This window comes from Mesorhizobium sp. LNHC252B00, from assembly GCF_000502955.1.
GTDB lineage: Bacteria > Pseudomonadota > Alphaproteobacteria > Rhizobiales > Rhizobiaceae > Mesorhizobium.
This window is the reverse complement of sequence record NZ_AYWO01000015.1, coordinates 1-57671: the sequence shown is the minus strand read 5'-3', so window position 1 is coordinate 57671 and position 57671 is coordinate 1. Positions and strand designations below refer to the sequence as shown.

Annotated in this window: 49 protein-coding genes, 1 tRNA gene and 3 pseudogenes (1 of these 53 running past the window's edge); 26 read left to right on the top strand and 27 right to left on the bottom strand. The window is 62.6% G+C overall.

Annotation, left to right across the window (positions count from 1 at the left end):
* The 4 genes from X744_RS151560 to X744_RS151575 form a co-directional block, all read right to left on the bottom strand.
* Window positions 1-359, bottom strand: the 5' end (the start) of a protein-coding gene (locus X744_RS151560) for a substrate-binding domain-containing protein (protein ID WP_023760471.1). Its footprint begins 583 nt before the window's first position; the window shows 359 of its 942 coding nt (coding positions 1-359); its start codon is at window positions 357-359; its stop codon lies beyond the left edge, outside the window.
* A gap of 141 nt (window positions 360-500) precedes the next feature.
* Window positions 501-1115 carry a cupin domain-containing protein gene (locus X744_RS151565; RefSeq protein WP_023760470.1) on the bottom strand — a complete coding sequence of 205 codons (615 nt, stop codon included), beginning with the start codon at window positions 1113-1115 and terminating at the stop codon, window positions 501-503.
* A gap of 162 nt (window positions 1116-1277) precedes the next feature.
* Entirely contained in the window at window positions 1278-2210 is a 933-nt protein-coding gene (locus X744_RS151570) for a dimethylarginine dimethylaminohydrolase family protein (RefSeq protein ID WP_023760469.1), read from the bottom strand.
* Window positions 2197-3828: a metal-dependent amidase/aminoacylase/carboxypeptidase gene (locus X744_RS151575; RefSeq protein ID WP_023760468.1), complete on the bottom strand. Its 1632-nt coding sequence runs from the start codon at window positions 3826-3828 to the stop codon at window positions 2197-2199. Before X744_RS151575 ends, X744_RS151570 begins: the two co-directional genes overlap by 14 nt.
* 84 nt (window positions 3829-3912) lie before the next feature.
* Between X744_RS151575 and X744_RS151580 the strand changes: the two genes are divergently transcribed.
* From X744_RS151580 to X744_RS151600, 5 genes are all read left to right on the top strand, one after another.
* Window positions 3913-4896: a LysR substrate-binding domain-containing protein gene (locus X744_RS151580; RefSeq protein ID WP_023760467.1), complete on the top strand. Its 984-nt coding sequence runs from the start codon at window positions 3913-3915 to the stop codon at window positions 4894-4896.
* A 94-nt stretch (window positions 4897-4990) separates the two neighbouring features.
* A complete protein-coding gene (locus X744_RS151585; RefSeq protein WP_023760466.1) occupies window positions 4991-6085 on the top strand; it encodes an ABC transporter ATP-binding protein in 1095 nt (364 codons plus the stop codon).
* Between the two features lie 68 nt (window positions 6086-6153).
* Window positions 6154-7269 (top strand): ABC transporter substrate-binding protein, encoded by a 1116-nt coding sequence (locus tag X744_RS151590; protein WP_023760465.1) that lies wholly within the window; start codon window positions 6154-6156, stop codon window positions 7267-7269.
* 25 nt (window positions 7270-7294) lie between these two features.
* Window positions 7295-8128, top strand: coding sequence for an ABC transporter permease (locus X744_RS151595; RefSeq protein ID WP_023760464.1), 834 nt, complete (start codon window positions 7295-7297; stop codon window positions 8126-8128).
* Window positions 8128-8934: an ABC transporter permease gene (locus X744_RS151600; protein ID WP_023760463.1), complete on the top strand. Its 807-nt coding sequence runs from the start codon at window positions 8128-8130 to the stop codon at window positions 8932-8934. The genes X744_RS151595 and X744_RS151600 overlap by 1 nt, the downstream gene beginning before the upstream one ends.
* Before the next feature lie 72 nt (window positions 8935-9006).
* Here the strand turns inward: X744_RS151600 and X744_RS151605 are convergent, their stop codons facing one another.
* A complete protein-coding gene (locus tag X744_RS151605) occupies window positions 9007-10074 on the bottom strand; it encodes a glycosyltransferase (RefSeq protein ID WP_023760462.1) in 1068 nt (355 codons plus the stop codon).
* A 607-nt stretch (window positions 10075-10681) separates the two neighbouring features.
* On the opposite strand from X744_RS151605, the gene X744_RS151610 reads away from it, so the two are divergent.
* The 14 genes and pseudogenes from X744_RS151610 to X744_RS151665 all read left to right on the top strand — a co-directional run bounded on the left by X744_RS151610 (window position 10682) and on the right by X744_RS151665 (window position 26255).
* Window positions 10682-11089, top strand: a complete 408-nt coding sequence (locus tag X744_RS151610) for a DUF3168 domain-containing protein (protein WP_023760461.1) — start codon at window positions 10682-10684, stop codon at window positions 11087-11089.
* A gap of 174 nt (window positions 11090-11263) precedes the next feature.
* Window positions 11264-11563 carry a hypothetical protein gene (locus X744_RS151615; RefSeq protein ID WP_023760460.1) on the top strand — a complete coding sequence of 100 codons (300 nt, stop codon included), beginning with the start codon at window positions 11264-11266 and terminating at the stop codon, window positions 11561-11563.
* Between the two features lie 72 nt (window positions 11564-11635).
* A complete protein-coding gene (locus tag X744_RS151620; RefSeq protein ID WP_023760459.1) occupies window positions 11636-12301 on the top strand; it encodes a response regulator transcription factor in 666 nt (221 codons plus the stop codon).
* Entirely contained in the window at window positions 12285-13718 is a 1434-nt protein-coding gene (locus X744_RS151625) for an ATP-binding protein (RefSeq protein ID WP_023760458.1), read from the top strand. The genes X744_RS151620 and X744_RS151625 overlap by 17 nt, the downstream gene beginning before the upstream one ends.
* A 188-nt stretch (window positions 13719-13906) precedes the next feature.
* Entirely contained in the window at window positions 13907-14344 is a 438-nt protein-coding gene (locus tag X744_RS151630) for a hypothetical protein (RefSeq protein WP_023760457.1), read from the top strand.
* Between the two features lie 181 nt (window positions 14345-14525).
* Window positions 14526-15741: pseudogene (gene ccmI / locus X744_RS12290) on the top strand (c-type cytochrome biogenesis protein CcmI).
* Between the two features lie 8 nt (window positions 15742-15749).
* Window positions 15750-16193 (top strand): cytochrome c maturation protein CcmE, encoded by a 444-nt coding sequence (gene ccmE / locus X744_RS151635; protein ID WP_023760455.1) that lies wholly within the window; start codon window positions 15750-15752, stop codon window positions 16191-16193.
* Between the two features lie 32 nt (window positions 16194-16225).
* Entirely contained in the window at window positions 16226-18217 is a 1992-nt protein-coding gene (locus tag X744_RS151640; protein ID WP_023760454.1) for a heme lyase CcmF/NrfE family subunit, read from the top strand.
* On the top strand, window positions 18214-18681 hold the full coding sequence (locus X744_RS151645) for a cytochrome c-type biogenesis protein (protein WP_023760453.1): 468 nt from the start codon (window positions 18214-18216) through the stop codon (window positions 18679-18681). The genes X744_RS151640 and X744_RS151645 overlap by 4 nt, the downstream gene beginning before the upstream one ends.
* A 131-nt stretch (window positions 18682-18812) precedes the next feature.
* Window positions 18813-20363, top strand: coding sequence for a Do family serine endopeptidase (locus tag X744_RS151650; protein ID WP_023760452.1), 1551 nt, complete (start codon window positions 18813-18815; stop codon window positions 20361-20363).
* 315 nt (window positions 20364-20678) lie between these two features.
* Complete coding sequence (locus X744_RS151655; protein WP_023760451.1) at window positions 20679-21353, top strand: response regulator transcription factor; 675 nt, start codon at window positions 20679-20681, stop codon at window positions 21351-21353.
* Window positions 21354-21360: 7 nt separating this feature from the next.
* Window positions 21361-22745 (top strand): annotated as a pseudogene (locus X744_RS01000000169945) (HAMP domain-containing sensor histidine kinase).
* On the top strand, window positions 22745-25717 hold the full coding sequence (locus tag X744_RS151660) for a bifunctional [glutamine synthetase] adenylyltransferase/[glutamine synthetase]-adenylyl-L-tyrosine phosphorylase (protein WP_031260633.1): 2973 nt from the start codon (window positions 22745-22747) through the stop codon (window positions 25715-25717). Before X744_RS01000000169945 ends, X744_RS151660 begins: the two are co-directional and overlap by 1 nt.
* Before the next feature lie 58 nt (window positions 25718-25775).
* Window positions 25776-26255 (top strand): hypothetical protein, encoded by a 480-nt coding sequence (locus X744_RS151665; protein WP_023760449.1) that lies wholly within the window; start codon window positions 25776-25778, stop codon window positions 26253-26255.
* A gap of 45 nt (window positions 26256-26300) precedes the next feature.
* Here X744_RS151665 and X744_RS151670 read toward each other — a convergent pair whose 3' ends face one another.
* Window positions 26301-28622: a PAS domain-containing sensor histidine kinase gene (locus X744_RS151670; RefSeq protein WP_023760448.1), complete on the bottom strand. Its 2322-nt coding sequence runs from the start codon at window positions 28620-28622 to the stop codon at window positions 26301-26303.
* Window positions 28623-28797: 175 nt separating this feature from the next.
* Window positions 28798-31443 carry an aminopeptidase N gene (pepN, locus tag X744_RS151675; RefSeq protein WP_023760447.1) on the bottom strand — a complete coding sequence of 882 codons (2646 nt, stop codon included), beginning with the start codon at window positions 31441-31443 and terminating at the stop codon, window positions 28798-28800.
* Between the two features lie 154 nt (window positions 31444-31597).
* On the opposite strand from pepN, the gene X744_RS151680 reads away from it, so the two are divergent.
* Entirely contained in the window at window positions 31598-33904 is a 2307-nt protein-coding gene (locus X744_RS151680) for a xanthine dehydrogenase family protein molybdopterin-binding subunit (RefSeq protein ID WP_023760446.1), read from the top strand.
* 65 nt (window positions 33905-33969) lie between these two features.
* Complete coding sequence (locus X744_RS151685; protein WP_245266748.1) at window positions 33970-34872, top strand: DMT family transporter; 903 nt, start codon at window positions 33970-33972, stop codon at window positions 34870-34872.
* Here X744_RS151685 and X744_RS151690 read toward each other — a convergent pair whose 3' ends face one another.
* The 3 genes from X744_RS151690 to X744_RS151700 all read right to left on the bottom strand — a co-directional run bounded on the left by X744_RS151690 (window position 34873) and on the right by X744_RS151700 (window position 37347).
* The gene (locus X744_RS151690) at window positions 34873-35685 is read right to left on the bottom strand and encodes a helix-turn-helix transcriptional regulator (protein ID WP_023760444.1); all 813 of its coding nucleotides are present in this window, start codon (window positions 35683-35685) and stop codon (window positions 34873-34875) included.
* Window positions 35686-35776: 91 nt separating this feature from the next.
* Complete coding sequence (locus X744_RS151695; RefSeq protein WP_023760443.1) at window positions 35777-36652, bottom strand: uracil-DNA glycosylase; 876 nt, start codon at window positions 36650-36652, stop codon at window positions 35777-35779.
* A 50-nt stretch (window positions 36653-36702) separates the two neighbouring features.
* Window positions 36703-37347, bottom strand: coding sequence for a hypothetical protein (locus tag X744_RS151700; RefSeq protein WP_023760442.1), 645 nt, complete (start codon window positions 37345-37347; stop codon window positions 36703-36705).
* A 220-nt stretch (window positions 37348-37567) separates the two neighbouring features.
* Here X744_RS151700 and X744_RS151705 point away from each other — a divergent pair, with 220 nt between their 5' ends.
* Both X744_RS151705 and X744_RS151710 read left to right on the top strand, forming a co-directional pair.
* Entirely contained in the window at window positions 37568-39247 is a 1680-nt protein-coding gene (locus X744_RS151705; RefSeq protein WP_023760441.1) for an electron transfer flavoprotein-ubiquinone oxidoreductase, read from the top strand.
* A gap of 140 nt (window positions 39248-39387) precedes the next feature.
* A complete protein-coding gene (locus X744_RS151710) occupies window positions 39388-39987 on the top strand; it encodes a DUF922 domain-containing protein (RefSeq protein ID WP_023760440.1) in 600 nt (199 codons plus the stop codon).
* Between the two features lie 4 nt (window positions 39988-39991).
* Here the strand turns inward: X744_RS151710 and X744_RS151715 are convergent, their stop codons facing one another.
* The 5 genes from X744_RS151715 to X744_RS151730 all read right to left on the bottom strand — a co-directional run bounded on the left by X744_RS151715 (window position 39992) and on the right by X744_RS151730 (window position 43730).
* Entirely contained in the window at window positions 39992-41026 is a 1035-nt protein-coding gene (locus X744_RS151715; protein WP_023760439.1) for an endonuclease/exonuclease/phosphatase family protein, read from the bottom strand.
* Window positions 41027-41128: 102 nt separating this feature from the next.
* Window positions 41129-42592: an AMP nucleosidase gene (locus X744_RS151720; protein ID WP_245266732.1), complete on the bottom strand. Its 1464-nt coding sequence runs from the start codon at window positions 42590-42592 to the stop codon at window positions 41129-41131.
* Window positions 42593-42769: 177 nt separating this feature from the next.
* Window positions 42770-42964: a hypothetical protein gene (locus tag X744_RS151725; RefSeq protein WP_023760437.1), complete on the bottom strand. Its 195-nt coding sequence runs from the start codon at window positions 42962-42964 to the stop codon at window positions 42770-42772.
* Window positions 42965-43003: 39 nt separating this feature from the next.
* Window positions 43004-43162, bottom strand: coding sequence for a hypothetical protein (locus X744_RS1000000174540; RefSeq protein WP_023760436.1), 159 nt, complete (start codon window positions 43160-43162; stop codon window positions 43004-43006).
* 226 nt (window positions 43163-43388) lie between these two features.
* A complete protein-coding gene (locus tag X744_RS151730) occupies window positions 43389-43730 on the bottom strand; it encodes a DUF2147 domain-containing protein (protein WP_023760435.1) in 342 nt (113 codons plus the stop codon).
* A 452-nt stretch (window positions 43731-44182) separates the two neighbouring features.
* Between X744_RS151730 and X744_RS151735 the strand changes: the two genes are divergently transcribed.
* Complete coding sequence (locus X744_RS151735; protein WP_023760434.1) at window positions 44183-44449, top strand: sel1 repeat family protein; 267 nt, start codon at window positions 44183-44185, stop codon at window positions 44447-44449.
* Between the two features lie 539 nt (window positions 44450-44988).
* Complete coding sequence (locus tag X744_RS151740; protein WP_023760433.1) at window positions 44989-46110, top strand: ABC transporter substrate-binding protein; 1122 nt, start codon at window positions 44989-44991, stop codon at window positions 46108-46110.
* Between the two features lie 102 nt (window positions 46111-46212).
* On the opposite strand, the gene X744_RS151745 is transcribed toward X744_RS151740, so the two are convergent.
* The 6 genes and pseudogenes from X744_RS151745 to X744_RS151765 form a co-directional block, all read right to left on the bottom strand.
* On the bottom strand, window positions 46213-48195 hold the full coding sequence (locus X744_RS151745) for an acetyl/propionyl/methylcrotonyl-CoA carboxylase subunit alpha (RefSeq protein WP_023760432.1): 1983 nt from the start codon (window positions 48193-48195) through the stop codon (window positions 46213-46215).
* Between the two features lie 181 nt (window positions 48196-48376).
* Complete coding sequence (locus tag X744_RS151750) at window positions 48377-48907, bottom strand: O-acetyl-ADP-ribose deacetylase (RefSeq protein WP_023760431.1); 531 nt, start codon at window positions 48905-48907, stop codon at window positions 48377-48379.
* 1 nt (window position 48908) lies between these two features.
* Window positions 48909-50592 (bottom strand): annotated as a pseudogene (locus X744_RS01000000169940) (carboxyl transferase domain-containing protein).
* 1 nt (window position 50593) lies between these two features.
* The gene (locus X744_RS151755; protein WP_023760430.1) at window positions 50594-51757 is read right to left on the bottom strand and encodes an isovaleryl-CoA dehydrogenase; all 1164 of its coding nucleotides are present in this window, start codon (window positions 51755-51757) and stop codon (window positions 50594-50596) included.
* 65 nt (window positions 51758-51822) lie between these two features.
* Window positions 51823-52473, bottom strand: a complete 651-nt coding sequence (locus X744_RS151760; protein ID WP_023760429.1) for a TetR/AcrR family transcriptional regulator — start codon at window positions 52471-52473, stop codon at window positions 51823-51825.
* Between the two features lie 73 nt (window positions 52474-52546).
* Window positions 52547-52831 (bottom strand): acylphosphatase, encoded by a 285-nt coding sequence (locus X744_RS151765; protein ID WP_023760428.1) that lies wholly within the window; start codon window positions 52829-52831, stop codon window positions 52547-52549.
* Between the two features lie 159 nt (window positions 52832-52990).
* On the opposite strand from X744_RS151765, the gene X744_RS151770 reads away from it, so the two are divergent.
* On the top strand, window positions 52991-53980 hold the full coding sequence (locus X744_RS151770) for a bifunctional helix-turn-helix transcriptional regulator/GNAT family N-acetyltransferase (RefSeq protein WP_023760427.1): 990 nt from the start codon (window positions 52991-52993) through the stop codon (window positions 53978-53980).
* A gap of 37 nt (window positions 53981-54017) precedes the next feature.
* On the opposite strand, the gene X744_RS151775 is transcribed toward X744_RS151770, so the two are convergent.
* From X744_RS151775 to X744_RS1000000174815, 6 genes are all read right to left on the bottom strand, one after another.
* The gene (locus X744_RS151775) at window positions 54018-55130 is read right to left on the bottom strand and encodes a pyridoxal phosphate-dependent aminotransferase (protein ID WP_023760426.1); all 1113 of its coding nucleotides are present in this window, start codon (window positions 55128-55130) and stop codon (window positions 54018-54020) included.
* Between the two features lie 142 nt (window positions 55131-55272).
* Window positions 55273-56454 (bottom strand): porin, encoded by a 1182-nt coding sequence (locus X744_RS151780; RefSeq protein WP_023760425.1) that lies wholly within the window; start codon window positions 56452-56454, stop codon window positions 55273-55275.
* A gap of 135 nt (window positions 56455-56589) precedes the next feature.
* Window positions 56590-56817, bottom strand: coding sequence for a GIY-YIG nuclease family protein (locus tag X744_RS1000000175315; RefSeq protein WP_245266744.1), 228 nt, complete (start codon window positions 56815-56817; stop codon window positions 56590-56592).
* Window positions 56818-57052: 235 nt separating this feature from the next.
* Window positions 57053-57143 (bottom strand) — tRNA-Ser (locus X744_RS151790).
* A complete protein-coding gene (locus X744_RS1000000173885; protein WP_156938582.1) occupies window positions 57105-57305 on the bottom strand; it encodes a hypothetical protein in 201 nt (66 codons plus the stop codon). The genes X744_RS151790 and X744_RS1000000173885 overlap by 39 nt, the downstream gene beginning before the upstream one ends.
* A gap of 99 nt (window positions 57306-57404) precedes the next feature.
* Window positions 57405-57671, bottom strand: a 267-nt coding sequence (locus X744_RS1000000174815) for a hypothetical protein (protein ID WP_210164168.1), incomplete at its 5' end; no start/stop codon positions are given.

The window sequence follows — 57671 nt, the reverse complement described above, 5'->3', positions numbered from 1 at the left end:
TTCGGGATCTGCGCGTCGATGGCAATGACCGGAATTCCGGCAGCCTTGGCCGCGGTGATGGCCGGCTTCACACCGTTGACGTCGATGGCGACGAGAATGATGCCGTCGACCTTCTGGGTGATGTAATTTTCGATCGCATCGTTCTGCGCGCTTGGTACATTGTTGGCGTTGAAGATGACGAGGTCGACGCCGGCGGCCTTGGCAGCAGCTGTTGCACCGTCATTGATCTGGTTGAAGAACAGGGCCTGCTGGTTGATGGTCACCAGCGCATAGGTCTCGGCCATGGCGGAAGTAGAGCCGAGGGCGAGGGTCATGGCGATGGCTGCGGCGCAGCTTGAAAGGATCTTTGTAAGACGCATTCCGGTTCCCCTTGGTTTTACGAAAAGGCCCTTGATCGGGCTCACCTGGCGACTGAGCGCAAGGGCATAATTCAAGATGCTTGATTTCTTGTCAAGTGACTTGAATTAGCGTCAACGAAAGGAATCAGGGGATGCGCCGGATCAGAATGTCGCTGGCGTGTTCACCCAGAAAATGCTGGCGCGTTCATCTCCGACATTGCGGTACCAGTGCGGCAGTTCGGAGTTGAAGACGAAGGAATCGCCGGCGGCCAGGCGAAATGTTTTTTCGCCGACCATCAATTCGATCGCACCTTCCAGGAGATAGCCGACTTCCTCGCCGGCATGCTGGATCGGGCCAGCGCTCTCACCGCCCGCTTCGATATGATGGATGTTGCACTGCAGGAGATGGCCGGGCGAATACGGAATGACACGCTCGAGCGAAATACCTTCGCCGCGCCGAAGCGGATCGAGCGCTATCAACGGCCGCGATCCAGCCCGAAAGACGATGCCTTCGTCGCCATCGGATTCCTCGAACATCCAACCAATGTTCGTGCCGAGCACCTCGACGAGCCGGTGAAGCATGGGAAGCGAGGGCGAGACCTTGCCGTTCTCCACCTTGGAAAGCAGGCTTTCCGAGCAGTTCGCGGCGGCAGCGAGCGCCTTCAAGGTCAGCCCTCGCGTCTGCCGGGACAGCTTCAGCCGCGTGCCGAGCCGCAAGAGGCTGGTGGCGGTCGAGCGCTCGTCACGCTTGCTGTTCTGGGTATCGATCTTGTTCATCGGGGGGCGCGAACATCTCCTCTGGTCGGGCCGACTCGTAAAACTGATCCTGTGCGATGTCCATCCTATGAAAAATGGAGGAATGCGCTGGATCGCAATCAGCGACCCGTCCATGGCAAGCGCCGCGCCCGCCGTTCAATGCTCGCGAATGGGCTCCGCCGCTCAGGCCGGTTCGCGCTTCAGCGCCTGTGCCATGCAGTGGATGCCGCCGCCGGTCTTGGAAATCTCGCTCATGTCGACGGCCGCGACCTCGAAGCCGCGTGCCTTGAGCTGGCCGATCAGCGTCTGGCTGGAGGTCGGCGCGATCACCCGGTCCTTGCCCAGCGACATGAAGTTGCAGCCGAGCGCCATCGTATCCTGGAACGGCACGTCGATGATCTCGTGTCCCTTGCCCTTCAGCCAGTCGACGATGCCGGGTTCAGTGCAGGCGAGGCAAACGGCGGTCAATTTTTCGGCGATCGGCACCACCATCAGGTCGATATGGACATAGTACTCGTCGATGAAGGCGATGCGGGTTTCCCAGCCTTCCTTGTCGAACCAGGCCTGCACCTGGCGAGCGCCTTCCTCTTGCGTGCGGGCGCCGCCGCAGCCGATCAGCACGACGCCATCCTCGATGACGTTGAAGTCGCCGCCCTCGAACGTACCTGCCGTGACCATGTCGTAGATCGGGATGCCGAGTTTTTCGTAGGTTCGGATGGCCGCGTAGTTCTCGCCGCGCCGCCACCAATTGGCCATCGCGGTGATGACGGCGCCATAAGGCGTCATCACACTGGAATCACGGGAATAGACCTGCATCGGCAGCTCGGGTGTCGGTTCGTGCCAGTGGATGTTGACGCCGAAATGTTCATAGGCCGCGACGAGGTCCTTGTGCTGCGCCTGCGCGATCTGGACGTTGCAGGGCGCCTCGCGCAGATGCTTGCGCGACAGCGAGCTGGTCGACAGATGACGCAGGAAATTGGGCGACCCGAGCAGGACATCGGTCAGGACGTCGGTCTCGTTGGCAAAACCCCAGGCGGTCAGCGGCTTGGTGCCGCCGGCCGGGTTGCGACGCTGCAGCGAAAACGGCTCGGCGACAATTCGATCATGAACGGTCATGGGGTGCTCCTCGTGAAGTGGCCTGGGGTGTCTGATTGTTCGGGATCCACCAGTCTCGCCCGCGCGGGGTGGTGACATATTCCGGCCAGCGAAATCCAATCGGCGGCTCGTAGTCGCAGAGAGGCGCGATCCAGTTCGAACCGCCTATGCCGCCGCCGGTGCGGGTGACGAACTCGTCCATCGCCGCACCGCGGGCGGTTTTGTCCTCCAGCAGGCGAAGGGCTGCCAGTGCGATGGTCTTCGATGCGCAGACGACCATCGGGTCGATGGTGGCAGGAATGCCGCCCAGCGCATTCATGACCCATGATGGATAGGGATAGCCGGTCTCCGAACGCAGCGCCGGGCGGGCGACATAGAAGCGCGCAGTCGGCGCATGCCAGCTCATATCGGTGTAATCGTCGGAGGTCGAATTCACCTGCGAGGGCGGCAGATCGCGGCGCAGGATCGCCTCCGCCGCCCGCGGCTCGATCAGGCGTTCGAGTTCTTCGATGAACGGCTCGTCACTCGCCATGCGCCCGGCATTGACCTGTATGTCGCGTGCGACTGCCTTGGCGTCCTGGTCCCAGCGCGGCGGCCCGACGCTCGACAGCGCTTCATACGCGATCTCGGCCATGGTGTGATTGGCCAGCCCCGGCCGCGACTTCGACACCCAGTGCCGCTCATGGCGGCAGCCGCTCATACTGGCAGCGGCCTCGGCATTGCGGTCGAGCACGGCGGTGATCTGCTCGGCCATCGCCAGTGTCGGCACGCGGATCATGTACTGGATCTCGGCCAGCCCTGCCGGAAGGTTGTCGGCGGTCGCCTGGCCGGCGGTCAGGATCGCCTCGCTGATCGACCAGCCGCCCTGGTGCGGCAGCATGGAATCGCGCAGCGCCTTGGACGTCATGTACATCATCATGAGCGCATCGTTGGCACCGGGCGCGCGCACCGCCGAATGCGCCTGCGGAATGGGCGCTGCGCCGCCCGCTGCCCGCGCCCAGCGCTCCGGTTGGTCGCAGACAAAGCGATAGATCATCGCGTAAGCCGCGCCGCAATGTGTGTCCCAGCGCGCGGTGTTGCAGAGCGGCAGCATGTAGAACGGATGGAAGGAGATCATGCCGGCAAGGCCGTCATAATACCCCTTCGCGGCATGGATCGGCTTTGATCCGCGCACCTTCTCGGCCGGCTCGCCGGTGAAGCGCAGCGTGCCCGGTATGCCGTGGCGCTGCATCGCCGCCTTGGTCGCCAATAGCCCGCCGAGGCTCGAAATGCCCAGCCCGGAATGCGGATCGGTGTGGCCACCCGCATGTTCGCCTAGGCCCGGGCGAGGGCGCCTGACGGTCGCCGCATCCTGGCAATTGCCCGGCACGGCGTCGTATTCGGCATACATGCCGATGGTCGGACCGGCGCCGTTTGTCCAATGCGCGCAGAAGGCTGTGGGCATGCCGCCGGAACCTTCCTCGACGGAAAAGCCTTCGCGCTTCAGTCTCTCAACATACCAGGCAGAGGATTGATACTCGCGCCATGCAGTCTCGCCGAAGTCGAAGATGGTGCGCGTCCACGCCGACAACAGCGGCCGGATGTCGTCAAGACAGGCAATCGCCGTTGCTTGCGCCGTAGTGGTGACCGCTTTCTCCATGGCCGGAGAAGAAAGCAGTGAAGCGGTTCGCCAAAAAGTGATATGTTTTTCCGGCTCATGCAAATTCGGTTCACCTGAGGTCTCTTGCGCATACCATCGACACAAGCGCTGCGAGCGCTCGACAGCTTCGCTCGTCACGGCAGCGTCTGGCGCGCCGCCGACGAGTTACACCTGACCCGCAGCGCCGTGAGCCACCAGCTTCGCCTGCTGGAGCGCGACCTCGGCTTCGACCTGCTCGAACGCATCGGCAAGGGCGTGGCGCTGACGCCACGCGGCCAGCGCTACGCCAGCGACGTGCGCAAGGCGTTGACCGTCCTGGGCGACGCGGTGACACGCCATGCCGGCACCGGCGTCGGCGGCTCGTTCAGCGTCAGTTGCACGCCTGGCTTCGCCTCGTTGTTCCTGTGCACCCATATCGGCGAGTTCCGGCAGATGTATCCCGACGTCGCGCTGCGCATCCTGACGCCGCGACGGCTGGACGATGTCAGCAATGCCGACGCCGATGCCTTCATCGCCTTCGGGGTCGGCAACTGGCCGAACCGAGCGGTCGAGCTTCTGTGCGAGATTTCGTTCACGCCGCTCTGCAGCCCGACGCTGCTCAACAAGGTCGGCGGATTCTCGAAGCCAGCCGACGTTTTGCGCGCCAACCTCCTGCATCTCGGCGATACCGAGGATTGGGCGCGCTGGCTGGCCTTATCGAAGGTCGAGAACCCCGACCCGGAGGGCGGCATCTTCTTTTCCGACATGAATCTCGTCTTCTCGGCCGCGATCGCCGGCCAGGGCATGGCCATGGGCGACGAACTGACCAGCGGCAAGGCGCTGGCCGAAGGCAGGCTGGTGCGTCCCTTCGATATCGCGATCAAATCGCCGCGCTCGTACTTCCTGGTCTCTGAACACGCCAAGGCCGCGCATCCGGTGCTCGACGCCTTTGCCGGATGGTTGCGGTCGAAGCTCGCGGAGAGCAATGCCAAGGGCATGGCTGACCACGGGCGCCACGCCAAGGGCACGGCTGACCACGGGCGCCACCCCAAAGGTACAGCCGATCACGGGCGCCATCGATTTGGATAGATGAATCAAATTTGCCGATGAGGCGAAAACTATTCGGTTGCGGTGAGGCCGCGCGCTGCCCTACGATTTCTCCTGAAGCGAGGAAACAGGCAGGATGCAGCAACCCGGCCGGGCCGCAGAGATCAAGGCAATTGGGATCGGCAAAAGCTTCGGCTCGTTCCGTGCATTGGACAATCTGTCGCTCGATATAGGCCGTGGCGAGTTCCTGACCCTGCTCGGACCGTCCGGCTCGGGCAAGACCACATTCCTGATGATCCTTGCCGGCTTCGTGCAGCCGAGCGAGGGCCGTCTGTTCAGCGATGGCGTCGACATCACCGACCGGCCGGCCGAGCAGCGCGCTGCCGGCATGGTGTTCCAGGGCTACGCGCTGTTTCCGCACATGAGCGTGGAAGCCAACATCGCCTTTCCCCTCAAGGTGCGCAAGAAATCGGCGGCCGACATCAAGCGCCGGGTCGGCGAGATGATCGAACGCGTAGGCCTCAAGGGCCACGAGAAAAAGCTGCCGGCGCAGCTTTCCGGCGGCCAGCAGCAGCGCGTGGCGCTGGCGCGCGCGCTGGTGTTCGAGCCGGGCGTGCTGTTGCTCGATGAACCGTTCTCGGCACTGGACAAGGGCCTGCGCGGCCAGATGCAGGCCGAGATGAAGCGGCTGCACCAGGAGACCGGCACCACCTTCGTCTTCGTCACCCACGACCAGAGCGAGGCACTGGCGCTGTCGTCGCGCGTCGCCATCTTCAACCATGGCAAACTGCTGCAGGTCGGAGCGCCCGACGAGGTCTACGACCGGCCGGACAACCGCTTCGTCGCCGAGTTCCTCGGCGAGATCAACATGCTGCCGCTGAAGGGCGTCCACCCGGCAGGCGATGGCTCGACCGGCCTCTGCGAAGACCGTGCGGTCTCCATGCGTTGCAAGGCCGAGGCAGTGCGCGGCGATGCGATCCTGGCGATCCGGCCCGAATACATGTCGATATCAGGGGAGGCGGCAGCCGGTGAGAACGGCATCGCCGCGACAGCGACCAACTCCACCTATCTCGGCGCGGCAACGCGGCTTGACCTGACGACGCGGCAAGGCGCCAAGATCACGGTCTCGGTGCCGAACGAGGTAGCGGCTGCCGCGCTCAGCAAGGGCAACTCCGTCTGGCTCACCTGGCCGGCTGAAAAGGGTTTCCTCCTTCCGCATGGAGGACAATGACGAACGGTGTGGCGAGACAAGTGCCCACCACTTTGCGGTACTATCAACGACAAAAAAGGGGAACTGACATGACACACGATACCAAGAAACAAGCCGTCGAGAGCCTGTCCGCCAGGGCAGGTCGCGGCGAAATCTCGCGCCGCCAATTCACGCGGCTGGCAGCATTCGTGCTGGCCGGCACGCCGATGATGCTGCGCTCGACCGGTGCCTTTGCCGCGGCGAAGGAACTGGTGCTGGTCAACTGGGGCGGTGACGCCATCACGGCTTACGACGCCGCCTACGGCCAGCCCTTCACCAAGGAAACCGGCATCACCGTCAAGATGGATGGCTCGGGCCCGACCGAAGGCGCCATTGCCGCGCAGTTCAAGAGCGGCGCGCCGACCTGGGACCTCGTCGACGTCGACCCGTTCTCGGCCATCACCCTCGGTGCCCAGGGCGCCCTCGAGCCGATCGATTATACGATCGTCGACAAGAAGAAGATGCGCGAAGGCTTTGGCTGGGAATACGCCGCCTCGACCTATTTCTTCTCCTATGTCATCGCCTACGACTCCGAGAAGTACGGCAAGGACGCGCCGACCGGCATGGCCGATTTCTTCGACGTGAAGAAATTCCCCGGCAAGCGCTCGCTCTACAAATGGGGCGTGTCGAGCTGGGAAGCCGCCCTGCTGGCCGACGGCATCGCGCCGGCGTCGCTCTATCCGCTCGATCTCAAGCGCGCCCATGACAAGATCGCCGCCTTCAAGGAAAACGTCGTTGCCTACTGGGGCGGCGGTGCCGAAAGCCAGAGCGTGCTGCTCAATGGCGAGGCCTCGATGGCGATCGTCTGGTCGACGCGCGCGTCATTGATCGAGCAGGATTCGGGCGGCAAGATCAAGTTCATCTGGGACCAGGGCCTGATCTCGCCCGGTGCGCTCGCCGTGCTCAAGGGCAATCCCGGCGGCAAGGAAGCGGCCATGAAGTTCATCGCCAGCACCCAGGACCCGCAAAAGGAGCTGGTCATGTTCGACAAGCTCGGCCAGGGCCCTGCAAATCCGGCTGCCGACGCGCTGATTCCCGCCGACAAGAAGCGCATCAACCCGGTCGATCCCGAGAACATGAAGAAGCAGATCGCACTCGACATGGACTGGTACGCCAAGAATTACGGGGCAGCGCTCGACGAATACACCAAGATCATCTCGGCCTGACCAAGGCCGGGATAATCGGGTCCAAATGAGGTCCTATCTCTCCGACAGGATGGGCGCGGCGCTGTTGATGGCGCCGCTGCTCCTGTTTCTTGTCCTCGCCTATGCCTGGCCGTTCTTCGGCGTCGTCAAATGGAGCTTTACGCTGCCGACGCCGGGGCTCGGGCAGTATGAGGCGCTGCTCACCGACGATCTGGTGCAGTCGGTGTTCATCCGCACGCTGCGCATAGCGGCGGTCGTCACTGTGGTTTCGGTCGCCGCTGCCTACGCCATCACCGTCGTCTGGGTGCGAGGAACCCGGGCACAGCGCCTGATCGCCGAGTTCTGCATTCTCGTCCCCTTCTGGATTTCCGTCCTGACCCGTGCCTTCGGCTGGGTGGCGCTATTGTCCAATCGCGGCCTGATCAACAGTTGGCTGCAGGCGATCGGCTTCATTTCCGAACCGCTGGCGCTGGTGCGCAACGAATTCGGCGTCATCGTCGGCATGACGCATTTCCTCATTCCTTTCGCCGTCTTCCCGCTGGCATCGGCCATGCGCAGCCTAGACGACCGCGTGCTGCTGGCCGCGCGCGGCCTCGGCTCCAGCCGCATGCGCACCTTCTGGACGGTGTTCGTACCGATGACGCGCTCTGGCATCATCGGCGCGGCGATGATCGTCTTCGTCTTTTCGCTCGGCTTCTTTGTCACGCCGGCGATCCTTGGTGGCGGCCGCAGCGTCATGATCGCCGAGCTGATCTATCTCAGGATCTTCCAGAGCCCGGACTGGGGTCTGGGGGCGGCCATCAGCGTGGTCCTGGTGTTGTTCGTCGGCGCGCTGATGGCGCTGCTGTTCCGTTATGTCAGACCGAAGCAATTGATCTGATGCCAACCTATCGCCCCGGTCCCGCCTCGCTAGTCATCGCCGCTTTCGTGGCGCTATTCCTGCTGCTGCCGCTGCTTGCCGTCATCCCGGTGTCGCTGACGCCGAGCCGCATGCTGGCGATGCCGTCAGGTGAACTGTCGTTGCGCCACTACCGGTCGTTGGTCGAGGATCCGCGCTGGCTCCAATCGATCTTGCTCAGCATCCGCATCGGTATCGTCAGCAGCGCCTTTTCCACCGTGCTGGCACTATGCTTTAGCCTCGGGGTCTGGATGTTCCAGCCGCGCTTCACGGCGGCACTCGTCGGCTTTGTGCTGCTGCCCATGGTGGTGCCGCCTGTGGTCTCGGCGATCACGCTCTACTTCCTGCTCACCTCGATCTCAGGTTTCAGCTCGTTCTTTGGTTATGACACATGGCTTGGTGTCGCCATGGCGCATTCGGTGATGACCGTGCCCTTTGCCACCGTGCTGATGCTGGTCTCGCTTAGTCAGCTCGACCGCCGCATCGATCTTGCCGCGCGCGGGCTTGGCGCCTCGGTCTGGGAGCGCGCCACCCGGATCATCATGCCCAACATCAAATTCGGCATCATCACCGCGGCGCTTTTGTCCTTCGTTCTGTCCTGGGAAGAAATCGGTGTCACACTGTTCATCACCTCGGTCAACGCGATCACGCTGCCCAGGCTGATGTGGATGGGCCTGCGCGACAACATCGACCCTGCAATCGCCGCACTCTCGGTGATCTTGATCATCATCACGGTGCTGGTGCTGGCGGTGCGCAGCGTCGTGGTCAGGCAGCGCGGGGCGCAGTAGGCAAAGCGCAGCGCAGGCTCATTTGGGACCTTCGGGGCAGCGCACCCTCCCGTCCTGCACAAGGGCTTGGGGCTACCCCATCGCGCGGCGTATTGTCCTGGACAGGCGAGCAAGGAATGTCGGTCGGGACGATGCGTCGAGCTTCCACGACAGCACCGCCATGGCCATTTGTCGCGGCAGCATGCCGACAGAAAGGAACCAGGCGGCAAGCACGGCGCGGCGGCGCAGGGACGCCGTCATTTCGAGGCTGGCGACAGCGCCCGCCGCCGCGAGCGCCAGGCGGGAATCGTCGGCGACGGGGTGCCGGTGCCTGTCCGTGCAGAGCGATGCCAGCCGTTCTTCCAGGTGGACAGGATCATGGCGAACAATTTCTGCCGGCACGACGGTCAGGCCGGCCTGCGATACCTGGTCCGACAGCGCCTCCATGCGGTGGAAATCGTGCTCTACCCGCCAGCGTGCCCGCTCGGCGAGCTTTTCACCGAAGACCGAATGGTTGGCGCCGTGGATTCTGTAAGCGCCGACACATTCATCGATGGACTGGACTTGGCCATAGAGCGGCGCCAGCGTCGCAAGATAGCCGTCGGCGCCCTGGCGGAAATCCGGTTCCGGAATCGGCATGATCGATTCCAGGGTCGTCCGGTCAAAGGCGAGCCCGCTGGTTACGGTCGTCTGGTAGCGCCCCTTGCGCAGAAGCTTCGGCATGACATCGCCGCTGTCGAAGGGCAGCTCCGGCGGCGGAAAGACGTCCTTGATGCGTTGCCGGTCATCGACAATGTGCAATCTGGATTGCACCTGGGCGGTTGCCTCGTCCCAGGTGTCGACGATCCTGGAGACGGCTTCCGGATAAAGATAATCGTCGGCGTCGAGGAAGAGGACGATTCTGCCGGAGCTCGCAGCAAAGCCGGTGTTGAAGGCGGCCGCGTGCCCGCCATTCTTTCGTCGCGGACAAGCAAGGATCCTGTCGCCGTAGGATTTCATGATGGTCGTGGAATTGTCCTGCGATGCATCGTCGACGACGATAACTTCGACATCGTCGTGGTCCTGCTCCAGGGCGCTGTCGATGCTGCGTTCAAGGAAACGCGCGTAATTGTAATTCGGAATAATGATGGAAACCGGGATTTTGTGGGGGGTAGACTGCATCGCATTCGACCTCGCATCTTGCTTTGGTTTCGGCAAAACCCGCTCGTGGGCTGCCTCGTCTTCAAGCTCGCTCCGCGAGTTTCCCAAGGAAAAGCACTCGCCTTTTCGTCGGGAGACGGATCACGTCACTCGTTTGCGACTTCATGCAAAGCCGCCATCGCCTTCGAGGATCGCGGTGACCGCGGTGCTGACTGAGTCAAGGGTGCCGCCGGCCAGCAAAAGCTCCGACGCTCCGGGTATCGACCAAGCTCGACGGAAATGGTGTCACGTTCGGTCACGGACCGCAACGGACGCCTTGAAGGCACGTTCGATACTGGCCTTCAAATGCGGCTGGAACAAGCCGCTATCTGAAAACTGATGTCCAGAGGCGTGGGCAGATGGTGTCAGACAAAACAAACCTCACCGACGCGGCCAATCCTGCCTAGATCGCAACGCCGCGCAGTGCCCCTGACGACGTTGTTGGCAAAGTCGTATCAGCATTCATCGATCCGATGACGAATCGCCATCGCCTCCGCGCGTCGAATGGCTATATCTGACACAGTATGCAGAACCCAGACAGGCTTCCGAAAGGCAATGGTCGGCAGCGCAAAGGCTAGAGGAGAGGACGATGACCGCGCCCGGCGATTTGCAGCAGGCACTGTTTCTGAGGCTTAAAAGCGATGCCTCACTGTCGACCTTGCTGGGCGGCGCGGGATTGCTCGAACGGGCAACCGACAATGCCGCTTTTCCCTACGTGACTTGTGGCCAGACCTCTGCCTTTGACTGGGATACGAGCGCGGAGAACAATAATGATCAGCTGGTCACGCTGCATGTCTGGTCGAAAGCCAAGGGGGAAGCCGAAACGCTTGCCATCATGGACGCCATCAAGGCGCGGCTCGCCAATGCGGTGCTGGAGATTGGCCCCCACGGCCAGACACGACTCTCGCTCGAATTCACCGAGGTCCGCCATGACGAGGACCTGCTCGTGCATCACGGGCTGCTGCGTTTTCGCGCGATAACGCAGGAAAGCGCCTGACACGCTTTCAATATGGTCGAAACGGAGTCTAGACTGGAGCCTCGCGGGAAATCACGGTTTGAGGCGGTGAAATCCCAGGTTGACTGTCTCGCGTTGCAGGGGTGTAGCGAGGATGTTTTCGGCGACGTTCACCGTTCATTTCACGTTCAGCACCGATGCGTTACAAACTCGACCATGAAAACGCTTCGCTCCCACCTCCGAACCGCGACACTGGCGCTCTGCGCTGCCGGGCTGTTTGCGTCGCAGGCTGTGGCGATACCGGCCGTCGCGCCCGAACAGGCCAGCCCGATTGTACTGGCGGCGTCCGATTGCTACGCGATCGGTCAACAAGTGGCCGAACAGAATGGCGGAACGCTGGCCAAGGCCTCGCAATCGACGCGCGGCGGCCAGCCTGTCTGTGTCATCGTCGTGCTCGTTCCGGGCAAGGACGGACAACGTCCGCGCCGTTCCGAAATCGTCGTTCCACTGAACTGACCCTTCCGTTTCCCAGGCCGCCGGAATCGGCCTATATCTGACCCTAGCTCTTCAACAGGTATCGAACTCCGCATGCGCGTACTCGTCGTCGAAGATGACAAGGATCTCAATCGGCAAATATCGGATGCACTGGTCGATGCCGGCTACGTCGTCGACCGCGCCTTCGACGGCGAGGAAGGCCACTTCCTCGGCGACACCGAGCCCTACGATGCCGTCGTGCTCGACATCGGCCTGCCGCAGATGGATGGCATCAGCGTCGTCGAGCGCTGGCGGCGCGGCGGCCGCAAAATGCCTGTGCTGATGCTGACGGCGCGCGACCGCTGGAGCGACAAGGTCTCCGGTATCGATGCCGGCGCCGACGACTATGTCACCAAGCCGTTCCACATCGAGGAGGTGCTGGCGAGGGTTCGGGCCCTGATCCGGCGCGCTGCCGGCCATGCCTCGTCCGAACTGACCTGCGGACCGTTGCGCCTCGACACCAAGGCGTCCAAGGCCGATGTCGACGGCGTGCCGCTGAAACTGACGTCGCACGAATTCCGCCTGCTTGCCTATCTGATGCACCATATGGGCGAGGTCGTCTCGCGCACGGAACTGGTCGAGCATCTCTATGATCAGGATTTCGACCGCGATTCCAACACTATCGAGGTCTTTGTCGGGCGTCTTCGCAAGAAGATGAGCATCGACATGATTGAAACCGTGCGTGGCATGGGCTACCGCATGCGTGAGCCGGAGGCGTAACTCGGAACCGCTCAAACCAACCGCAAGGACGCCGCTTTCGCTGCGTTTGTGGCCGCGTTCGCTGACGTTCCGCGTCATCGCCTTTTCCACTGTCTGGGCGATCGTGACGCTCGTCGTCATATTCACCCTGATCACCACACTCTATCGCCAGGCCAGCGAGCGCGGCTTCGACAGCCTGCTTTCGGCGCATCTGTTCAATTTGATCGGCTCCATCGGTATTTCCGACAACGGTGCGCTCACCGGTGCGCCCGACCTCGGCGATCTCCGCTTCTCGGAGCCGAATTCGGGCTGGTACTGGTCGGTAGAGCCCGCCTCGGAGGGCGTGCATGGGGATCTTCACTCGTCTTCGATGACGCGCAAAATCCCATCGCCTGATGTCGCAGAGGTGCCCTTCAACGCCAGTTTCCAGCGCAGCTATCCGACCGAAGGCATCGATGGCGAGCAACTCGAAGTGTTCGAGAGCGAATTCGTTCTCGATTCCAAGAACCGCGCCGCGCGCTTCCGCGTCATGGGCAACCAGAGCGAACTCGAGCAGGAAATCGCCAGCTTCCAACGCCGCCTGCTGACCTATCTCAGCCTGTTCGGCGTCGGCATGATCGCCATCAACGCGATTGCCATCCTGCTCGGCCTGCAGCCGCTGCGCCGGGTGAGGAATGCGCTTGCCATGGTTCGCGAGGGCACCGCGCAGAGGCTCGACGGCCAGTTCCCGGCCGAGATCGAACCGCTAGCCAACGAAACCAATGCGTTGATCGAAAACAACAGGCGCATCGTCGAGCGGTCGCGGACCCAGGTCGGCAATCTCGCCCATTCGCTGAAGACGCCGCTCGCGGTGCTGCTCAATGAGGGCCGGGCGCTTGGCGGAGCCAAGGGACAGCTGATCGCCGAACAAGCCGCTTCCATGCAGAAGCAGGTCGAGCACTATCTACAGCGCGCCCGCGTCGCGGCGCAGCGCGACAGCGTCGTCTTCCGCACGCCCGTGACGCCGCTGGTGCAGCGCATGGTGCGGGTCCTGCAGAAGCTCAATCCGCAGACAAATCTGTCGCTGTCGTTGCCTGCGGCCGAAATCGTCTTCGCAGGCGAGCGCGAGGACCTTGAGGAGTTGATCGGCAATCTGCTCGAAAACGCGATGAAATGGGCAAAAAGCGCGGTGTTGGTCTCGGTCGTGCCTTTGACTGGCAAGGATGATCCGGCCGGCCTGTTTGAGATCGATATCGAGGATGACGGCCCTGGCATTCCCGATGACAAGGCACGCGAGGCGCTGAAGCGCGGACGGCGTCTGGATGAGACAAAGCCTGGAACAGGTCTCGGGCTGGCCATTGTCGCCGACCTCGTCAACGAGTATGGAGGCGTCCTGGCGCTCGAACGGTCCGGCATGGGCGGATTGAAGGCGGTGGTGCGATTGCGGAGCCTTCAGTGATGTTCAGTCACGGCCATTCGACATTGATGAACGGGGCATGTTATGGCGGCATGTCGATTGGTCCCGGATTGGCCGGCAGCGGCCAAATTTCCGACAAATCTCAATATTATGGCAGCGCCATCTTCTCCGATGACGTGGCCTCCGGCCTATCCATAGCAGGCTCCAACTCAAGAACACCGGTTGTTGGCATGAAGATTCGCGTCGCGCTTATTTCCGCATTGCTGGCCGTTTCCGGCTGCACCACCCTGAGCGGCAAGGGGCCGACCGTAGCAGTGACACCGGCCTCGACGCCTCCTTCCAGCGGCAAGGTCACCGCGACGATCATTTCGGCGATGGGCGGCGGCCTCATCGGCGGGTCGATCGGCGCCGGCCTCAGCGAGACCGAGAAGCGCAGTGCGCTCGAGGCTGAATACAAGGCGCTCGAATACACGTCCAGCGGCCAGAAGGTAACGTGGAAAGGCGCCCAGGCTTCGCGCTATGGCGAGGTGGTTCCGGCACAGCCCTATCGCGTCGGTTCGCAGGATTGCCGCCAGTATACGCAGACGGTTTTCACCGGCGGCGCCGGGGCGACGGCGCGCGGAACCGCTTGCCGTAACACCAACGGCAGTTGGACGCCGCTGACCTGACGGTGCATGTCGCCCAACCGCGCAGCCGTTTTTAGGACGACGACATGCATAGAAGCTGAGACAGGGTCCGGCTGGTGTCCGGTCGGTTGATGTCGATCAAGGACATGCGGCGCGCCTGCCGTCAAAGCGTAGCAGGAAGCCTGTGTTGGCACGGCAGAACTCTGCCATTATTGGAAGAACCATGCTGTTCTGGGTCATAGCCGCAATTCTCACGCTGGGTGCAAGCCTGGCGGTGCTGCTGCCGCTGGCCGCCAGCTCGAAGGGCGCGTCGTCGAGCAGTGATCACGATCTCGAAGTCTATCGCGATCAGTTGTCCGAGCTTGACCGCGACGCTGCGCGTGGCTTGATCCAGCCGGGGGAAGCTGCCGAAGCGCGCGCCGAGATCGCTCGCCGCATCCTTCGCCTCGACAATGCGGCAACGGCGGGCAAAGCGTCCGTTGGCCGAATTTCGGTAGCGGCAAGGCTGGTCGCCACCGCGGCCGTTCTGGCAGTGCCGCTGGTCAGTTGGGGCCTTTACAGTCAGCTCGGCTCACCCGACTTGCCGTCGCAACCGCTCAGCGAGCGGTTGGCCAAGAACCCGGCCGACAGTTCGGTCGACGAATTGGTGGCGCGGGCCGAAGCCCATCTTGCTGCCAATCCTTCCGATGGCAGGGGCTGGGATGTGCTCGCGCCAGTCTATCTGCGCATGCAGCGCTTTTCCGACGCGGCGGCGGCCTATCGCAACGCTATCCGCCTCGATGGCGACAGCGCCGTTCGCCAGGCCGGCCTTGGCGAGGCGATCGCCGGTGCGGCAGGCGGCATCGTCTCGGCCGATGCACAGAAGGCCTTCGAGGCGGCCTTGGAGCTCGACCCGGCCAATGCGAAGGCGAGCTTCTATCTGGCGATGGCGCTGGCGCAGGAGGGCCGCACCAAGGAGGCGGCCACAGCCTGGCGGGCAATGTTGGGCAAGCTGCCGCCGGAGTCGCCATGGCGCAGTGCGGTCGAGCAGGCGCTGGCCAGGTCCGGCAGTCCCGCAGTCGCTTCCGGCGGCGCCACCAACGGTCCCGATGCCGGCGATATCGACGCTGCATCGTCGATGTCTCCCGCTGATAGGGAAGCGATGATCAGCACGATGGTCGCCCGCCTCGACGACAAGCTGCGGCAAAATCCGCGCGATCCGGAAGGTTGGATGCGCCTCGTTCGTTCCTATGTCGTGCTGGGCAAGGNACAAGCTGCGGCAAAATCCGCGCGATCCGGAAGGTTGGATGCGCCTCGTTCGTTCCTATGTCGTGCTGGGCAAGGCCGATCTGGCACGTCAGGCGCTCGGTCGCGCCATTGCCGTCTTTGGAGCCGACAGTGACGAAGCGAAAAAATTCACCGCCTTTGCCGCCTCGCTTGGCCTGACGGCAACGGAGTAGAACAAGACATGACGCGCAAGCAGAAACGATTGTCGGTGATCGCGGGCGGACTGGCTTTCCTTGGCGCCGCCACCGGGCTGACCTTCTATGCGCTTGGCCAGAAGGCGTCCTATTTCTACATGCCGGCTGATCTGACCACCGCCAGTGTCCAGCCTGGCCAGCGCATCCGGCTGGGCGGGCTGGTTGAAAAAGGCACGATCCAGCGCGGGCAGAGGGCGACCGTCGGCTTTTCGGTCACCGACACCCACAAATCGGTCAAGGTCACCTATACGGGCATCCTGCCCGATCTTTTCCGCGAAGAGCAGGGCGTGATCACCGAGGGCACATTCGGCCCGGACGGCGTCTTCGTTGCCGACAGCGTGCTCGCCAAGCATGATGAGCGCTATATGCCCAAGGACGTGGCCGACGGCCTGAAGGCCAAGGGCGTCTGGCAGGAGAGCAAGAGTGAATAGCTCTGGCAGGAGAGCAAGAGTGAATTACAGCCATGGTTGAAACCGGACATTTCGCCTTGGTCCTGGCGTTTGCGCTGTCGCTTGTGCAGACGCTCGTACCGCTGTTTGGCGCACGTCTGAACAACCAGCGCCTGATGGCGGTCGGTGGGCCAGTCGCGGTGACCGGCTTTGCCCTGACGGCGCTGTCCTTCGTGGCGTTGGCGAGCGCTTACGCAAGCTCTGATTTCTCGGTGGCGAGCGTATGGGAAAACTCGCATTCGCTGCAACCGCTGATCTACAAGATCACCGGAACCTGGGGCAATCACGAAGGCTCGATGCTGCTCTGGGTGCTGATCCTGACCTTCTTCGGCGCCCTTGTCGCCGCCTTCGGGTCAAATCTGCCGGCGACGCTGCGCGCCAACGTGCTTGCCGTGCAGGGTGCCATCGGCGCCGCCTTCTTCTTGTTCATCCTGGCGACGTCCAATCCGTTCATCCGGCTCAATCCGGCGCCGATCGAGGGCCGCGATCTCAACCCGATCCTCCAGGATCTCGGCCTCGCGATCCACCCGCCCTTCCTCTATCTCGGTTATGTCGGCTTCTCGATCTGCTTTTCCTTTTCGGTCGCCGCCCTCATCGAAGGGCGCATCGACGCGTCCTGGGCGCGCTGGGTGCGGCCGTGGACGTTGGTCGCCTGGATGTTCCTGACCGGCGGCATCGCCATGGGATCCTACTGGGCCTACTACGAACTCGGTTGGGGCGGTTTCTGGTTCTGGGACCCGGTCGAGAACGCCTCCTTCATGCCGTGGCTGTCCGGCACGGCGCTGCTTCATTCGGCGATCGTCATGGAAAAGCGCTCGGCACTGAAGATCTGGACGCTGCTGCTCGCCATTCTCACCTTTTCGATGTCCCTGCTCGGCACCTTCCTGGTGCGCTCGGGTGTCTTGACTTCGGTCCACGCCTTCGCCACCGACCCGACACGCGGCGTCTTCATCCTGTGCATCCTGACATTGTTCATCGGCGGCTCGCTGGCGCTGTTTGCGTTGCGCGCCTCGCGTCTGACGGCCGGCGGCCTGTTTCATCCGATTTCGCGCGAGGGTGCGCTCGTCCTCAACAATCTGTTCCTGACCACGGCGACCGCGACTGTGCTCGTCGGCACGCTCTATCCGCTTGCCGTGGAGGCCTTTTCAGCCGACAAGATTTCGGTCGGCGCGCCGTTCTTCAACCTCACCTTCGGACCCCTGATGGTGCCACTGCTGCTGGTGGTTCCGTTCGGGCCGCTGCTGGCCTGGAAGCGCGGCGATGTTTTCGCCGTTGCGCAGCGGCTGATGGTGGCGTTCGCCGCGGCCCTCCTGGCAACGCTGGTCACCGCTTTGTTCATCGACGGCGCGTCGGTGTTTGCGGCCCTGGGCGTCGGCCTCGCCGTCTGGCTGATCCTCGGGGCGCTCACTGACCTTGCCGTCAAATCCGGCTTTGGCAATGTTGCTCCGGGGATTTTGGTCAGGCGCCTGCTCCGCTTGCCGCGCTCGGTCTACGGCACCGCCTTCGCTCATCTTGGCCTTGGCCTGACCACGCTCGGCATCGTCGGCACGCTTTGCTTCGGCACCGAGAAGATCCTGTCGATGCATGCCGGCGAGACCGTCGAACTCTCCGGCCATACGGTGCGTTTCGTCGGGCTTTATCCGGCCCAGGGGCCGAACTACAGCGAGGATCGCGGCCGCTTCGAGCTGATCGGCGTCAGCGGCAGTCCCGTTGGCGAAATCAGCTCCGCCAAGCGGTTTTATCCGGTGCGGGAGATGACGACGACTGAATCCGGCATCAGGACGATCGGTCTCTCCCAGCTCTACCTCTCGCTCGGCGACGAGGGTAATGACGGTTCCGTCGTGGTGCGCCTGTGGTGGAAGCCGCTGGTGACGTTGATCTGGGGCGGCGGCCTGGTGATGATGGCGGGCGCGGCGATGTCGCTGATGGACCGGCGCCTCCGCGTCGGCGCGCCGTCGCGGCGACGCAAGCAAGTGATCGCGTTGAAATCCGTGGGCCAGCCATGAGCGCAAAGCTTTCGCTGACCTCCATTGTCCTGCTGCTGGCACTGTTCTTCGCCGGCACGGCACTGGCGGTGAAGCCTGACGAGATGCTGCCCAATCCGGCGCTCGAGGCACGAGCGCGGGCGCTGTCGGAGGGCCTGCGCTGCATGGTCTGTCAGAACCAGTCGATCGACGAATCCGACGCCGACCTTGCCCGTGACCTGCGCATCCTTGTGCGCCAGCGCCTCGTCGCCGGCGATACCGACCAGCAGGTGATGGATTACGTCGTCTCCCGCTATGGCGAGTTCGTGCTGCTGAAGCCGCGTTTCGATCTGCGCAATGCGTTGCTGTGGGGCACGCCTGTCCTGCTGTTGCTGGTGGGAGGCGCTTTCATCGTGCTGACCGCGCGATCACGCCGCACGCTGGCGACAAAATCCCTGTCCGCCGAAGAGCAGGCATCGTTGGACGCCATATTGCGCCGCGACTGACGCCGCGGTCGCTGCCGAACATTACCAAAGTTTCATGTGTCGGAAATGGCGCTGTAATGTGCGCCTCTCTAATTCTCTCTTCCCGAGGATGCCGATCACGCAGCGTCCATTTGAAAGAGGATACGAGAACCATGAATATTGCCCCCAATTCATATTCCGTCACCCGCAAGCGTCTCATGGCTGCCGTCGCGTCCATCGCGGTGGCCGGTGCGATCGGCGTCGGCGCGCTGACCAGTGGAACCAGCCCTGTTCTGGCCGACGCCGTGCGCATCGAGGCGCCGCAGGTGCCAGGCTTCGCCGATGTCGTCGAGCGCGTTTCTCCCGCCGTTGTCAGCGTCAAGGTCAAGGCCAAGATCAGCCCGGCGGCCGATGATGGCTCCGACCAGTCCGACGATCCGGACGGCATGAACAACATGCCCGATAACCCGCAGCTGCGCCGCTTCTTCAAGGAATTCCGCGGCTTTGGCGACCAGAACGGTCAGGACGGTAACAGGCGTTTCAGCCACCGTGACCACAATAACGACCAGCCGCGGCCGGTTGCGCAGGGATCCGGCTTTTTCATCTCCGATGACGGCTATCTCGTCACCAACAACCATGTCGTTTCGGAAGGCTCGGCCTTTACCGTGGTGATGAATGACGGTAAGGAACTCGATGCCAAGCTGATCGGCACCGACCCGCGCACCGATCTCGCCGTGCTCAAGGTCGATGGTGTCGGCAAGTTTACCTATGTCGACTTCGCGGATGATTCCAAGGTCCGCGTTGGCGACTGGGTGGTGGCGGTCGGCAATCCGTTCGGCCTCGGCGGCACTGTCACCGCCGGCATAGTCTCGGCCCGCGGCCGCGACATTGGCGCCGGCCCTTATGACGACTTCATCCAGATCGATGCGTCGGTCAACCGTGGCAATTCGGGTGGACCGACCTTCAACCTCAACGGCCAGGTCGTCGGCATCAACACCGCGATCTTCTCGCCATCTGGCGGCAGCGTCGGCATCGCCTTCGACATTCCCGCTTCGACCGCCAAGCAGGTCGTTCAGGACCTGATGAAGAGTGGTTCGGTGCAGCGCGGCTGGCTCGGCGTCGAAATCCAGCCGGTCACGTCCGACATCGCCGAATCGCTCGGTCTGAAGTCCAACAACGGCGCGCTGGTTTCCAGTGCCCAGGACAACGGGCCCGGCAAGAAGGCCGGTATCACTGCCGGTGACGTGATCACCCAGGTCGACGGCAAGGACGTTGCTTCGCCGAAGGAACTGGCACGCCTGATCGGCGCCTTTTCGCCCGGCAAATCTGTCGACGTCACCGTATGGCGCGCCGGCAAGAGCCAGACGGTCAAGGTCGATCTCGGCACTCTACCCACCAGTGACAAGCAGGCATCAGCCGACCAGCCGCAGCCGCCCGCTCCGGCCAAGCCCGACACTCTGGCCGATCTCGGCCTGACCGTCACCAAGTCCGAAAACGGCAAGGGGCTTGTGGTGACCGACGTCGACCCCGACAGCGATGCCGCCGATCGCGGTATCCAGCCAGGCGACGTCATCACATCAGTCAATTCGACCGAGGTGAACGGCACAGACGACGTCACCAAGGCGATGACCGACGCAGTCAAATCCGGCCGCAAGGCGGTGCTGATGCAGATTACCCGCGACGACACCAATCGTTTCGTCGCACTGCCCGTCGCCAAGGGCTGACGCTGTTCGACTTTTCCCGTGCGGCCGTTTCAAACACCCCCGAGCCGCCGCACGGGAAAGCGTGGAGGAGCGCGTTAGTCAGTCATCGTGCTCTCCCCCGGCGGCAGCGGGCTCCCATCGCCCGCTGCCGCACTATCGTCTGAAAGCCTGATATTTCGGCTGAAAGCGTTCCGGCGGTCTTGGCGCAACCACAACGGGGACAAGGACTTTATCGCGTACGGCTTCGGATGATCTTGATCTCGATGCGCTTTGGCAAAGGCCACAATGCAGATGTCTGCCACTCAACGTTCCGGCGAAATCGCGTATAACAGTCCTATGAAGATTCTCGTCATAGAAGACGATCGCGAGGCCGCGGATTACTTGCAGAAAGCCCTTACCGAGGCCGGCCACACCGCGCATGTCGCTGGTGATGGCGAAACCGGCTTCGCGCTCGCCGATGCCGGCGACTACGACGTGATGGTCATTGACCGGATGATGCCGCGCCGTGACGGCCTGTCGGTCATTGCCGGTCTGCGATCCAGGGGCAACACGACCCCGGTGCTGATCCTCTCGGCGCTCGGCGAAGTCGATGACCGGGTCACCGGTCTGCGCGCCGGCGGCGACGACTACCTGACCAAGCCCTATGCCTTTTCCGAGCTTCTGGCCCGCGTCGAGGTGCTGAACCGCCGCGCCAGCGCCAAGGAAGCCGAAACCGTCTACCGCGTCGGCGATCTCGAACTCGACAGGCTGTCGCATTCGGTCCGTCGCGCGGCGCGCGAGATCACGTTGCAGCCACGTGAATTCCGCCTGCTGGAATATCTGATGCGCCATGCCGGCCAGGTGGTGACGCGCACCATGCTGCTCGAAAATGTCTGGGATTATCATTTCGATCCGCAGACCAATGTCATCGACGTCCATGTCTCGCGGCTGCGCGGCAAGATCGAGAAGGGCTTCGACAAGCCCATCCTGCATACGGTTCGTGGCGCCGGCTATATGCTGAAGAGCGGTTAGCGGCGGCATGGCCCTTTCCGTGCCAGCCATCATGAAGACGACGGCAGCGCGGCTTTCGGCGCTCTACCTCCTGCTCTTCGCGCTCTGCGCGGTGGCGCTCGTCTTTTACATGACCTCCCTTTCGGCGCGCATGCTGACGGCGCAGACCCAGGACACCATCAATGACGAGGTGCTCGGTCTGGCCCGCGCCTATCAACGCGGTGGCCTGCCGGTGCTGGTCCGTGTGGTCGAAGCGCGCTCGCGCCAGCCTGGCGCAAACCTCTATCTGATCGCTGACGCCAACGGCCAGATTCTGACCGGCAATGTGCAGAGCCTTGAACCGGGCGTTCTCGAAACCGAAGGTTGGACCAGCAGCCCGTTCTCCTACCAGCGCTTTGGCGAAGGAGAGCTCGAGCGTCTGCGCAATCTGCCCGCCGAGCAGGGCACCAACCAAACCGAGCAGAACGACCCGCAGGCCCAGGGCGAAACGGGCCACAATGCCATTGCGCTGGTGCTGCGGCTGCCAAATCAGATGATCATGCTGGTCGGCCGTGACCTCGGTGAGCCGGAGCGTTTTCGCGCCGTGATCCGTCGCGCCCTGATGCTGGCGCTCGGCATGATGGGGCTTGGCGGGCTGCTGATCTGGTTCTTCGTCGGCCGCGCGGCGCTGAAGCGCATCGACAGTGTGTCGGAGGCCAGCCGCCGCATCATGGGTGGCGACCTGACCGGCCGGCTGCCGGTGACCGGGACCGGCGACGAGTTCGACCGGCTTTCCGAAAACCTCAATGTGATGCTGGCCAGGATCGCCACGCTCAACGAAGGCTTGAAGCAGGTTTCCGACAACATCGCGCATGATCTGAAGACGCCGCTGACGCGGCTGCGCAACCGGGCAGAAGCGGNGCCATCCTGATGATCTCCCGGCTGGAGGCTGGCTACTCCTCGGAGAACACCGACCGCGTCGATCTTTCCGAGGCCGTTCGCGATGTCGTCGAACTCTACGAGCCGGTGGCGGAGGAGGCGGGCGTCTCGCTTAAGACCGACGTGCGGGAGACGGTTTTCGTCAACGGCAACCGCGAACTGATCGGCCAGGCGCTGTCGAACATCGTCGACAACGCCATCAAATATTCGACCGACGCCGCTCAGCCGGCTGTGCGCGTAGCCCTTGAGCGAGCCGGCACGGATGTTCGGCTCTCGGTCATCGACAATGGCCACGGCATCCCCGACGACGCCGACCGTGCCCGCGCGACGGAACGTTTCGTGCGGTTGGAAAAAAGCCGATCGCAGCCGGGTTCCGGCCTTGGCCTCAGCCTCGCCAAGGCCGTCATGACGTTCCACAATGGCCGGCTTGATCTCTCGCCCGGCAATCCTGGACTGTCTGTGGTCATGAGTTTCCCGGCACGGGAGAATCACTGATGAGCACGGCTGCGAGGGCGACGGACTGGCTGCTGAAGCCGGCGATCAGTCTTGCCCCGTTAGACGAAGACCGGGCGCGGCAAGAACTGGCCGAGATCGCCTCCGCCGCAGGCGAAGAAGGGCTGACCAGGCTGGCCAAGTTCCTGGCCCGTAAAGGGGAGGGCCAGGATCTCTTGGCAGCCATCTTCGATCTGTCGCCCTTCCTGCGCGATACGGCTCGTCGCCGGCCACGGATTCTAGACGGGCTGTTCGAGCAGACTGTCGAGGTCCGGCTGAAAGCGATCGGCGCCACCATCGACCAGGCGCCATTGGCCGAGGAGGTATCGGAAGCCGGGCTCATGATGGAACTTCGCCAGTGCAAGGCCGAGGCACATTTCCTGATCGCGCTGGCTGATCTTGCCGGCGAGGCCGAAACGGCGCTGACGGTTCGGCGGTTGAGCGACCTTGCCGATGCTTGCACCCGTGCGGCCGTCGACTTCCTGCTGCGCGACGCGCATGGCCAGGGCAAGCTCAAACTGCCGGATCTCGACAACCCATCGAAGAAATCGGGCTGGATCCTGCTCGGCATGGGCAAGCTTGGCGCGCACGAGCTGAATTTCTCCTCCGACATCGATCTCGTGGTTTTCTTCGACCCGGAAGCGCCGGCCGTGATCGATCCGCTCGACGCCACCGAATTGTTTTCCCGCCTGACGCGCCGCCTGGTTCGTATCCTGCAGGATCGCACCGAGCACGGTTATGTTTTCCGCACCGACCTGAGGCTGCGCCCCGATCCGGGTTCAACCCCGCTGGCGATCCCAGTCGAGGCCGCACTACGCTACTATGAAGCGCGCGGCCAGAACTGGGAGCGCGCCGCCATGGTCAAGGCGCGTCCGGTGGCCGGTGACCTGGCCGCGGGCGCCTCCTTCCTCAAGGAGCTCCAGCCCTACATCTGGCGCAAATACATGGACTACGCGGCGATTGCCGACGTCCATTCGATCAAGCGACAGATCCACGCCCACAAGGGTCATGGCGAGATCGCCGTCAAGGGCCACAACGTAAAGGTCGGGCGCGGCGGTATCCGCGAAATCGAGTTCTTCGTCCAGACCCAGCAGCTCATCGCCGGCGGACGCTTTCCGGAACTGCGTGGCCGCGAGACCGTGCCGATGCTCGGCCAGCTCGCGGCGCGTGGCTGGATCACCACCGATGCGCGTGACGCGCTGGCGCGCCAGTACTGGTTCCTGCGCCGTGTCGAACATGCCGTGCAGATGGTTGCCGACGAGCAGACGCACACGCTGCCGGATGACGATGAGGGGCTGGAGCGAATCGCCCGCATGCTGGGTTTTGCCGATTCTGCTGCCTTTTCCCAAGCGTTCCGCGCTTCGCTGCAGCAGGTCGAACGCCATTACGCGGCACTCTTCGAAACCGCGCCGGAACTCTCAACCGGCATCGGCAATTTGGTCTTCACCGGCGATGTCGACGATCCCGATACGTTGCGGACCTTGCACGGTCTCGGCTTTCAGCGACCAAGCGACATCTGCCGCGTCATTCGCGGCTGGCATTTCGGCCGCTATCGCGTCACCCAGTCGGCGGAGGCACGCGAGCGGCTGACGGAACTGACGCCGGCGCTGTTGCGGTCCTTTGGCCAGACGCGCAGGGCTGATGAGGCCCTGTTGCGCTTCGATGAGTTTCTCGCTGGCCTGCCGGCCGGCATCCAGCTGTTTTCCCTGCTGCAGTCCAATCCGGCCCTGCTCAAGCTTTTGGCGACAATCATGGGTGCGGCACCCCGGCTGGCAGCGATCATCACGCGCCGGCCGCATGTTTTCGACGGTTTGCTGGATCCGGCCTTGCTGACGGAGCTGCCGGACCGCGCCTATCTGTCGGCGCGACTTTCCGCCTTCGTCGAGGGCGACCGGCTGTATGAGGACGTGCTCGACCGGCTGCGCATATTTGCCTCCGAGCAGAAATTCCTGATCGGTGTGCGGCTGCTGGCCGGCTCGATCGACCCGGTGCGCGCCGGCCACGCCTTTTCCGACCTGGCAGATCTCACCATCGAGGCGGCGCTGCAGGCGGTGACAACCGAATTCGCAGCGCGCCACGGCACGATTGCCGGAGGCGTGGTTTCCCTGCTCGGCCTAGGCAAACTCGGCAGCCGAGAGTTGACCGCCGGCTCGGATGTCGACCTGATCCTGCTCTACGACCACGCACCGGATGCCGAGGAATCCGATGGCGATAAGCCGCTGGCGCCTTCGCATTACTACACCCGCATGACGCAGCGGCTGATCGCGGCGGTGTCCGCGCCGACGGCGGAGGGGGTTCTCTACGACCTCGACCTGCGCTTGCGGCCATCGGGCAACAAGGGTCCGGTGGCCACCCATATCGATGCCTTCAAGAAGTACCAGCGCCAGGAGGCTTGGACGTGGGAGCACATGGCGCTTTCGCGGGCGCGTGCCATTGCCGGCGACGCCAGCCTGTGCAGCGAGGTCGAGGCGGAAGTGGCGGCGGTGCTCGGCCAACCGCGCGATGCGGCAAAAGTGATGGCCGAGGCCTCGGACATGCGCGCCATGATCGAAAAGGAAAAGCCGCCACGCGATCTCTGGGACATCAAACTGATCCCCGGCGGCCTCATCGATCTCGAATTCATCGCTCAGGTGGCTGTGATCACCGGGCAGGTCGAGGCCGGGTTACGTGCCCCGGCCGTGCCAATTGCACGCGCCACCGGTACGGCCGAGATCCTGTCGCATCTGGCGCCGGGTTTCGCCGATGCCGGGGTCAGGCAGGAGCTTGGCGATGCCTATGCGCTCTATCTGGCACTGACCCAGATGACGCGGCTGTGCCTCACCGGAGCCTTCGAGCGCGACGATGTTCCGCCCGGGCTTTCGGATCTGCTTCTGGCGGTGACAGACCTGCCGGATTTCGGTGTGCTGGAAGCACATCTCAAAGAGACGTCGCAAAAGGTCAGGAAAGATTTCGACCTTTTGCTTCGTACGGGATGATCGCGACGAGCGGCTGTCTCGGACCGCATCGGGGGTGACGATGCAACAGGAGAAGACCATGAGAAAGACAACCAAACTTGCCCTTGCCTTCCTAGCCTTGGCCGGTGCTGTCGGCTCCGCGGCCTACGCCGAAAACAATGTCAGCGCAAAAATGCGCGAGGGCACGATGATGCGACTCAACAAGGCGATGAAGGATTCGAACGGCACCATCACCTTCGACCAGTTCTCCGACGCCATGAACGCTCGGCTGAAGAAACTCGTCGCCGACAATGGCGGCAAGCTGACCGTCGCCCAGCTCGCCGAGGCGCTGGAGAAGGCGCGCTTCGAGCAGATGGCCAAACGCATCATCGCCCGCTACGACACCAAGGGCGACGGCACCCTGACGGCAGACGACATCGCCGGTCGGGAGAAGAAAATCTTTGCGATGCTCGACAGGAACAATGACGGCAAGATCGAAAAGGGCGAATTGCCGAAGGGCGGCCGCTTCGGCCGCCACCGCCAATGGAGTGACGACGGCGACGACAGCGATATGCAGTGAGGCTGTCTGGAGTAGGCTCCGGCGGTGCAGGCCGGAGCCTGCTGCTCAGGCCGCGGCCCTGATCGCCGACGCGGCTTTCTTCACCGGAATGCGCACCGATACGATCGTGCCGACACCTTCGGTCGAACGGATCTTCAGCGCGCCGCCCTGGAGTTCAGCCAGCGAGCGCGAGATGGCGAGGCCAAGGCCGGACCCGGCGTGACTCTTGGAGAACTGGTTCTGCACCTGTTCGAAGGGCCGTCCGAGTTTGCCGAGCGCATCCTTGGGGATGCCGCAGCCATTGTCCTCGATCGTCAGCACCAGCGCGGCGGACGTGTTGCGGGCCCTGACCGATATGTGGCCTCCCTGGCCGGTGAATTTCACCGCATTGGACAAAAGGTTGATGACGATCTGCTTGATCGCACGGCGGTCGGCGATCAGCGTCAGCGCGTCGGCGATGCGGGTTTCCACGGTGATGGCCTTTTGCGCCGCCTGCAACGATACGACGCGAACGGTTTCGCTGATCAGCGGGCCGAGGTCGATCTCTTCGCGGTCCAGCGAGAACTGGCCAGCCTCGATCTTGGACATGTCGAGAATGTCGTTGATGACGCCCAGCAGATATTTGCCGCTGCTGTTGATGTCGGTCGCGTACTCCTCGTAGCGCTCCGATCCGAGCGGGCCGAACAGCCCCTGTTCCATCAGTTCGGAGAAGCCGATGATCGCGTTCAGCGGCGTGCGCAACTCATGCGACATGTTGGCCAGGAACTCGGACTTGGCCCGATTCGCCGCCTCGGCGCGTTCGGTTTCCTTCATATATTTGCGGTTGAGGTCGACCAGTTCGCGCGACCGCTCCTCTTCCGCCCGCCGCGCGAGGCTGAGATCATGGATCGTCGCCATCAGCCGGCGCTCGCTGTCGACCAGCTTCTCCTGGTGCAGCTTGATCTGGGTGATATCTGAACCGACGGCGACGATGCCGCCATCCCTGGTCTTCAGTTCGTTGACCTGCAGCCAGCGGCCATCGGCCAGCTGCCGCTCGAAAGTGGCGCCGCCTTGCAGTCCGCTGGTGTTGGCAAGCCGCCGCTCGGAAGCAAAGGCCTGCATGCGTTCTTCAAGAGCCGCGCGTGTGACGCCCGGCATCACATCACGGTCCGAAAGCCCGTTGTCCTGCTGGTATTTGGAATTGCACATGATCAGGCGCTGAGCCGAATCCCACAGCACGAAGGATTCGTTGATGTTCTCGATCGCTGTTCTGAGGCGAAGGTCGGCGGCCTCGGAACGCAGCGCCAGATGACGCTGTTCGGTGACGTCTACGGCGATCCCGATCAGCTGGATCTCCGGCGCTTCCGGATCGATGACTTGTGCGCGTGCGCGCATCCAGACCCATTGGCCGTCGGCATGCCGCATCCGGAACACCTGGTCTATGTGGTCGATCTCTCGTGCGACAATTCTATTGGCAAGCTCGAACAGGTCGCCGTCCTCGGCGTGGATGATCTGATCGACCTCTCCGAAGGACAGCATCGTGTCGCAGGGCTTGTAGCCGAGCATGTCATACATCGATCGCGACCAGTACATCTTGCCGCGCACCATATCCCAGTCCCACAGGCCGCAGCGGCCGCGAACCAGTGCCATGTCAATGCGCTGATGCGCTTCGAGGTAGATGCGGTCAGCCGCCTGTGCGCGCGCTGCCTGGCCGAAATAGGCATAGAGAATGACGATCAGCACACCGGCCGTCAGCACGAACAGGGTGACGTTCAGCGAAACAGTCTTGCGCCAGGCTTCGAAAACCGCGTCCTGTGGCACCAGGGCCGCCGCAGCACCCTTCTGGCCATTTGCCAGGCTGACCGCCGCATACCAGTCCCGTCCGTCAATGTTAACTTCCATGACGCCGGCGCGATCGCCGAACATGAACAAGGGTTGGCCGCCCTCGACGAGGCCGTCGAGCGAATGGCCTTGCCATGGGGTCGAGCGCGGCGTCACCGCGATGATCTTGAAAGCACCGTCGGTGATGACGAGCACATGGCTGCGGCCCATCGCACCCTGACGGCTTGTGGTCTCCAGCAGATCCTGGATGGCGCCAGGCACCGTGTCCGAGGTGGTGGCGAGCGAACTGGCCAGTTGGCCCGCCGCCAGCGTCAGGATCGCCTTGGCATTGCGCTCGACATCGTCGCGCTCGTTCAGCAGCGACAGTACGCGCAGCGCCGCGATGACGATCAGGAAGGTGATGATGAGGACGGGTATCGATCGGCGCAGCAGCGGTTCGGCGGCCAGAAGTCGTCGGTAGGCCGGTTCGGCGATGAGCCGCGTATTCCCGGCAAGACCGTCGCTGCGCGTCTCGCGATGCGCAAAAGCCGTCCCTTCGGGCGCGCCCCACGCGTCCGCCTTCGCCATAAATGGCACTCCCCGAATTTGCCTATGCTGCTTTGATCCGGCAAACGCCGCACATCCGAATCGTCAGTAAAGAATCAAAGGTGATTCGCCTTGTCCAGTGGCCCGGCGAAAAAAGATTAAAAATCGACTAAAATAATGCCGAAACGGCCGATCCTCCCTCGGGCGCAAGCCAAGTCTAAGCCAGCGTGCGCTCGACGATATCCCTCAGATCCGCCGACAGGTTATCGGCGTTGGCGATCGAAAGCAGCGCCTCCCGGGCTTTGGCCTGCCGCGAAGGTTCAAGCGAACGCCACGATCTGAGCGCCGTCGCCAGCCTTGCCGCCACCTGCGGGTTGCGCTTTTCGACCTCGAGCACTGTTTGCGAAAAGAACCGGTAGCCTTCGCCGTCGGCTCGGTGGAAGCCGGTCTGGTTGGCACTGGAGAAGGTGCCGATCAACGACCGTACCCGGTTCGGGTTGCCCATCGAGAAGGCCGGGTGGTTGGTCAGGGCCCTCACTGTGTCGACGGTTTGCGATCCCGGGACGCTGGCCTGGATCTGGAACCATTTGTCCATGACCAGCGGGTCGGAGCCATAGATCGTCTCGAAAGCCGCGAGCGCCTTGATCGCCTCGGGCGAACCGTGGTGACGATGCGCGAGCACGGCGAGTGCGGCCGCGCGGTCGGTCATGTTGGTCGCAGACTGGAAATGCCCGGCGGCGAGGGCCGCTCCGCCCGGCTGCAGCGATAGATAATCCAGCAGGGTGTTGCGCAAGGCGCGTCGCCCGGCGCTCGCCGCGTCAGGGCTGAACGCTGCCTTGTCGGCAAGGCTGAGGTACAGGCTCGAAAAAGCGCCGCGGTTTGCGGTGCCGATCGCCAGCGCCAGCGCCTCGCGGGCCGCATAGATGGCGTCGGGGTCGATATTTCTGCCGATGTCGCGGGCAATGTCGGCTTCGCCCGGCAGTGCCAGCGCCAGCGCCCGATAGGCCGGTTCGAGCGTTTCGTCGCCGGCGATGCTGCCGGCGAGTTCGGTCAGCCGCGCCGCGAAGTCGGGCTGCTTGCCGCCGAGGATCTCGCGGAAGGCTGATATCAGCGCATCGGTCAGCAATGTGTTGAAGGCCTGCCAGCGCGAGAAGGCGTCATTGTCGTGACGGGCGAGGAAGAACTGGTCATCGGCTTTCTGCTCGACCGACAGCGTCACCGGCGCCGAAAAGCCTCGGTTGAGCGACACGGCCGGGCGTTCGGCGACGCCTGAGAACCGCACCATGTGGCGGCGCTTGCGGACATGGATGACGCCGTCCTCGATGCTGGCGCCCTCGACGCCGCTATACTCCACGGCCTTGCCGCCGGCGCCGATCAGGCCGAAGGCGAGCGGGATGTGCATCAGCCGCTTGCGGCTTTCGGAAGGCGTCGGCGGCACCGACTGCTCGATTTCGAGCGTGAATTCTTGCGCGGCCGGATTGTGCGTCGAACTGATCGTCAGGTTGGGCGTTCCTGCCTGATGATACCAGAGCGCGAACTGCGACAGGTCGCGGCCGGATGCATCCTCGAACACTTTGATGAAATCCTCGATCGTCGCCGCGTCACCGTCGTGCCGCTCGAAATAAAGGTCCATGCCGGCGCGAAAGACCTCGGCCCCGAGAATCGTACGGATCATTCGCACAACTTCGGAGCCTTTCTCGTAGACCGTCGCCGTGTAGAAATTGTTGATCTCGCGGTAGCGGCGCGGCCGCACCGGATGCGCCAGCGGGCCCTGATCCTCGGGAAACTGGTGGGCGCGCAAGGTGCGCACCTCGGCGATGCGCTTGACCGCCCGCGAGCGCTGGTCGGCGGAGAATTCGTGGTCGCGGAAGACCGTCAGCCCTTCCTTCAGGCAAAGCTGGAACCAGTCGCGGCAAGTGATTCTGTTGCCTGTCCAATTGTGGAAATACTCATGCGCGATGATCGCCTCGATATTGGCGAAATCAGCGTCCGTCGCGGTCTCGCGATCGGCCAGCACATATTTGTCGTTGAAGATGTTAAGGCCCTTGTTCTCCATCGCGCCCATGTTGAAGTCGGACACGGCGACGATGTTGAAGACGTCGAGATCGTATTCCCGTCCGAACGCCTCCTCGTCCCATTTCATCGACCGCTTCAGGGCGTCCATCGCGTAGCCGGCCAGCTTCTCCTTGCCGGGCTCGACATAGATGCCGAGCTCGACCGCGCGGCCGGACAGGGTGACGAAACTGTCGGCGAGCTGGCCGAGATTGCCGGCCACCAGCGCGAACAGGTAGGACGGCTTGGGGAAGGGGTCGTGCCATCTGGCATAGTGCCAGCCGTCGCCCAGATCGCCTCTGTCGAGCGGGTTGCCGTTGGACAGAAGCAGCGGCGCCTCGTCACGCAGCGCTTCGATCCGCACCGTGTAGACGGACAGGATGTCGGGCCGATCGAGGAAATAGGTGATGCGGCGAAAGCCTTCGGCCTCGCACTGCGTGCAGTAGACATTGCTCGAGCGGTAGAGGCCCATCAGGGCTTCGTTGCCGGCCGGCGCCAGCTCGGTCTCAATCAGCAACTGGAAGCGATGCGCGGCCGGCGGCTTGAGAATGGTCAGCTGATCTGGGCTCGCCAGCAGATCCGCCGGTTTCACCTCCTTGCCGTCGATCTCGATGCGCTTGAGCGTCAGGCCGTCACCGTCGAGCACCAACGGAGCCGACGCGGATACGCCGTCACGTCGCTCGACGGTAAGCAAGGCGGTGACGCGCGTTGCGTCTGGCGAAAGGCGGAAGGTGAGGTTGGTTTGCGGAATGAGGTAGTCGTTGGGGCGATAGTCTTCGAGCTTGAAGACCTGGCCGGTGTCCGTGCGCATTCCGTGGCTTTCCTGTCGATTGCGTCGGCGGCGGATTGTGTCCGCTGTCCAAGAAATTTGAAGTCCGCGCTCTTTACACGAAACGGCCCCTCGACAAAACTAAGGCAATGCCTATTTCAGGCGTTCTTCTCCCGTCATCATCACGAGGCAACTCATGACCGTCGTCACACCGAAATTCGGCATGGGCGCATCCGTGCTGCGGCGCGAGGATGCCGCCTTCATCCAGGGGCAGGGCCGCTATACCGACGATATCCAGCCGGCTGGGGTCCTGCATGGCTATGTCCTGCGCTCACCGGTCGCCAAGGCCAGCTTCACCATCGGTTCGACCGAGGCCGCGAAGACGGCGCCTGGTGTGCATCTGGTGCTGACCGGCAAGGATCTTGCTCATCTGGGAGATCTCAGGTCCGGCGTCATGCAGGAACAGCCGGACGGCACCAGGGCGCCGACGCGCGACATCCCGATCCTGTGCCGCGACCGGGTCCACTATGTCGGTGATGCCGTTGCCTTTGTTGTCGCCGAGAGTCGCGCCTTGGCGCAGGACGCCGCGGAGCTGATTGACGTCGACTATGACAGCGAAGACGCGGCTTCCGGGACGGCAGCGGCGCTTGCCGAAGGCGCGCCGCTGGTCTGGCCGGAACTCGGTTCCAACCGCGCCTTCAGCTACCACATGGGTGACAAGAAAAAGACCGACGCGGCTTTCGCGAAGGCCGCCCATGTCACGCGTATCGAATTCGTCAACAATCGGCTGGTCTGCAACTACATGGAGCCGCGCTCGGCAATCGGCGAGTGGAACGTGGAGGAGAACCGCTTCGTGCTGACCACGGGGTCGCAGGGCGTGCATTCCATGCAGTACATTCTGGCCGGCCTGTTCAAGATCAAGAAGAATCAGCTGCGCGTCATCACGCCGGATGTCGGCGGCGGTTTCGGGCCGAAGACCTTCGTCTACCGCGAATATCCGCTGGTCCTGGAGGCGGCAAAGCGGCTTGGCCGCCCGGTCAAATGGGCCGGCGACCGCACAGAACACTTCCTGACCGACGCACAAGGGCGCGACAATGTCGTGACGGCCGAGATGGCGCTGGACAAGGATGGCCGATTCCTCGGCATGAAGGTGTACCTGCTCGCCAACATCGGCGCCTATATCTCGCAATACGGCCCGTTCATTCCCTATATCGGCGTCACCATGTCGACCGGCGTCTATGATATCCAGGCGCTCGACGTCTCGGTCACCGGCCTCTACACCAACACCTGCCCGGTCGACGCCTATCGCGGTGCCGGCAGACCGGAGGCAGCGTTCCTGCTGGAAAAGCTGGTCGATGCCTGCGCCCACGATCTCGGCCTGCCTGTCGATGAGATTCGCCGCCGCAATTTCATTCGGCCGGAACAGTTTCCCTACCGCACCCAAACCGGTCGTCTCTACGACACCGGTGAATTCGAAGGCCATATGGAGCGTGCCATCGAACGGTCCGAATGGAAAACGTTCCCGGCGCGGCTGGCGCAGTCGAAAGCCGGCGGCAAGATCCGCGGCCTCGGCATGGCGACCTATATCGAGGCTTGCGCTTTCCCCGGATCGGAACCGGCCTTCGTCGAACTCAACGGCGACGGCACGGTGACGCTGAAAATCGGCACCCAGACCAACGGGCAGGGGCACGCCACTGCCTATGCGCAGTTCCTGTCGGAAAAGCTCAATCTCGACATCGACAAGATCCATGTCCGCCAGGGTGACACCGACGAGCTGAAGGCTGGCGGCGGCACCGGCGGCTCGCGCTCCGTTCCGCTCGGCGGCGTGTCAGCATCGCGGGCCGGCGAAGACCTTGCCAACAAGATCAAGCGCATCGCTGCCGATGAGCTGGAAGCCTCGGCCGGCGACATCGAGCTGTCTGATGGCGCTGCCCGCATCGTCGGCACCGATCGTTCGATCGATTTTTCCACCATCGCCAAGGCCGCCAAGACGCCTGATGATCTCAAAGGCTTTGGCGAGTTCGTGCAGGACGAATGCACCTACCCGAACGGTACCCATATCTGCGAGGTCGAGATCGACCCGGATACCGGCGCCACCGAGATCGTCCGCTACACCATTGTCGACGATTTCGGCGTCACCGTGAATCCGATCCTGCTCGCCGGCCAGGTGCATGGCGGTGTCGTGCAAGGCATCGGCCAGGCACTGATCGAAGACACGATCTACAGCGAGGACGGACAGCTTTTGACGGCGAGTTTCATGGACTACGCCATGCCGCGCGCCGACAATTTCCCGTTCTTCCATTTCGAGACCCGCAACGTGCCTTCGACCACAAATGCGCTCGGCATCAAGGGGGCAGGCGAGGCCGGCACCATCGGCTCGACTCCCGCCGCACTCAACGCGGTCACCGACGCGCTCTGGCGCGCGTATGGCGTCAGGCACATCGACATGCCGGCAACGCCGGCGCGCATCTGGGCAACCATCCGCGAAGCTGTGGGAGCGTGAAAGCCGCCCACGGCAGCCCCACAGTCAGCGACCATGCTGGCGGGCACAACACGCTCACCGGCATCATGCTCAAGATCGTGTCGGTGGCCGTCTTCGTCGGCATGCAGACCTGCATCAAGGCCGCAGGCACCGTTCCAGCGGGCCAGATCGTCTTCTTCCGTTCTTTCTTCGCGATCTTCCCGATTATCGCGTTTTTGACTTTCAAGGGAAAACTCGGCACTGCCTTCACCACCAAGCACCCGCTCAACCACATCGCCCGCGGCCTTGTCGGCGTCGGCGCCATGGGGCTCGGCTTTTTCGCGCTGACCCGGCTGCCGCTGCCGGAGGCGATCACGCTGAACTACGCGCAGCCGCTGCTTGTGGTGGTATTCAGCTCGATCTTTCTCGGTGAAACCATACGCGTCTATCGCTGGAGCGCGGTTGCGGTCGGCCTGATCGGCGTGCTGATCATCTCGTGGCCGGAATTGACACTGCTCAGTTCGGACCAGGCGCTCGACGACCAGGAGGTGCTTGGCGTCATTGCCGCCCTTGTCGCCGCGGCGATCTCGGCGGTCGCCATGCTGTTGGTGCGCAATCTCGTGCAAAGCGAACGCACCGCGACCATCGTGCTGTGGTTTTCGGTGACGGCGAGCGTCATGTCGCTCTTGTCGCTGCCGTTCGGTTGGCGGATGCTGACGCCGCTCCAGGCGGCTCTTCTGGTTGCCGCCGGCTTCTGCGGCGGCCTCGGCCAGATTCTGATGACGGCAGCCTATCGCCATGCCGAGGCCTCGGTGGTGGCGCCGTTCGAATATAGCTCGATGATCCTTGGCCTGGTCGTCGGCTATCTCGTCTTCGGCGACGTTGCCACGGTTCACATGCTTGTCGGCGGCCTAATCGTTGTTGCCGCCGGGATATTCATCATCTGGCGCGAGCGCCAGCTTGGCCTGGAGCGCACTCGCACCCGCAAGGCGTCTTTGCCAGAAGGCTGATTACGACTGTTCTGCCCGCTCCTTCGCCAAGCGTATCAGAACCGTCCTCGTCTGCTCATCGGCCGGGAAAAACGATTCGATCGCCAGTTCCGACAGTGTCACGTCGAGTGGTGTGCCGAACACCGTGATGGTGCTGATGAACGACAGCACCTGATCGCCATGCGCCAGCCTGAGCGGGTGCACGATGGCATTCGGCTCGACCGGCGCCGGCCGGCTGCATTTCAAACCGGACGGGTAGCTGCGCAACTCGCGCTCCAGATCGACCAGCACCGGGTCGCCGCTGGCGTCAATCTGGTGTTTGAGACGCTCGAGCAGATGCGTCCGCCATTCCTGGAGATTGACGATGCGCGGTCCGATGCCGCCGGGATGCAGGCTGAGGCGAAGCACGTTGACCGGCGGCGCCAGCAGCGAAGCCTCGCCGACATCGGCAAGGAAGGGAGCGATGGCGGCATTGGCCGAAACCAGGTTCCAGTGGCGGTCGACAGCGAGTGCCGGGAATGGCTCATGCCCCTTCAGCACGATCTCGACCGCCGCCATCGCCGGCGCCAATGTCTTGTCGGTCAGCGAGCGCTCGCCGAAGCTCGGCGCAAAGCCGGCGGCGAGCAGCAACTGGTTGCGCTGCCGGAGCGGGATCGAAAGCTGTTCGGCCAGATGCAGCACCATATCGCGCGAGGGCGCGGCGCGGCCGCTTTCGACGAAGCTCAAATGCCGCTGTGAGATCTCGGCCTCCATGGCGAGTTCGAGCTGTGACATTCGTCGGCGCGTCCGCCATTCGCGAATGAGGCTGCCGGCGGAATTTTGGGCTGATGTCATGGAGGCATGGTTAGAGCGGCGGACAGCTGATTTCAATTACCTGCGAGGTTATGGTCCTGTCCTTTTCCCACAAGGGAGGGCCGCCAAGCGTCTAGCCAATCGCCCGCAGTTTCGCCTTCACCTCAAGCAAATCCCGCCACGCCAGCTTCTTGTGCGACGGCGTTCGCAGCAGATACGCGGGATGCAGCGTTGGCATGGCGGGAATGGCGACGCCGGATGCCGTCGTGTGGACGCGCCAGTTGCCGCGCAGGCGCAGGATGCCTTCGCTGGTGTTGAGCAAGGTCTTGGCCGACGGACCGCCGAGGTTGATCAGCACTTTCGGATTGACCAGTTCGATCTGCCGCTCGATGAATGGCCGGCAGATCTCGGTTTCGTGCGGCGTCGGCGTGCGATTGCCCGGCGGCCGCCACGGAATAACGTTAGCGATGTAGACCGAGGTCCGGTCGAGCCCAATCGCCGCCAGCATGCGGTCGAGCAGCCGACCCGAGCGGCCGACGAAGGGCACGCCCTCGATGTCCTCGTCGCGCCCCGGCGCCTCGCCAACCAGCATCACGGCGGCTTCCGGGTTGCCGTCGGCGAACACAAGGTTCTTGGCCGTGGCTTTGAGATTGCAGCCGTCGAACGCCGCCATGTGCTGGCGAAGCTCGTCCAGGGTCGTTGCCGTCGTTGCCAACTGGCGGGCCAGCGCCGCCTGCGCTTCGTCGGGAACCGTCGCCGACGGTGCGCGTGCAACGGGTGGTGCATTTGCTCTGTCGATGGCTTCGGGGCGAGACACGGTCGTCGAACGCTGCTGCGCGGCGGTATTGCCCGAGGGCGTCGCCGTCGGCGCACGCTCCATCGGCTTTGGCACGATCTCGGCGAACCGGTTCACCGGCTGGTCTTCAAGCGGCTCGTCGACGCCCACGCTGGCATAAAAGGCCAGCAGGTCGGCAATGTCTGGTCTGTTATGTGAGGAAGCGGCAGTCATGCCGGCACATTCGCCCCCATGACGGCAATTTGCAAGGCTGGCTGCTTGTTCTACCCGGTCGGTATGCGTGGATCCTGCACCAGATAGAAGGTCCAGCGCGGCGTATAGTCGGTCATCAGGAATTCGAATCTGGCGGTCTTCAGCGGGTCGACCTTGCCATTCCGGAACAGCAGTCGGTCATAGGGTTCGAAATCGCGGTCGAAATCGGCGAAATTGCTCGACCAGATGTTATCGGGCGTCTTGTTGCGCTGGTCGAACGAAAGTCCGTCGCCGAACACGCTCGGCTGATTCAGCATCTCCTGCAGCTCGAACTGGAATTCGATCCAGGCCTGGCCGCTGTTGTTGAGCACGTCGATGCGCATATACATGATGCCATTGGCGAATGCGCCGGCCGGGCCGAAAGCCTGGATCGGCTTTGTCGTGCGGATGGTCAGGGTCACCGGCGTTGACGAATTCAGCTCTTCGGTGATGACCAGCGGATCGTCTCTCGTTCCAATGCCTGAAGCGCCGGTGATGTGGAAGCCGCCAAGCTCGTCGGAGAAGGAGTAGGCGCCTGCCGCCCATACTTTCACTTCGTCCGCTGCGGCATGGCCCGGAGCCAGCACCAGAGGGGCCAAAAGGAGCGCCCCGCAGACACGGCCGGGCGTGAAAAGAAAGCGCGTCGGTGAAAAGCCGGCTGGCTCAGGAAAGCGCATGGTTTGAAGTATGGCCGATAAGCAAGCCGTCGAACAATTAAAAACGTGGGCGCGCTGCGCCTCGACGGGGCAAAGCAGCCGCCCCAGCACCGCAATGCGCGACTTTTTGGCCAAAACGGCATTGTCACGTTTGCGCCGGTTTCCTGTCGCCGATTGATGCGCTATGCAGCGCAGGAGCCAGCAAGATGCCGGAATGGGATAAGCCAGTGCGGAGGGGTTGATGAGCGACATCGAACGCGAAAGCATGGAATTCGACGTGGTCATTGTCGGCGCCGGCCCGGCCGGCCTTGCCGCCGCCATCCGCCTCAAGCAGGTCAATCCCGAACTCTCGGTCGTCGTCCTGGAAAAGGGCGGCGAGGTCGGCGCCCATATCCTCTCCGGCGCCGTCGTCGATCCGATCGGCATCGACCGGCTCTTGCCGGGCTGGCGCGACGAGGATGGGCATCCCTTCAAGACGCCGGTCACAGACGACCATTTCCTCGTTCTGGGCCCGGCAGGCTCGTTCCGTCTACCCAACATCCTGATGCCGCCGCTGATGAACAATCATGGCAACTTCATCGTCTCGCTCGGCAATGTCTGCCGATGGCTGGCAGGTAAGGCCGAGGCGCTCGGCGTCGAGATCTATCCCGGCTTCGCCGCGGCGGGCCTGCTCTACAATGACGCCGGCGCCGTTACCGGCGTGGTGACCGGCGACATGGGCGTCCAGAAGGACGGCACGCATGGTCCGGGTTTCGCGCCGGGCATGGCGCTGATGGGCAAATATGTGCTGATCGGCGAAGGCGCGCGCGGCTCGCTCGCCAAGCAGCTGATCGCCAAATACAAGCTTTCCGATGGCCGCGAGCCCGGCAAATACGGCATCGGCCTCAAGGAACTCTGGCAGGTCAAGCCAGAGAACCACAGGCCGGGCCTGGTCCAGCATTCGTTCGGCTGGCCGCTCGACATGAAGACAGGTGGCGGCTCTTTCCTCTACCATCTGGAGGACAACCAGGTGGCGGTCGGCTTCGTCCTCCACCTCAACTACAAGAACCCCTGGCTGTCGCCGTTCGACGAATTCCAGCGCTTCAAGACCCATCCGGCAATCAGGGGCACCTTCGAGGGCGCCAAGCGCCTGGGTTATGGCGCGCGCGCCATCACCGAGGGTGGCTGGCAGTCAGTGCCGAAACTTTCCTTCCCCGGTGGCGCGCTGATGGGCTGCGCGGCAGGTTTCGTCAATGTGCCGCGCATCAAGGGCTCCCACAACGCGGTCCTTTCGGGAATGCTGGCGGCCGAGCATGTCGCCGAGGCGATCGGCGCCGGCCGTGCCAATGACGAGCTTTCCTCCTACGAGGCTGCATGGCGGGACACCGACATCGGCAAGGACCTGAAGAAGGTGCGCAACGTCAAGCCGCTCTGGTCGCGCTTCGGCACCATCATTGGCGTCAGCCTTGGTGGCCTCGACATGTGGCTGAACACGCTGTTCGGCTTCTCGCCCTTCGGCACGCTGAAGCATGGCAAGGCCGACTATGCCACGCTCGAGCCGGCCGCCAAGCACGAGAAGATCGCCTATCCGAAGCCGGATGGCGTGCTGACCTTCGACCGCCTGTCCTCGGTGTTCCTGTCAAACACCAATCACGAGGAAAACGAGCCGGTCCATCTGCTTGTCGGCGACATGGACCTGCAGAAGCGCTCCGAGCATGATGTCTTTGCCGGACCCTCGACACGCTATTGTCCGGCCAGCGTCTACGAATGGGTCGACAAGGACGGCAATGCCGCCGCCGATCCCGCGGCAAAGGACGTGCGCTTCGTCATCAACGCGCAGAACTGCGTCCACTGCAAAACATGCGACATCAAGGACCCGAACCAGAACATCAACTGGGTGCCGCCACAAGGCGGCGAAGGTCCGGTCTACCAAGGTATGTAAGCTACGCGCTGGCTGGACCGTCTCGCCGGCCGCACGCAAAATGCCGGTCATGGCCGGGGTTGCCGGGCATGTGAAATATTAGAACTGTTGAAACTGCCGCGCGCTTGTGGTTCCATCCCCTGACGACAGGGAGATGGCCAATGCGCTTGGCGGTTTTAGTATGCCTTGTGGTGATCGGCGCTGTGTGCGGTTCGGCTTCGATGGCCTCGGCTGGCACCAGGGTGCTGATCAAGACGCGGACCTATGACATCACCGGGAACACTGGCCTGGCGCTGATGAAGGCGATGGACCGCAAGGGGCCGAAGCACGGCTTCATGACGCATGCCATCGCCCAGACGGGCTACACCGTGGATTGGAACCTTGACGCCGGCCAGGACAATGGCTTCTGCCGCCTGCGGCGGGCCGACGGCACGCTCAATCTGTTTTACACGTTTCCGCATCTCGCCTCGGCCACCGCGCCGGCGCTCCAGAAGCACTGGTCGCGGTTCTTCGCCGGCGTCCGCGCTCACGAAGAAACCCATGGTCGCATCGCCAGGGAAATGATGCGGGCCATCGAAACATCCATCTCCGGCCTCAGGATTGCCGACGACCCGTCCTGCTCCAAGACACGTCGCGAGGCGCAGCGGCGCATCAAGGCTACCTATGCCGCGTATGAGGTAAAGCAGATCGCCTTCGACGCCCGCGAGCATCGCGACGGTGGCCATGTCGAGCATCTGATCACCGCTTTGATCAAGCCTTGATCTCTTAACCTGGCGTCCTGCCGGTCTGGACTATCGCTGCGGTCGCGGTTTCATGATCATCGACCGGCTTCTGTTGTGCCCCCCTGAGCGAGAACTCCACCATTACCGGCAGGTGATCCGAGCCAGTGTCCTCCAGCCGTGTTGCGGAATGGATGGTCAGCCCGCCCTTGCTGAAAACCTGGTCGATCGGCAGGCCGGCGAAGCGCCGCACGAAGTCCGGCAGCCTGATTTGGATCCAGGTCGGTCCGGCGGACGGCATGACGGTCAGGCCGCCGAGCGAGGCGACGCGCCGGACGGCAGCACTCCACGGCACGGCGTTGCAGTCGCCCGCCATGATGGCTGTCTCGCCGAGCGCGGAGAGCGATTCAGCAAGTTCGCCGATCTGCCAGTACTGCTCGCGTGGCCACGGCCAGCTGAGATGGATAGCGGCGACATCCACGTCAATGCCGCCGAAGTCGACGGTCGCTGTCGCCATGGCGCCGCGCCGTTCGCAACGCGCCTCGGTGCCGGCGGCAAAGGGCCGCCGCGAGATCAGTGCGACGCCGAATATCCCGTTGGGATAAGGACAGAGGATCCGGTATGGATATGCACTGCTGATATAGCCAAACTCGGTCGTCCACATCGCCGACACCTCGTCGAGGGTGATCACGTCGGGATTGGTCCGGCCGATCAGCGACAGCACCTTCTTCGGCGTCGGATTGTTGTAGCGCAGGTTCATCTGCAGCAACTTATAGATCGCACGATCTTCGACCTTGGCTTCATAGGCAGCCTGAACCGGCCATAGACTGGGCAATGTATTCAAGGTCGTGGCAAAGGCCGCCACGGCAAAAAGCAGTGCCACGGCCGCTTGCAGGCGAAATGTCGTGGCCAGCAGCGGCAGTGCGCAAAGCGCCATCAACACGGCAAGGTGGACGCGGAAATGCGAGAAAGAATCGAAGGCCGGATGCAAGGTACCTAAGAACCCGGCGACCAGCGCAACCGAGAACATCATCAGCGCGATAAATGCCAGTGATGCCGCCATGTGTCGACTGCGTCTCATCGGGTCAGGTCCGCGCGGATGGTCGGAAAATACCGGCTTGGTTATCGGCAGAAATGCGGCCCAATCAAGATGACGAGATGCTCGGGCAGCGCACAGATCATCCTATTGGAACGCGGTCTCCGAAAAACTTCTCAGTTTGCGCGAATGCAGCCGATCCATCGGCATTTCCGCAAGCTTTTCCATCGCCCTGATGCCGATGGTCAGATGCTGCGCCACCTGGCGCTTGTAGAATTCGGTCGCCATGCCGGGCAGCTTCAACTCGCCATGCAGTGGCTTGTCCGAAACGCACAGCAGCGTGCCGTAGGGAACGCGGAAACGGAAGCCGTTGGCGGCGATGGTCGCAGATTCCATGTCGAGCGCGATCGCCCGCGACTGCGACAGGCGCTGCACCGGGCCGCGCTGGTCGCGCAGTTCCCAGTTTCGGTTGTCGATGGTGGCGACGGTGCCTGTGCGCATGATGCGCTTCAAGTCGTAGCCGGACAGGCCGGTGACTTCGGCGACGGCTTCCTGCAACGCCACCTGGATCTCGGCCAGCGGCGGGATCGGGACCCAGACCGGAAGATCGTCGTCGAGGACGTGGTCCTCGCGCACATAGGCGTGCGCCAACACATAGTCGCCCAAAGCCTGGGTATTGCGCAGCCCGGCGCAGTGACCGAGCATCACCCAGGCATGCGGCCTCAGCACGGCGATGTGGTCGGTAATCGTTTTGGCGTTGGAAGGCCCGACGCCGATATTGACCATGGTGATGCCTCCATGGTTCGGCTTCTTCAGGTGATAGGCCGGCATCTGCGGCAGGCGAGGCGGCGCGACCCCGAGACCGGGCGCGCTTTGTCCGGCCAAGGTGATGACATTGCCCGGCTCGACGAATTCGGTATATCCGCCGCCGCCATCGGCCATCAGGTCGCGAGCGCGGGCAACGAATTCGTCGATGTAGAATTGGTAGTTGGTGAACAGCACGAAATTCTGGAAATGCTGTGGCGTGGTCGCCGTATAGTGCGACAGGCGATGCAGCGAATAGTCGATGCGCTGCGCCGTGAAGGGCGCCAACGGCCTCGGTTCGCCCAAGGCCACTTCGAAAGTCCCGTTGGCGATCTGGTCGTCGGTGCCGTCGAGATCCGGCACGTCAAACAGGTCGCGGATCGGCCGCTTGATGCGTTCGGCCGCCGCGCCGTCGACATGGGTGCCTTCGAGAAAGGCGAAATGCAGCGGGATCGGCGTGGTCGATTCCGACACCGTGACCGCAACGCCATGATTGCGCATGATCAGACGCAACTGCTCGACAAGGTAGCTTTCGAACAGGGCGGGCTGGGTAATGGTGGTCGAAAAATGCCCAGGCGTCGGCATATGGCCATAGGCCTGACGCGAGTCGATCTGGGTGAACGAGGTGGTGGTGACGCCGATCTCCGGGTAGAAGGCCCGGTAGCGCTTACCACTGTCGCCGCCCGCCGCCGCCAGTTCAGCAAAGGAGTCGCGCAGGAACTTGGTGTTGCGGTCGTAAAGCAGCCGAAGTGCCGCGACGGCCTTTTCGGCGCGATCAAAGCTTTGCCGGCCAAAAGGCTCCGGCATGACGACAGATTCGATGGCCTGAGGGTAGATTCGCTTTTCCATGACTCAATATAGAGATTTGGATCGGCACTTGGGAGGGGTGTAGCGACCGAAGGCGGCCTAAGGGTCGTTTTTCTTTCCGCGGCATGTCGCCCGAGAGAGCGCAGCGATCTTTTGGGCGACATGCACGAATCGCCGTTATCCGCGCTGCAGGCTGACCAGGAGCACAAAGCCGATCCCGGACTTCTTCAAAGCCGGTGCTTCGATCGTCGAGCCGGCATCGGCGCGCATCATCGGCACGGCCAGAACCGGAGCGGCCAGAACCGCCAGGATAAGCGCCGCCCGCGGCAGAAGCCGAAGGGTCTTTAGTGCGGTGGCGGCGATGCGGTTCATGGTGTTTCAGCTTTTCTTTTTGAGGTCTGGCTCTTTTGTTTAGTTGCGAAGGTGGGTGGGGCAGGCGAGGCGGCAGGTTCTGGAACTGGCTTCGTCCCATTCGCGGGCCGGACGACCCGCTTCAGCGACGAGGATGGCGAAGAACATTCCAAACAGGCTCATCAGCAGGCAGACGATGGTGAAGCGGCGAGCAAGCATTGGTCGGGTCTCCTTCAACACGCCGGAGAATGCCCTGATGCAACTGAACCGGCCCTGATGCCGGCGTTCATCTGCGGTTCAAACTGATTGGCGGGCTTTTGGCGTCGACGGCGCCTGTTTCGGCAGGATGCCGAGGTTAGGGCGTTGCGCCGCGACAAACGAAAACGGAGCCCGTCAGAGCCCCGTCTTCATGTCACAAGGATATATATATCTGTATATAGGTCGATCAGAGCTTGTGCCAAATCTGGCTTTTGCAGATCAGTCCGCCGAGCACGCAGCCGCTCATCTTGAGCGAGCTGCCGGAAAGGGTCGCCTTGCCCGAATAGGTTCTGTCGTTTGCCGGATCGGTGATGTTGCCGGCATATTTGTTGTCGCCAGCCGCCTTGAGCGAGCCGATGGTTTTTCCGGCATACTTGCCGGACTTGAGCGTGATGGAAAACGAGCCGCCGCCAACGATGGCCGCGGTGTCGCCGGCCTGCGTCTTCCAATCACCCTCGATCGGATCGGCCGATGCCGCACCCGCCACGATCAATGTGGCCGCAAGAGCCAGGCTCACTTTTCGAAACATGTCTTCCTCCCTTTGGATGTCCGACCGGATGCTCCGCCCCTCGCCGGTCTGCCGCTTACGCTAACGTAAGCTAATCCAGCTCCTGGCAAAACAAAAGCGGTGCCGCTGCGGAAGACTTTCGGATTCTTGAAAGCGTCCGAATGCGTCCCATCGGCGAGAAAATGAAATGACCGGCGCAGCGCCTTTGTCTCCCGTGGTTAGCAAAGTCTTGACTTGGCAGCGGAGGATTTTTGTCAAATTTGACGCAAGCTCGCTGAATTGCTGGCTTTGTATCCTTAACGAATTTCCGCGTTTACCTCTTGTTTTAGCTTTGTTTTCCTCAAATTAAGCACGCCATTTAACGACGGATTCAAGCCTGCACGGCATTCTCGAAAGCATCGGAAGAGCAGCCGCAAGCACGAAAGAAGGCAGCTCTCAGGAGCCTGACAGGGGCCGGAAAACAGGGGATTGAAATGGCACGTTTTGAAATGCTTGAAGCAGGTTTCGGCGCCATGGGGGCAACTGCCCAGGCCGACATTCTTTTCGAACTGGGCATGATGTATGCGACCGGCCGCGATTGCGAGACCGATGTCGTTGCCGCCCACAAATGGTTCAACATTGCCGCGATCAAGGGCTCGGTCCGCGCCGCGGAACTGCGTTCCGAACTGTCGGCGGCAATGTCGAAGGTCGAGATCGCCAAGGCGCTTCGCGAAGCCCGCGAATGGATGACCATCCACTAAGATCTGCCTACAGACCTATCGAAGACAGGGAAGCTCCGGGATCAAGACCGCACAGACGGCCAGACCCGGCACGACAGAAGGCCGCGCAAGACGGTCGATGACCTCCAGGAAAAGTGTGAAGCGGGTTTCCGTCCGGAATCGCGTCAAAACAAAGAGTTAGAGCGGTTCGCCGTTTCCGTGAGACGGTGAAATGCCCAAAGTGGAATCCGGTTCTCTCCGACAAACGGAAACTGTTTGCCCCGGGATCATGCTCTGAAGAAAGAGAACGCGGCAGGCCGCAAGGTCCAGTCGCGCACGACACGGGGAGGGCGAGCGGGATTTTTAGGCGCGGGGCGCTCGGGAACAGCTCGACAGGCAAAAGCCGCGACCGGCCGGAACAAGGCCGGCGCGGCTTTTGCCCTGTTTGCCGCGGCGCGTTGCAGGCCCAATCGAGTGCCGCCAATGCGCCTAGACAGGTCCAAGGAAGGGTGAAATTGTCCCGCCTCTCTGGAAGAAGTGCGGCCGGAGCGGCCGCGCGTGAGTGGAGGAGTTCTACTGCAATGAAAAAATTGGGTATTTTGAACGCGGCCATTTTCGGCCTGATGATGAGCACGCCGTTCGCATTCGCCGACGACATCACTTTTGCGGTGGTCGGCCCGATGACCGGACAACTCGCCACCATCGGCGATCAGTTCAAGCAGGGCGCGCAGGCCGCTGCTGACGCGATCAACGCAACGGGTGGTGTCGAGGGCCGCCAGATCAAGCTGAGTATCGAAGACGACCAGTGCGATCCCAAGCAGGCAGTGTCGGTCGCCAACCGCATCGTCGCCGACGGCGTCAAATTCATCGACGGCCATGCTTGCTCGGGTTCCAGTATTCCGGCCTCGGCGGTCTATGCCGAAGCCGGTGCTCTGATGATGACCCCAGCTTCTTCCAATCCGGTGCTGACCGACGCGGCGGCCAAGGCCGGCTGGCCGACGATCATGCGGCTTTATACGCGTGACGATGCGCAGGGCGCCTTCATCGGCCCATGGATCGCCAAGAAGTTTGCCGGCAAGAACGTCGTCGTCCTGCATGACAAGAGTGCCTACGGACAGGGCGTGGCTGACGCCGTCAAGGCAACGATGAATGCCGGCGGCCTCAAGGAAGTCTATTATGACGGCATCAACGCTGGCGAGAAGGACTATTCGGCTCTCGTCACCAAGCTCAAGGACTTGAAAGCAGACGTTGTTTATTTCGGCGGCTATCATCCTGAGGCTGGTCTGATCCTGCGTCAGTCGGCGGAACAGAACCTGAAGTTCCAGTTGATCATGCCGGACTCCATCGCTTCGCCGGAATTCTGGCAGGTTGCTGGCCCGGCAGGCGAGGGCACCATGTTCGTGTTCCCGTCGGATCCGCAGGCAAAGCCGGAAGCCAAGGCCGCCGTCGAGAAGATCAAGGCGGGCGGCTTCGTGCCGGAAGGCTTCACGCTGTTCTCCTATGCCGTGATCCAGGCCTTCGCCGAGGGCGTCAAGCGCGCCGGCAGCGACGATCCGGCGAAGGTTGCCGAAGCATTGAAGAATGGCACGCCGATCAGCACCGTCGTCGGCAATGTCACCTTCGACGAAAAGGGCGACCTCAAGAATGCCAGCTACGACATCAACCAGTGGCATAATGGAAAGTACGCGCCGATCGCCCAGTAACCGATCGCCCAGTAATCGTCGCCCTGGCGACTGGATAGGATGGCGAAATGGCCGGGCTCGTCCCGGCCATTTTCTCGTTTGCCCGTCGATAGCTTGCGGCCGTCAGCTCGCTACCGCGCTCGGGTCGTTATGCTCCTCCACGAACCGCACCAGCACCGTCCCGTCGGTGACCTGCGCGCCCTCTGTCGCGATCTCGGCGATCACGCCATCATGTGGCGCGGCGATGGTGTGCTCCATCTTCATCGCCTCGAGGATCAGCAGTGGTTGGCCCTTGATCACTGCATCGCCTCTTTTCACGCGCACCAGCTTGACCAGCCCCGGCATCGGCGCGCGCAAGCTGCCGACGCCTGCGGCTGCCTCATCGGCGCGTGCAAGCGGGTCCGGCACGGCGAAGGTGTAGCCAACGGCGCCTTCGAACACCGTGATGTGGCCTGGCCAGCGGGCGATGCGCGGTGCAGCGCGAAAATCATGCGAATTTGTGCTGTCATAGGGCGCATCGAGCGCCACCTGGAACCGTCCATCCGGCCGCAGCGAAACCTTTGTTACGATATCGTCATCGCCGAATTTCAGCCGTATGCGCCGCGCCACATTGTGGAAATGCGCATAGCCGGCAAGCGACGACCACGGATCGTCGGACGGCGGCGATGCTCCGGCGCCTGACGCTGCGACAGCGGCGGCGGCAGCGGTTTCGCCTGTCGGCGGCGGGACGATCGTCAATGTCTCCTGGTGCCTGCCGATCAGGCTGGTGTCGACGTCGCCCGAGCAAAAATCCCGATCGGCGGCAAGAGCGGCAAGAAAGGCGGTGTTGACGGTGGAGCCGGCGATCTCGGTTCGAGACAGCGCCGCACCAAGCGCTTCAAGTGCAGCCTGCCGGTCCTTCGCATGGACGACAAGCTTGGCAATCATTGGATCGTAATAGGGCGAGATCGCATCGCCCGCCCGCACGCCGGTCTCGATTCGCACCGTGGCGCCTTCGGGGATTGCATCCGGGAATTTCAGATGATGCAACGTGCCAGTCGCCGGCAGGAAACCCTTTGCCGCATCCTCGGCATAGATCCGCGCTTCGAAGGCATGACCGGTCAGCGCGATCTCGCTTTGTGTCTTCGGCAGCTTTTCGCCCGATGCGACCCGCAACTGCCACTCGACCAGATCGGTGCTGGTAACCATTTCGGTGACGGGGTGCTCGACCTGCAGGCGGGTGTTCATTTCCATGAACCAGAAGCGGTCGGCTTTCAGCCCCTGCGAGGCATCGACAATGAACTCGATGGTGCCGGCGCCGGAATAATTGATCGCCTTGGCGGCTTTCACCGCCGCATCCGTCATTGCCTTGCGTATAGCCGGTGTCATGCCGGGGGCAGGCGCCTCCTCGATCACCTTCTGGTGCCGCCGCTGCGCCGAGCAGTCGCGCTCGTAAAGATGCACGACATTGCCAAGACTATCGCCGAACACCTGCACTTCGATGTGGCGCGGCTTGTCGACATATTTTTCGACCAGCACGCGGTCGTCGCCGAAGGCGGCTTTCGCCTCGCGCCTTGCGCCGGACAACGCTTCGGAAAATTCATCGGGATGCTCGACCCGCCGCATGCCCTTGCCGCCGCCGCCGGCGCGCGCCTTGATCAGCACGGGATAGCCGATCTCGCGCGCCTTGGACGCAAGCAGCACGATCTCCTGCGCCTCGCCATGGTAGCCGGGCACCACCGGCACGCCGGCCTTTTCCATCAGCCGCTTGGCGGCATCCTTCAGCCCGATGGCACGGATCGAGCCCGCCGACGGGCCGATGAAGATGAGCCCCGCCGCCGTCACCTGGTCGACGAAATCGGGGTTTTCGGACAGGAAGCCGTAGCCGGGATGAATGGCTTCAGCGCCCGTCGAAAGGGCAGCCGCGATGATCTTGTCACCGCGCAGATAGCTTTCGCCGACAGGCGAGGCGCCGATATGCACGGCCTCGTCGGCCATCTCGACATGCAGGGATTTCGCGTCGGCATCCGAATAGACAGCAACAGTGCGCACGCCCATCGTCCGTGCCGTGCGGATGACACGGCAAGCGATCTCGCCCCGATTGGCGATCAGGATCTTGGTGAACATCGAGCCTCCCGGGACACAGTTTGCTTGAAGCGACGCAGGCGCTCCGTCGCGCCCCCCTCTGTCCTGCCGGACATCTCCCCCACGAGGGGGGAGATTGGCAGCTTCGACCTCGCCGCCTTGCCGTTGACGTAGGCGGACATTCCAGTTTTCCTATGCTGCTGAATCGATTGCGCCATACAGTTCAACCTTCTCGAATGGCAGCAACGGCCTGCCGGTATAGTTCAGCCGTTTGCTCGTCGAAGCAGCAGAAAATGACGATTTCCGGTCTGCTTGTCTCATTCAGGAATGCGTTGACAGTGTTGACGGCGATCCGCGTCGCCTCGTCTTTCGGGTAGCGGTAGACACCGGTCGAGATCGCCGGGAAGGCCACTGTGCGGCAGTCATTGGCGGCGGCGAGTTCGAGCGATCTGATATAGCAGGAGGCCAGCAACTCGGCTTCGCCCTTGCCGCCGCCCTGCCAGACGGGGCCGACTGTATGGATGATGTGTCGAGCCGGCAGCTTATAGCCCTTGGTGATTTTCGCCTCGCCGACCTTGCATCCGTTCAGCATCCGGCATTCGAACTCAAGCTCGCGGCCTGCGGCGCGGTGGATGGCGCCATCGACCCCGCCACCGCCGAGAAGCGACGTGTTGGCGGCATTGACGATAGCGTCGACATCCAGTTTCGTGATGTCGCCGGTGTGGATGCGGATACTGTCCAGCGCCTTGCTCATCTCACATCCTGAACACGCCGAAGCGCGTTTCCTCGATCTCGGCGTTGAGCGCGGCTGACAGGCTGAGTGCCAGCACGTCGCGCGTCTTCGCCGGGTCGATGATGCCGTCATCCCAGAGGCGAGCGGACGAGTAGAGCGGGTGGCCTTCATGCTCGTATTTCATCAGGATCGGCTTCTTGAATTTCGCCTCTTCCTCGGCGGTCCATTCCCCGCCCTTGCGCTCGATGCCCTCGCGCTTGACCATGGCGAGCACGGTTGCCGCCTGTTCGCCGCCCATCACAGAGATGCGCGCATTCGGCCACATCCACAGGAAGCGCGGTGAAAAGGCGCGGCCGCACATGCCGTAATTGCCGGCGCCGAACGAACCGCCGATGATGATCGTCACCTTCGGCACCCGGGCGGTGGCGACGGCCATCACCAGCTTGGCGCCGTCCTTGGCGATGCCGCCCGCTTCGTATTTCCTGCCGACCATGAAGCCGGTGATGTTCTGCAGGAAGATCAGCGGGATCTTGCGCTGGCAGCACAGTTCGATGAAATGCGCGCCCTTCAGCGCGCTTTCCGAAAACAGCACGCCATTGTTGGCGATGATGCCGACCGGCATGCCATGCAGGTGGGCAAAGCCGGTGATCAGCGTGGTGCCGTAGTTCTGCTTGAACTCATCGAACTCGGAACCGTCGACGATGCGCGCGATCACCTCGCGCACGTCATAGGGCTGGCGCAAGTCGGTCGGAACAATGCCGTAGAGTTCGTCCGCNGATGCGCGCGATCACCTCGCGCACATCATAGGGCTGGCGCAGGTCGGTCGGCACGATGCCATAGAGTTCATCCGCCGGATGAAGTGGCGGAATCGACTTCTGTAAGTTCAGGCTTACAGTCTTGTTCCGATTCAGGTTTTTGACGATCCGCCGGCAGATGGCGAGTGCATGGTCGTCGTCCAACGCATAGTGGTCGGCAACGCCGGAAAGCCGCGTGTGCACCTCGGCGCCGCCGAGATCCTCGGCGCTGACGTCCTCGCCGGTGGCCGCCTTCACCAGCGGCGGACCGCCGAGGAAGATGGTCGCCTGGTTGCGCACCATGATCGTCTCGTCCGACATCGCCGGCACATAGGCGCCGCCTGCCGTGCAGGAACCCATGACGCAGGCGATCTGCGGGATACCCGCCGCCGACATGTTGGCCTGGTTATAGAAGATGCGGCCGAAATGTTCGCGGTCGGGAAACACCTCGTCCTGATTGGGCAGATTGGCGCCGCCGCTGTCGACCAGATAGATGCAAGGCAAATTGTTCTGCAGCGCGATTTCCTGGGCCCGCAAATGCTTTTTCACCGTCAGCGGATAATAGGTGCCGCCCTTCACCGTGGCGTCGTTGACGACCACCGTCACCTCGGTGCCCTCAACGCGGCCGACGCCCGCGATCATGCCGGCCGAGGAAATCTCCTCGCCATACATCGACCATGCGGCGAACTGGCCGATCTCGAGGAACGGCGAGCCGGTGTCGAGCAATTGCGCGAGGCGCTCGCGCGGCAGCAGCTTGCCACGCGAGACGTGGCGCTCACGCGCCTCGTCCGAGCCGCCGCGTTCGACGGTGGCGGCCTTTTCGGCAATGTCGGCGACCAAGGCCCGCATGCGCTCGGCATTGGCGCGGAAGGTCTCTGAGGCGGGGGAGATTTGGGTTTGAAGTGCTGCCATATTATACCCCCTCCGCCATGATTTCCCGCCCGACCAGCCAGCGGCGGATTTCGCTGGTGCCGGCGCCGATCTCGTAGAGCTTGGCGTCGCGTAACAGGCGGCCGGTTGGATAGTCGTTGATATAGCCATTGCCGCCAAGCAGCTGTATGGCGTCCAGCGCCATCAGCGTCGCCTTCTCGGCGGCAAACAGCACGCAGCCGGCGGCGTCCTTGCGCGTCGTCTGGCCGCGATCGCAAGCGGCGGCGACGGCATAGACGTAGGCACGTGCGGCGTTCATCGTCGTATACATGTCGGCAAGTTTACCCTGCACCAGCTGGAACTCGCCGATCGCCTGGCCGAACTGCTTGCGCTCATGCACATAGGGGATGGCCACGTCGAGGCACGCCGCCATCAAGCCGATCGGGCCGCCGGCAAGCACGGTGCGCTCATAGTCGAGGCCCGACATCAGCACCTCGACACCGCGGCCTTCCTCGTGCAGCACGTTGTCGAACGGCACTTCGACATCTGAAAAAACCAGCTCGCCGGTGTTGGAGCCCCTCATGCCGAGCTTGTCGAGCTTTTGCGCCACGGAAAAGCCAGCCATCGTGTTCTCGACGATGAAGGCGGTGATGCCGTGTGATTTCAGCTCCGGATCGGTCTTGGCGTAGACGACCAGCGTCTGGGCGTCCGGCCCGTTGGTGATCCACATCTTGGTGCCGTTGAGCACGTAGCGATCATTGCGCTTTTCGGCGCGCAGCTTGAGCGACACGACATCCGAACCAGCGCCGGATTCCGACATCGCCAGCGCGCCGACGCGTTCGCCCGAACACAGCGGCGGCAAGAACTTTTCCTTCTGCGTCGGTGTCGCCCAGCGGTTGATCTGGTTGACACAGAGATTGGAATGGGCGCCGTAGGAGAGGCCGACCGATGCCGAGGCGCGCGAGATTTCCTCGACGGCGATCACATGCGCGAGATAGCCCATGCCGCTACCGCCGAAATCGGGGTCGGCCGTGATGCCGAGCAGGCCAAGCGCACCGAGTTCGCCCCACAGATGCGCCGGGAATTCATTCGAACGATCGATATCGGCGGCGATCGGTGCGATCCTGTCCTGGGCGAAGCGCCGAACCATATCGCGCAGCGCCTCGATCTCCTCGTCATGCCCGAAGCTGAGCGTGTTCGTGTACATGCTTTCCTCCCTGCCGCATGACCCCGAAAATCGACTTCGATTTCCGGAAGGGATCATGCGCGAAATTAAAGTGCTACAGCGTCCTGCGCGCGTCCAAAGGAACGCGCGACGCTGTAGGCGCCGATCTTCGCGCCGACGAGCCGCATGGTCATCGACAGATATGTCGCCGTCACTTCAGCGACCGACAGCCGTTCGCCCGGCCGAAACCAGACGATGACGCCGGTCATCATCTGGATCAGCGCCATGGCCGTCAGCCCGGTGTCGTCGATGCTGAAGGCGCCCACCTCGGCGCCGTCGCGCAGGATGGCGCGCAACTCCTTTTCGTAGGCTGTCCGCATGCGCAGGATCTGCGTCAGCCGTTCGGGCGACAGGCTGCGCAATTCCATGTTCGACACATGCGTGGCGTGCCGACGCTCGATATGAAAGGCGATGTGGTTCTCGACAAAGGCTGACAGCCGTTGCGCGGGATCCACACCCATAGGGCGGGCTGCTTCCCACGCGCCTGTGAGACCTTCCATGTGTTCGCGCATCAGCGTGAACAGAAGCTCTTCCTTGGTTGGAAAATAGCGGTAGAGCGCGGCAGCCTGGACGCCGACTTCGGCGGCGAGCTGGCGCATCGACATCGCCTCGTAGCCGAAACGCGCAATCAGATTGACGGCCGCCTCGCGGATGGCTGCCTCGGTCTTTTCACCATCGGATCCAGTCGTGCGTGCCATTGTCGGCCTCGTTTACGAGGCAATAATAAAACGAACGTTCAATTAATTCAAGGGCGCTGAATCAAATCCGCCATCATGCAACAATCCTGAACTCGACAAATGTGTTTCCGGGTGCCAACTCCTCGACGTCGACCCTGGAAACCAAAGCCCCGGACGGGCCCTTCCACAGTCGTTCGATCATTGTCGAGACCGCCTCGTCGAGGCCAGCAATCCGGGTCGTTACGGAACCGTCAGCTTCATTGCGAATCCAGCCAGCAAGACCGAGGCTAATGGCCTCGTCCCGGGCCCAGATTCTGAATCCGACGCCTTGCACATTGCCGTAGACGCGCGCCCGCACTTCCCTGCCAGCACCAGCCATGACGATCTCCAAGCCTGTCTCCTTGGAATCTGGCGCACTGCGCCGGGAAGGCAACCTGGGCATAGCTCATGACAGCTGTGCTCCCTTGCCTTCGAAATTTAATTGACTCAGTCCACTAATTTTTGAAAAATGCGGCTGCCCTTTGGGAGTTGGACGCAAATGTTGGACGAACGAAAAGCATTGGTGGCCGATATCAGGCGCTTCAATCGCTTCTACACGCGCACCGTTGGTCTTCTCGACGAGACGCTGACACAAAGCGCATTCACGTTGACCGAGGCGCGCGTACTTTTCGAACTCGGCCACCTTAATCGTCCGGCGGCTTCTGAAGCCGCTGGGGAGCGGGGCTTTCTTGCCAAGGCTTTCCATCTGGAGATGGGCCCAACGGCTTCCGATATTGCGAGGCAACTGCGGGTCGATGCAGCGTATCTGACACGAATTCTGCGCAAATTCGCCAGTGGGGGACTGACCGAGACGCGGACTGATCCGGCCGACAAGCGCCGGCGGATTCTGTCGCTCACGGCAAGAGGTGAGGCAGCCCTTTCGGAGCTCCAGGCTGCGGCGGATCGCGATACGGCACGGCTCATCGAGAATTTGCCTGACCACAGATTGCGGGAACTGGGTGGCGCCTTGTGCAAGGTCGGGGAATTGTTAGGTGATGCCTGTGAGAGCAGCGAGGTGACGCTGCGGCCGCACCGGGTCGGCGACGTCGGCTGGGTCGTGGAGCGGCAGGCCCGGCTCTATGCCGAGGAATATGGCTGGAACATCGAATTCGAGGCAATGCTTGCCGAGATTGGCGCCGATTTCATCCGCAATTTCGTGCCCGGCCGCGATTTCTGCTGGATCGCCGAGCGTGGCGAGGAGCCAGTTGGTGCGGTGTTCCTTGTTCATCAGGACGACGAGGTGGCAAAGCTGCGGCTGCTGCATGTCGAGGCGTCTGCGCGCGGCCTGGGCATCGGCAAACGCCTGGTCGCGGAATGCGTGAACCAGGCCCGCGCCTGCGGCTATAGCAGGCTGGTGCTGTGGACCAACGACGTCCTTGTCGCGGCGCGCGCTATTTACGAGCGCGCCGGCTTCAGGCTGGTCTCGCAACAGCCTCACCGCAGTTTCGGCAAGGATCTGACGGGCCAGACCTGGGAACTGGATTTGTAAGCGCGCCTTGTGATCCTGCTTTGCCTACTGGCGAATCCTAGTTCCCCCGCGCTGCGGCGAGTGCGCCCGGCAGATCCTCGGCAAAGATGTCCAACTCGTAATCGAGGCCGACGCTGACCCGGATGCAGCGGTCGAGCCGTGGCACCATCGGTTTGCGGATGAAAACGTCGCGCGACAGCAGGCCTTGCAGCACTTTCAGCGCAAAGGCGCCATCGCCGCCGCAGTCGATGGTGACGAAATTGGTTGCCGAGGCCAGTGGCTTCAATCCGTTCTGCTCGGCGATGCCGGCTATGCGTCGGCGGCCGGCAGCCACCCGCGCCACCACGCTCCTCAGATAGTCCTGATCGGCTAGCGCCTCGACTCCGGCGACCTGCGCCATGCGGCTGACGCCGTAATGGTTGCGGATCTTCTCGAAGTCGCGGATCACCTGGGCCTCGGCGATCGCATAGCCGCAGCGTATGCCGGCGAGCCCATACGCCTTCGAGAAGGTGCGCATTCGGATGACGTTTGGCCGCGAGATATCGATCGGCGGAAGCGCCGAGGCCGGTCCGAGTTCGCCATAGGCCTCGTCGAGCACCAGCATGGTGGTTTCCGGCAGCGCCTCGATGAAGCGGATGAGCTCGTTCGCCTCCCACCAGCTGCCCATCGGATTGTCCGGGTTGGAGAGATAGATCAGCGGCGCCTTGTTCTTGCGCACCGCCGCCAGCAGGCCGCCCAGGCTTTCCCTGTCGTTGTCATAGGGGACCGTGACCAGGCGCCCGCCGACACCGGCAATGTGGAAGTTGAAGGTCGGATAGGCGCCGAGCGACGTGACCACGGCATCGCCGGGCGCTACATACATGCGTGCCACCAGGGCGAGCAGGCCGTCTATGCCCTCGCCGACAACGACATTCTCGGCCTTCACCCCATGATGCGCGGCAACCGCTACCTTCAGGTCGTGATTGTCGGGGTCGCAATACATCCACATGTCGCGGGCAATTCCAGCCATCCGGTCGATGACGCGCGGCGAAGGCCCAAAGCTGCTCTCATTGGCGCCGATGCGAGCCCGAAAGGCGCGGCCACGCTCGCGCTCCTGCGCTTCGGGGCCGACAAAGGGCACGGTCGACGGAAGGGCGTCGACGAGAGGCGTGAGGGTAGGGCGCTGGCGCATGGCGAAGGCTCACTTGAAAAGGAAAAGACCTTCTTGCTAGCCTGCCCGCATGGTCGGTGCAAGTTGCCGACCGAGCCGCAATTCAATCAAAAAAACCCGGCGGTTGCCCGCCGGGTTTTCAATTTCGCCGAAGCGAAATTTATTAGAACGAGCGCTGGAAGCGGAGGAGACCGCCGACGCTGCTCTTCTTGGTGGCGCCAGTCCAGTTGGAGAAGTCGGCGTCGTCGAACTTGCCTGCATTGAGGTAGTCGACTTCGGCCGTGACGGTGAAGCCAGGAACAACATCATAGGCGATGTTCGCTGCGACGCCGAGGTTCTTCCATTCGTCATACGAGATCTGAGCGTTGAACGAGGTCTTCTCGTTGAACTTGTAGGTGCCACCGCCCCACACTGCCCAGTTGCCGCCCCACTGCTTGAAGAAGCCGCGACCGCCAGCCGGAACGGCCCAGGTCGGATCCGAGAGATTGTCATCGGAACCATAGCCGCCCATGACCCACAGCTGTATGGCGTCGCTGGCATTCACGTCCAAGCGCACCTTGCCGGCGACTTCTTCGTAGTTGCTGTCATAAGCCACGACACCGGTGATGGCGCCCCAGCCCTGCGTGTACTTCACGCCGCCGACGACATGCGGAACATAGCTGTCGATCGTGCCAACCTCGCCTTCGCCTTCTTCGAGAGAGACCACGGCCGAGAAGCCGTTGCCTGCATCGAAGTAGTACTGGACGACGTTGGTGTCGAAATCGCCGTAGGGGACCAGCGTATCCTGGATGACGTTGCCGGCGTAGCCGATGAACGTATCGAAGGCCGATTCGTCCTTACCGACGCGCAGGCCACCAAGCTGGATCCAGGCGAAGTTCAACGAAACGCCCTTCATGCCGGCACTGTTGACAGAGCCGCCATTATCCACGCCCTCACCCAGAGCGCCGCTGCCCAGATCGGATTGGTGATTGCCGAAGTTCCAGCGGGTCTCGGTGTAGGTCTTCAAGGTGCCGAGTTCGGTTTCCTGGCCGGTCCAGGTCTTCAGCGTGAAGCGGGCGTTCTTGTACCAGGTGTCGTTGCTTTTACCACCATCCTCGTGATCGGCGCTTGTCGCTCCGTCGAACGAGCCTACGTCGCCACCGCCGATGTCGTAACGGACATAGCCGCCGATGCGCAGGCAGGTCTCGGTGCCGGGGATGTAGAAGTAGCCAGCGCCGTAGACGTCGCAAATCTTGACGTATTCAGCGGGTTCCGGCTCGGCGACGACGACGGCGTCGGCGGCGCGCGCACCGGAAACTGCGATCAGGGCCGCAGCGGAGCCGAGGAGAAGGCTCTTAATGTTCATTTTCTGACCTCCAGTCAGAATCGAACAAGAACTGCCCTTCGGCCGCGTGTTTTTCCGCGGCAAAGGGCTGTTATTGCTGGGCTTTCTCTGGGAATGGTTGGATTTTTCGCCGCCTCGAAGAGCGCAATGCAGACATCACCACAGATGTTTGTTGGCGAAAGCGTGGCCGGAGCCGGATTTGAGATAACGCTCGAATGAAGTCGCCCTGGCTCGATTCGAGAAGCCGATATACGTGACGATCCGCCGTGGCAGGAACTTGGACGTATGGCTGGATTTTCCGGCGTTATGCTCGGCAATCCGCCGCTTCAGGTCGGAAGTCACGCCGATATAGCGTTCACCTCCCACTGCCTTGCTCTCCAGCAGGTATACATACCACGCGAACCACCCTCCTTGGCTCGGCAGGCAGACTGCCAAACCTGTCTTGCAAGGATTCCAGGGTACAGGAAGACCTCCCGCTTCGCGGAAGGAAGACGTGTCCCAAGCAGCAGGAAGCATTGTTTTTGCTAGGATTTAAGGCCCTCCTTCGCCGAGGCTTCGTAGGGCATCCTGCTATACGGAGGGGAGGCTTGTCCTGCGAAGCGCGCAGCGCGAAGCAGGATGGCGGAGAGGATGGGATTCGAACCCACGAGAAGCTTTTGACCTCTACTCCCTTAGCAGGGGAGCGCCTTCGACCACTCGGCCACCTCTCCGTTGCGCCGCTGGATAAAGAAAAGCGCGGGCACAATCAACAAGCCCCAGCCAATATCTCGGAAAAAGAAGCCATTATCTGAAAAAATAGCAACGCGCCGTGGCGCGGCTTTCCAAGGATGCGGCGGTTCTGCGGCAGTTTCCTGGCTAGCGACTCGGGACATGGCCATGATTCCGTCAGCCGATCGCCGGATTCGGCGGCAAACAAGGGTTGCGACGGCCCCGATGGTTAACGAGAGCTTTCCGAGTGAGGCCAAATCGTGTCATTTGTGCAACAACGCCAGGGGATAGCAGCCGAACAGCCCTTTCGCCGGTACGATCGTGGTTGAACGCCGCCGCCTCATGGGTAATGTCGGTTTCGAGGAAGCGGCGCGGTGCGCATCTTTTTCGGTAGTGGGGATGGGGCAGGGAACGCTGTCCTTCAGCAAAGAATACCCAGACCCGTTTTTTAACTTTTGACTGGAGGTCAGAAAATGAACATTAAGAGCCTTCTCCTCGGCTCCGCTGCGGCCCTGATCGCAGTTTCCGGT

What these genes read in the sequence shown, in the direction of transcription:
- X744_RS151590 (WP_023760465.1), top strand. Translation starts at nt 6,154, where the DNA reads ATGACACACGATACCAAGAAACAAGCCGTCGAGAGCCTGTCCGCCAGG.
- X744_RS151740 (WP_023760433.1), top strand. Translation starts at nt 44,989, where the DNA reads ATGAAAAAATTGGGTATTTTGAACGCGGCCATTTTCGGCCTGATGATG.
- X744_RS151710 (WP_023760440.1), top strand. Translation starts at nt 39,388, where the DNA reads ATGCGCTTGGCGGTTTTAGTATGCCTTGTGGTGATCGGCGCTGTGTGC.
- X744_RS151730 (WP_023760435.1), bottom strand. Translation starts at nt 43,730, where the DNA reads ATGTTTCGAAAAGTGAGCCTGGCTCTTGCGGCCACATTGATCGTGGCG.
- X744_RS151630 (WP_023760457.1), top strand. Translation starts at nt 13,907, where the DNA reads ATGAAGATTCGCGTCGCGCTTATTTCCGCATTGCTGGCCGTTTCCGGC.
- X744_RS1000000173885 (WP_156938582.1), bottom strand. Translation starts at nt 57,305, where the DNA reads ATGTCCCGAGTCGCTAGCCAGGAAACTGCCGCAGAACCGCCGCATCCT.
- X744_RS151735 (WP_023760434.1), top strand. Translation starts at nt 44,183, where the DNA reads ATGGCACGTTTTGAAATGCTTGAAGCAGGTTTCGGCGCCATGGGGGCA.
- X744_RS151680 (WP_023760446.1), top strand. Translation starts at nt 31,598, where the DNA reads ATGACCGTCGTCACACCGAAATTCGGCATGGGCGCATCCGTGCTGCGG.
- X744_RS151655 (WP_023760451.1), top strand. Translation starts at nt 20,679, where the DNA reads ATGAAGATTCTCGTCATAGAAGACGATCGCGAGGCCGCGGATTACTTG.
- X744_RS151660 (WP_031260633.1), top strand. Translation starts at nt 22,745, where the DNA reads ATGAGCACGGCTGCGAGGGCGACGGACTGGCTGCTGAAGCCGGCGATC.
- ccmE (WP_023760455.1), top strand. Translation starts at nt 15,750, where the DNA reads ATGACGCGCAAGCAGAAACGATTGTCGGTGATCGCGGGCGGACTGGCT.
- X744_RS151570 (WP_023760469.1), bottom strand. Translation starts at nt 2,210, where the DNA reads ATGACCGTTCATGATCGAATTGTCGCCGAGCCGTTTTCGCTGCAGCGT.
- X744_RS151615 (WP_023760460.1), top strand. Translation starts at nt 11,264, where the DNA reads ATGAAAACGCTTCGCTCCCACCTCCGAACCGCGACACTGGCGCTCTGC.
- X744_RS151725 (WP_023760437.1), bottom strand. Translation starts at nt 42,964, where the DNA reads ATGAACCGCATCGCCGCCACCGCACTAAAGACCCTTCGGCTTCTGCCG.
- X744_RS151620 (WP_023760459.1), top strand. Translation starts at nt 11,636, where the DNA reads ATGCGCGTACTCGTCGTCGAAGATGACAAGGATCTCAATCGGCAAATA.
- X744_RS151645 (WP_023760453.1), top strand. Translation starts at nt 18,214, where the DNA reads ATGAGCGCAAAGCTTTCGCTGACCTCCATTGTCCTGCTGCTGGCACTG.
- X744_RS151760 (WP_023760429.1), bottom strand. Translation starts at nt 52,473, where the DNA reads ATGGCACGCACGACTGGATCCGATGGTGAAAAGACCGAGGCAGCCATC.
- X744_RS151755 (WP_023760430.1), bottom strand. Translation starts at nt 51,757, where the DNA reads ATGTACACGAACACGCTCAGCTTCGGGCATGACGAGGAGATCGAGGCG.
- X744_RS151745 (WP_023760432.1), bottom strand. Translation starts at nt 48,195, where the DNA reads ATGTTCACCAAGATCCTGATCGCCAATCGGGGCGAGATCGCTTGCCGT.
- X744_RS151610 (WP_023760461.1), top strand. Translation starts at nt 10,682, where the DNA reads ATGACCGCGCCCGGCGATTTGCAGCAGGCACTGTTTCTGAGGCTTAAA.
- X744_RS151695 (WP_023760443.1), bottom strand. Translation starts at nt 36,652, where the DNA reads ATGACTGCCGCTTCCTCACATAACAGACCAGACATTGCCGACCTGCTG.
- X744_RS151775 (WP_023760426.1), bottom strand. Translation starts at nt 55,130, where the DNA reads ATGCGCCAGCGCCCTACCCTCACGCCTCTCGTCGACGCCCTTCCGTCG.
- X744_RS151685 (WP_245266748.1), top strand. Translation starts at nt 33,970, where the DNA reads ATGCTCAAGATCGTGTCGGTGGCCGTCTTCGTCGGCATGCAGACCTGC.
- X744_RS151770 (WP_023760427.1), top strand. Translation starts at nt 52,991, where the DNA reads ATGTTGGACGAACGAAAAGCATTGGTGGCCGATATCAGGCGCTTCAAT.
- X744_RS151575 (WP_023760468.1), bottom strand. Translation starts at nt 3,828, where the DNA reads ATGGAGAAAGCGGTCACCACTACGGCGCAAGCAACGGCGATTGCCTGT.
- X744_RS151605 (WP_023760462.1), bottom strand. Translation starts at nt 10,074, where the DNA reads ATGCAGTCTACCCCCCACAAAATCCCGGTTTCCATCATTATTCCGAAT.
- X744_RS151595 (WP_023760464.1), top strand. Translation starts at nt 7,295, where the DNA reads ATGAGGTCCTATCTCTCCGACAGGATGGGCGCGGCGCTGTTGATGGCG.
- X744_RS151690 (WP_023760444.1), bottom strand. Translation starts at nt 35,685, where the DNA reads ATGACATCAGCCCAAAATTCCGCCGGCAGCCTCATTCGCGAATGGCGG.
- X744_RS151705 (WP_023760441.1), top strand. Translation starts at nt 37,568, where the DNA reads ATGAGCGACATCGAACGCGAAAGCATGGAATTCGACGTGGTCATTGTC.
- X744_RS151665 (WP_023760449.1), top strand. Translation starts at nt 25,776, where the DNA reads ATGAGAAAGACAACCAAACTTGCCCTTGCCTTCCTAGCCTTGGCCGGT.
- X744_RS151565 (WP_023760470.1), bottom strand. Translation starts at nt 1,115, where the DNA reads ATGAACAAGATCGATACCCAGAACAGCAAGCGTGACGAGCGCTCGACC.
- X744_RS151750 (WP_023760431.1), bottom strand. Translation starts at nt 48,907, where the DNA reads ATGAGCAAGGCGCTGGACAGTATCCGCATCCACACCGGCGACATCACG.
- X744_RS151670 (WP_023760448.1), bottom strand. Translation starts at nt 28,622, where the DNA reads ATGGCGAAGGCGGACGCGTGGGGCGCGCCCGAAGGGACGGCTTTTGCG.
- pepN (WP_023760447.1), bottom strand. Translation starts at nt 31,443, where the DNA reads ATGCGCACGGACACCGGCCAGGTCTTCAAGCTCGAAGACTATCGCCCC.
- X744_RS151780 (WP_023760425.1), bottom strand. Translation starts at nt 56,454, where the DNA reads ATGAACATTAAGAGCCTTCTCCTCGGCTCCGCTGCGGCCCTGATCGCA.
- X744_RS151765 (WP_023760428.1), bottom strand. Translation starts at nt 52,831, where the DNA reads ATGGCTGGTGCTGGCAGGGAAGTGCGGGCGCGCGTCTACGGCAATGTG.
- X744_RS151700 (WP_023760442.1), bottom strand. Translation starts at nt 37,347, where the DNA reads ATGCGCTTTCCTGAGCCAGCCGGCTTTTCACCGACGCGCTTTCTTTTC.
- X744_RS151650 (WP_023760452.1), top strand. Translation starts at nt 18,813, where the DNA reads ATGAATATTGCCCCCAATTCATATTCCGTCACCCGCAAGCGTCTCATG.
- X744_RS151720 (WP_245266732.1), bottom strand. Translation starts at nt 42,592, where the DNA reads ATGCCGGAGCCTTTTGGCCGGCAAAGCTTTGATCGCGCCGAAAAGGCC.
- X744_RS151640 (WP_023760454.1), top strand. Translation starts at nt 16,226, where the DNA reads ATGGTTGAAACCGGACATTTCGCCTTGGTCCTGGCGTTTGCGCTGTCG.
- X744_RS151585 (WP_023760466.1), top strand. Translation starts at nt 4,991, where the DNA reads ATGCAGCAACCCGGCCGGGCCGCAGAGATCAAGGCAATTGGGATCGGC.
- X744_RS1000000174540 (WP_023760436.1), bottom strand. Translation starts at nt 43,162, where the DNA reads ATGCTTGCTCGCCGCTTCACCATCGTCTGCCTGCTGATGAGCCTGTTT.
- X744_RS151715 (WP_023760439.1), bottom strand. Translation starts at nt 41,026, where the DNA reads ATGAGACGCAGTCGACACATGGCGGCATCACTGGCATTTATCGCGCTG.
- X744_RS151600 (WP_023760463.1), top strand. Translation starts at nt 8,128, where the DNA reads ATGCCAACCTATCGCCCCGGTCCCGCCTCGCTAGTCATCGCCGCTTTC.